Source organism: Pseudoalteromonas sp. SG44-8 (genome assembly GCF_014164125.1).
Lineage (GTDB): Bacteria > Pseudomonadota > Gammaproteobacteria > Enterobacterales > Alteromonadaceae > Pseudoalteromonas > Pseudoalteromonas rhizosphaerae.
In genome coordinates this window covers 31,244-72,298 of sequence record NZ_JACJEQ010000019.1, presented here as the reverse complement: position 1 = coordinate 72,298, position 41,055 = coordinate 31,244, and the positions used below count along the sequence as shown (strand labels likewise).

Below are 41,055 nucleotides of genomic sequence, written 5' to 3'. Positions count from 1 at the left end.
AGCTAGAGTTATTCTTTAACAACATTCTTTGGTAGAAGAAGTTGGCTGGGATACCAGGATTTGAACCTGGGAATGCCAGGATCAAAACCTGGTGCCTTACCGCTTGGCGATATCCCAACAAAGAATCAATTGATAGTTTTAGTTCTTATCAAGAACATGGTGCGGAAGGAGAGACTTGAACTCTCACATCCTAAGATACTGGAACCTAAATCCAGCGCGTCTACCAATTCCGCCACTCCCGCATCGAACATACAGGTAACAATGTATTAGAACCTAAATCCAGCGCCTAATTCAAGACAACTGTTAATTCCGCTACTCCTGCATACTTTGTGTAATAAAACACTAGGTAGTTATTTTAAACTCTTTATTGAGTGTAGTTTATACTCCTACAGAGCCATTTCAAAAGAAATGGTGGCTAAGACGGGATTTGAACCTGTGACCCCATCATTATGAGTGATGTGCTCTAACCAGCTGAGCTACTTAGCCATTGTTGGCTGGGATACCAGGATTTGAACCTGGGAATGCCAGGATCAAAACCTGGTGCCTTACCGCTTGGCGATATCCCAACAATAACAATTGATAATTTTAATTCTTATCAAGAATATGGTGCGGAAGGAGAGACTTGAACTCTCACATCCTAAGATACTGGAACCTAAATCCAGCGCGTCTACCAATTCCGCCACTCCCGCATACGTTGTGTAATAAAACACTAGGTAGTTATTTTAAACTCTTCATTGAGCAACAAAAAATAATGGTGGCTAAGACGGGATTTGAACCTGTGACCCCATCATTATGAGTGATGTGCTCTAACCAGCTGAGCTACTTAGCCATCTTTTTTGTTAGCACTTCATCGCTGAGTGCGGGGCGTATTATGCTGATATGACCCAAATCCGTCAACACCTTTTTTGCAAAAAAACACGTATCTTGGTTTGTTTGCGGGAAAAATAGGCTAACAGGCTAAATTTTAATAAAAATGGTGTTTTTTTAACTGCTTTATTGTGACTTATTCACAACAGCTGATATTTAATGATAGTGCAGAAATAAAAAAGGCTCGTAAAAACGAGCCTTTAAAAATCACTAAAGGTGATAGGTCACACTGGGATGGTGTTAAACATTGAACAAGAAGTTCATTACGTCGCCATCTTTAACTATGTATTCTTTGCCTTCTTGGCGCATCTTACCTGCTTCTTTTGCACCACTTTCACCTTTATAGGCGATGTAGTCATCAAAAGCGATGGTCTGTGCACGGATAAAGCCACGCTCAAAGTCAGTGTGGATTTTACCTGCAGCTTGTGGCGCAGTTGCACCTACTGGGATTGTCCATGCACGTACTTCTTTTACACCTGCAGTAAAGTAGGTTTGTAAATGAAGTAACTCATAACCACCACGGATCACTAGATTCAAACCTGGCTCATCCAGACCAAGATCGGCCATAAACTCAAGTTTATCTTCTTCATCTAGTTCCGAAAGCTCAGATTCAATCGCGGCACATACAGGCACAACAACAGCATCTTCAGCAGCAGCAATTTCGCGTACACGGTCAAGATATGGGTTATTTTCAAAACCATCTTCAGCTACGTTAGCAATGTACATAGTTGGTTTGATTGTTAAGAAGTTAACAGAGCTAATAGCCGCTTTTTCTTCTTTAGTTAATGCTAAAGAACGTAAAGTTAAGCCTTCATCAAGGTGTACTTTTACTTTTTCAAGTACGGCATTTTGTTCTTTTGCGTCTTTATCGCCACCTTTGGCTTTTTTCGCGTTACGGAAAAGGGCTTTTTCAGCGCTATCCATATCAGCAAGTACTAACTCGGTGTTGATCACATCAATATCATCAGCAGGATCAATGGTACCTGCAACGTGAATGATGTTGTCATCTTCAAAGCAGCGCACTACGTGGCCAATTGCATCGGTTTCACGAATGTTAGCTAAAAACTGGTTACCAAGACCTTCCCCTTTCGATGCGCCTTTTACAAGACCCGCAATATCCACAAATTCCATACTCGTTGTAAGAATACGTTGTGGCTTTACAATCTTTGCAAGTTCGTCTAGACGAGGATCTGGCACCGGTACCACGCCCGTATTTGGCTCGATGGTACAAAAAGGAAAGTTAGCGGCTTCAATACCCGCTTTGGTTAATGCATTGAAAAGTGTTGATTTACCAACATTAGGCAAACCGACGATGCCACATTTGAAACCCATAGTTAAGATACCTTGTTTAGATCCGCTTAACCAATTATGGCTTAAACGAATGTAGTCTGTTTTGTGCTTTTAACACACCGTCTTTTGCAAGTATTTCCATACAACGAACTGCTTCATCTACTGCGGCATCCATTTTCTCTTGGTCTTCTTTGGCTGCTTTTCCAAGCACCCATCCGGTCACCATTTCACGGTGTCCTGGATGACCTATGCCAACGCGCAAACGCATGAAATCTTTTTGATTTGCCATCTTTGCAATAATGTCTTTTAAACCATTATGGCCACCGTGTCCGCCACCTTTTTTTAATTTGGCAACACCGGGTTCTAAATCCATTTCGTCATGGGCAACTAGAATGCTCTCAACAGGAATTTTGAAAAAGTTGGCTAAACTACCGACAGCTTTACCACTTAAATTCATATAAGTAGTAGGGATCAGTAATTTGAATTCTTGACCTTGGATGATCACTTTGCCGGTAAGGCCGTGATACTTAGGATCGTGTTTTAGCGTACAGTTGTAGCGTGCAGCGAGTTGCTCGATGAACCAAGCACCTGCATTGTGGCGTGTGTTTGCGTATTCGGGGCCTGGATTAGCCAGGCCCACAAGCATTTGAATAGAATTCAAGGTGCAAACCTTAAAATTTATTCTGCAGCTTCGTCTTCAACTGGCGCAGCTTTGTTAGCTTTGATAGTTACGATAGACTGGTCGTGATCAGCACCTTTCGCTAAATCAACAGATGAAACACCTGCTGGAAGTTTAACGTCAGATATGTGTATTGAGTCACCAGCAACTAGGCCAGCTACGTCAACTTCTACGAATTCAGGAAGTGACTTAGGAAGACACGTGATTTCGATTTCTGTTAATTGGTGAACTACAGTGTTACCCGCTTTAGTTACCGCTTCTTCACCGATGAAGTGAACTGGTACTTTAGTGTTAAGTTTGTGAGTAGCATCTACACGTTGGAAATCAAGGTGAGTGATTTTAGGCTTGAACGGGTGACGTTGGATATCTTTAAGGATAGCTTCAACTTTTTCACCAGCGATATCAAGAGTAAGGATGTGAGTGTAAAAACCTTCACTTTCTTGTGCTTTGATAATATCTTTGTGTTCAAAAGTAAGTGATGCAGCTTCTTTGTCAGCACCGTAAAGGATCGCAGGGATTTTATCTTCACGACGTAGGCGGCGGCTCGCACCTGTACCCGTAGCTGTGCGTAATTCTGCATTAAATGTATATGTTTCGTTAGACATGATGTCTCCAATAATTAAATAGTGTAGGGCCTTTGCGACCAAGGTCCCTAGCCAAAAGGCGCGCTATCATACCACCGCGACTAATTAAAAGAAACACGATACATAAAAAAAGCGCCAACGAGGCGCTTTATTACATCAGGATATTTTAACTAAACCAAGTTTAGTGTTCGAACATCGCTGAAATAGATTCTTCATTGCTGATACGGCGAATTGTTTCAGCTAGCATGTCTGCAAGTGTTAACACTTTAATTTTATCAATTGCTTTTAATTCAGCAGACAGTGGAATTGAGTCAGTTACAATCACTTCATCAATTACTGAGTTACGAATGTTTTCTAATGCTTGGCCAGAAAGTACAGGGTGAGTAGCGTAAGCGAATACTCGCTTAGCACCGTGTTCTTTAAGTGCTTCAGCTGCTTTACATAAGGTACCGCCAGTATCGATCATATCATCAACGATGATACAGTCACGGCCTTCAACGTCACCAATAATGTGCATTACTTGAGAAACATTCGCTTGTGGGCGACGCTTATCAATAATGGCAAGATCGGTATCGTTTAATAACTTAGCAATAGCACGGGCACGAACTACACCGCCGATATCAGGTGATACAACAACAACATCATCAAATTGACGCTCTTTCATATCTTCAAGTAGCACTGGGCTACCGAACACATTATCAACTGGTACATCAAAGAAGCCTTGGATTTGCTCAGCGTGTAAATCAACCGTTAGAACTCGGTCAACACCTACACTTGATAAGAAATCGGCAACAACTTTTGCTGTGATTGGTACGCGAGCAGAGCGCACGCGGCGATCTTGACGTGCATAACCAAAATAAGGAATGACGGCTGTTATACGACCTGCAGATGCACGACGTAAGGCATCAACCATTACAATAAGCTCCATCAAGTTATCGTTAGTAGGGGCACAGGTTGATTGCACAATAAAAACATCCGAGCCACGAACATTTTCATTAATTTGAACACTGATCTCACCGTCGCTAAAACGGCCAACAACAGCATCGCCAACTTCAATATATAAACGTTTTGCAACTTTTTGAGCTAACTCAGGTGTTGCGTTACCAGCGAAGAGCTTCATGTCAGGCACGGTAGGGTTCCTCAGGCACTGAATTTTTGGACTAATAAGCGATAAAAAAAGTATAGCTTATTAACTTAAACTTTATTTACTTGTACGTTACTTCATTGCTTCAATGTATAGCGTCCAACTGCGTATGAGCAGGAGAGATATTAACGCTGCTGGCAATAAAACCGTCCCAGTTATGGGGGAGATTTTCAAGAACATGTTGCGCTTCTTTTTGCGTGGCAAATTCAACAAAACAGCATGAACCTGTGCCAGTCATCTTCGACGGAGCGTATTTTAGCAACCACTGGAGGGTCTTTTCAACCTCAGGGCAGAGCTTTTTAACTAAAGGCTCGCAATCGTTGGCTAATGTTTGTTGCTGCCAGTGGCCTTTTAGCTTCGGTGTATTGCGTTTTAAATCTGGGTGAGTAAAAATTTTCGCGGTGCTGACATGTTCACTTGGATGCACTACACAATACCATTTTGACGGCAGCTCTACATTCACTAACTTCTCGCCAATGCCTTGAGCTAGGGCGCTTTTGCCGTTAATGAACACCGGCACATCTGCGCCTAACTGCACGCCAAGCGCTGCTAATTCAGATAGTGATAACTGGCATTGCCATAATTTATTAAGCGCTAAAAGTGTACTGGCCGCATCTGAAGAACCACCACCAACGCCGCCTCCCATTGGTAATATTTTAGTTAAATTTATTTTTGCGCCAAAAAGGGAATTTGTGTGTTTTTGTAATAAAACGGCCGCTTTATAGATCAAATTATCTTTTAGGGGGATATCGGTGGTGTCACCAGTGACTTCAATTTCAGTTGTTTCAGTCAAAGTAAATGTGAGTTGATCGCCATAATTTAAAAAAGTAAATAAGGTTTCCAGTTCATGATAGCCATCTTCACGACGGCCATTAATGTGTAAAAATAAATTGAGTTTGGCAGGAGCCAATAACGAAAATGAAGTCATAGTGTGCGTAGTCATGTTAGTTAAAGTGCCACTCGTAAAGTTGAATTTTTATTTTAATATCTTGGTGTTTTAACGTGAGCTTTTTAGGTAACCAAAATCCGGCGTATTGTTGGTAATCAGCATAGCTTATTTGCCATTGATCGCCATCGGGTGCGTGCCAAGTTACATTTTTTGCTCGGCCTAGTTCATCAACTTGCAAACTTGGATCGTCAACAGTGCCTTTTAACCAATTATCGGCGCTGTCCATCGGTATATTAAAACCAGTGAGCCTAGCAAGCAGGCGCGATGCATTAATGTCATGGTAAATGTGATCATCGTATTCAAGTTCAGCGCCGTTAGTATTTTGTGTTAATGCTAAAACACGGGTACCGATAAAACTCGTTAAAATAAGTTGGTTTAACTGTTCTTGTTGTTGCCAATTTAAGTTTGCTGATTGGCGTTCATCTGGACTAATAAAAGCCAGTTTTCCTTCAACTTGCCAATTGGTTTGTTGTGATAATTGCGACTTCCAATCGTCATAAAGAGCTGTTTGAGGGCTAATTTGCTGCGCACAACCACTTAAAAATAAAAAAAATATGAGTAAAATCAAATATAGTCGAATCAAATGTCGTTCCTTACTTTCCATATTCCGCTGATTTTTGGTAAAATTATCGTCTTTCGAGCACGGCTTAGCAATATTTGGCACATATGACCATAGTAGCACTTGGTATTAATCATAAAACCGCATCTGTAGAATTACGCGAAAAGGTTGCCTTTTCGCCTGAGCAATTGTCAGAAGCATTACAGCAACTGAGCGATCACGATCAGTTTAATGAAGCGGTTATTGTGTCCACATGTAACCGAACAGAAATCTATTGTAGCCTCGCTCAGCAAAATTCCCAAATACTGTTGCAATGGTTAGCTAGTTTCCACGGTTTGGATGAATACGAACTGAGCAGTAATGTATATTGTCATCAAGATAATGATGCTATCAATCATTTAATGCGTGTGTCATGTGGCCTAGATTCTCTGGTGCTAGGTGAACCGCAAATTCTTGGTCAAATAAAGCAAGCTTATAATAGCGCCAAAAATCACAATTCGGTGAGTGTGGTATTTGACCGGTTATTTCAAAAAACCTTTTCGGTAGCAAAACAAGTAAGAACGGAAACCGATATAGGCGCCAGTGCGGTGTCTGTTGCTTATGCTGCGGTTAATTTAGCTAAACATATATATGGCAAGTTAGATAAAACCAAAGTGCTATTAATTGGTGCCGGGGAAACAATTGAGCTGGTAGCGAAACATCTATATCAAAATGAACCACAACAGATCACCGTGGCGAATCGCACCATAGAGCGTGCACGCCTACTGGCAGAAGATGTTAATGCCGACGTTATTGCGTTAGCGCAGTTACCTGAACGCTTACATCAGGCGGATATAGTGATCAGTTCGACAGCAAGTACTTTGCCAATTATTGGTAAAGGGGTAGTTGAACAAGCGCTAAAACAACGCCGTAATAAGCCAATGTTATTTATTGATATTGCAGTACCGCGCGATATTGAAAGCCAAGTTGGTGAATTAGATGCGGCCTATTTGTATTCGGTTGATGACTTACAGGCAATAGTAAGCGAAAATATCGCTTCAAGAGAACAAGCCGCCGATGAAGCGCAAGTGATTATTACCCAGCGCTGTGCGGAATTTGTGATGTGGATGCGTTCACTCGACTCTGTCGATCTGATCCGTTCTTATCGCCAAGATGTACACGATATTAAGTCTGAGCTGGTTGATAAGGCAATAAGCCAATTAAATACCGGTAAAGACGCAGAAAAAATTATTTTAGAGCTGGCCAACAAGTTAACCAACCGCCTAATGCACGCGCCTACCCGTGCAATTCAAGATGCGGCTAAAAAAGGTGAAGTTGCTCAGTTAAGCCAATTAAAGAAAATGTTAGGTATTGATCAGGAATAGCAGTTACATGAAAGAGTCCGTTTATCGTAAGTTAGAAACCTTAGTAGAGCGTTATGAAGAAGTACAAGCGCTGCTAAGTGATCCGTCAGTTATTAGCGACCAAAATCGTTTTCGTGCGCTTTCAAAAGAATATTCTGAGTTGGAAGAAATTGTTAAAGCATTTTTAGGCTATCAGCAAACACAAGATGATGTTGCTACAGCAGAAGAAATGCTAAAGGATTCGGATCCTGATATGCGTGAGATGGCGCAAGAAGAATACAAAGAAGCCAAAGCGCAAATCCTTGCTATCGAAGATCAAATACAAGTGTTGATGCTACCAAAAGATCCGCGCGACAATAATAATGTGTTTTTAGAAGTACGTGCCGGCACGGGAGGCGATGAAGCGGCCATTTTTGCTGGTGATTTATTCCGTATGTATACCCGTTATGCTGAAACTAAAAAATGGAAAGTAGAGATTGTGAGCACCAATGAAGGTGAGCACGGTGGTTACAAAGAAGTCATTGCTAACATTAGTGGTGAAGGCGTGTATGGGCAATTGAAGTTTGAATCTGGTGCTCACAGGGTACAACGTGTGCCAGAAACTGAATCGCAAGGACGAGTACATACCTCTGCGTGTACTGTTGCGGTAATGGCTGAAGTGCCAGAAGCTGAAGCGATTCAAATTAATACCGCTGATATTAAAGTTGATACGTTCCGTGCCTCAGGTGCCGGTGGTCAGCACGTTAATAAAACTGACTCGGCAATTCGTATTACCCACTTACCAACAGGTGTAGTGGTTGAGTGTCAAGATGAACGTTCACAGCATAAAAATCGCGCGAAAGCGATGTCAGTGCTTGCTGCACGTTTACAACAAGCGGAAGATGAAAAACGCCACGCGGCTGAAGCATCAGAGCGTCGTAACTTAGTCGGTAGCGGTGACCGTTCGGAACGTATTCGTACTTATAACTATCCGCAAGGACGTATTACAGATCACCGTATCAATCTCACTTTATACCGTTTAAATGAGGTAGTTGCCGGCGACTTAGGTTGTGTGATTGAGCCGCTAATGCAAGAGCATCAGGCTGATTTACTAGCCGCTATGGGTGATGAGTAATCGTGACCGACACGATTGAAAGTGCTGTTTCGCGTGCTACTTTGCTGCTGCAAAGTAGCAGCGATAGTGCCAAATTAGACGCTCAAGTATTATTGCTCGACGTATTACAAAAACCACGTAGCTACTTATTTAGCTGGCCAGAACAAAAGTTAACACCGCAACAACAACAGCTATTCGAAAGTTATTGTCAACGTCGCTTAACAGGTGAGCCAGTGGCTCATATAACGGGCACGCGTGAATTTTGGAGTTTGCCACTGCAGGTTAATCCCACTACGCTGATCCCCCGTCCAGATACCGAAACACTGGTTGAATATACGCTCAGTTTACCTTTACCTGTGGCCGCTAAAGTGCTTGATTTAGGCACTGGGACTGGTGCAATTGCGCTTGCACTTGCCAGCGAAATGCCACTTTGGCAAATCACAGGGGTTGATAGGGTTACTGATGCTGTAGCGCTTGCGAATACAAATAAGCAGCGGTTAGGCTTTATTAATGTAGACTTTGTGCAAAGTGATTGGTTTAGCCAAGTTACAGCACAAAAGTTTGATCTAATAGTTAGTAATCCGCCGTATATCGAATATGATGATATTCACTTAAATCAAGGTGACGTACGTTTTGAACCACTTTCTGCGTTAGTTGCCGATGATGACGGTATGGCTGATATCAAGTATATTATTACTCAAGCACGCAATTTTTTAACGTCAAATGGTTACCTTGTTATTGAGCATGGATATCAACAAAGTACTAAAGTGCATAGTTTTTTTGCACAAATGGCGTATACAAATATACTTACAGTTAAAGATTTAGCAAATAACGATCGTGTAACGCTCGCACAGTGGCCGGGATAACTATAACAATTACAGTGCGAGAGCAAAATAAACGCTTTGAGGACTCAGTATGATGGATGATTTTTTGTTTTCGGATGAACCACAAGAAGTAGAAAGTGATGTAGTTAAGGGGACATGGAAAGTCATCATTGTTGATGATGAGCCTGAGGTTCATGCCGTCACGAAACTGGCATTAAGTGATTTTGAGTTTCAAGACAAGCGTTTAGAGTTTATTAGTGCATACTCAGGGGCTGAGGCTAAAGTACAGATAGATAATAATCCCGATGCTGCAATAGTACTGCTTGATGTGGTGATGGAAACCGACGATGCAGGCTTGAAAGTCGCGCAATATATTCGTGAAGTCGCTAAAAATAATCATATCCGTATTATCCTTCGTACTGGTCAACCCGGCCAAGCGCCAGAGCGCCAAGTTATTGTTAATTACGATATCAATGACTACAAATCAAAAACAGAACTTACCGCACAAAAACTATTTACTGTAGTGATGTCGAGCTTACGTTCTTATCGCGATATTTTATCGATTGAACAATCTCGTCAAGGGCTTGAAAAAATCATTAAAGCATCTCGAGATATTTTTTCAGCGCACTCACTTGATCATTTTATTGAAGGGGTGATGCAACAATTAACATCGTTGCTCGGCACCGTTGATCAAGCAATGTACGCCACCAGTTTAGTGGCAGGTAATCCACAAGATAATCAGCATAAATTAGTGGTATTTTCTGGGCGAGGCGATTTTGAACGCAGCGAAGGTAAAGCAATTGAAGAGGTCTTGAATACCGAGCAGCTATCAGCATGTAAGCAAGCATTTAGAGATAAAAACATTGTTTATAAAGACAATTATTTGTTTGCATACTGTTGCAGCGAACATAATCATAATTCAATGCTTTTTATATCTGGTATTCCACACGACTTATCGGATACACAGCGCCATTTGATTGAAATATTTTCGCAAAATGTACAGTTAGCGTATGAGAATGTGCAATTACAATCCGAGGTCGAAGCTACTCAGCAAGAGTTAGTGCTTCGTTTAAGTGAAGCTCTGGAGCAGCGTTCAACCGAAACAGGTAATCATGTTAAGCGGGTTTCGCATATATGTAATACTTTAGCACTGGCGTATGGTTTATCGAAACGTGAGGCTGACTTAGTTCGTTTAGCGTCGCCACTTCATGATGTTGGTAAGGTCGGTATTCCTGACGCTATTTTAAATAAGCCGGGTAAATTGACCTGCGAAGAGTGGGAAATCATGAAAACGCACACTCAAAAAGGTTACCTTATCTTACAAGGCTCTCGTCGAGAAATCGTTAATGCGGGTGCTCAAATTGCACGTGATCACCATGAAAAATGGGATGGTTCAGGTTACCCACAAGGAAGGCAAGGACAAGACATTCATATCTTTGGCCGTATAGTGGCGCTTGCAGATGTGTACGATGCGCTGCGCCATAAACGCTGTTACAAAGAAGCGTGGACGCTTGATGATGTCGTTAATGAAATCAATCAGCAAAAAGGCAAACACTTTGAGCCTAAACTGGTCGATGCATTTAACGACAACCTAGCGGAGCTTGAAGAAATTTTAACGCGTTTTCCAGATTAAAAAATAATACCCAGTGCATTGAACTGGTGAGTTATTTAACGCATTAGAATGAGTATGTTTAATAACATTGGTACAATTTCTTTTTTAACATTAATGAGTAGTTAGGGGCATATGGATTATTTAGCAGTCAAACACACACACATGGCAATTGCAGTTTTAAGCATTGTTCTATTTTATGTACGTTCATTTTCTCGCCTCGGCAGTGGTGCAATCGCTAAAAATAAATTGGTATTTATTGGTAGTCACGCAACCGATACGTTTTTACTTATTTCAGCTTTCGCGCTGATGGCAATTGCAAAAATTAATCCACTAGAACAAACCTGGCTGCTTGAAAAGATTATTCTTGTAGTGGCGTACATTGTACTGGGTATTATTGCCAGTAAACAGCAAAAAACCAGTATAAAAATTGTGTTTTTAGTTGTTACGACTGCGGTCATTGCCTTCATTGGTAAGCTGGCGGTTGCCAAAACAGCGTTTATTTTGTAACTCAACGTGTTCAAAGGCTGCACTAAACAGTCTTTGAACGTTAATCTAGCGCGCTACGTTGGTATCTGTGTAAAAAAATAGGTAAACTAGTCATTCATTTTCTATTAAAGATGTTGCCGTATTAATGACCACCCCTTGGTTTGAAGATCAAAATGAATCCTATCAAGATGAGGCTTTTGACACATTCGTTCCCCAAGCGTTGTATCGTTGTATAAGCGCTGAAGCGAAGTGGGATCCTCAAGCTGATTTAAGTGATAGCTTTGCCACACTGAGCGACTTTGAAAATCAAGTCACCGAACTATGCCAACAATACCCTGATATTCACGAACGGTTTGATGCGTTGGTTGACATGTTTTTTACTCAGTGGTTATTTAGCGTATCCAGTTTAAAAGTCCCAGAATACACCTTAAATAGTTTTAGCTATATGCTGAGTATGCGCAGTGGTTCTGAAACAACACTGGGTATTTTATTATGCCATTTGCTGAACCATGCAGGTTTTGATGCAAATGTAACGATTAATAATAGTGAAATAAATGTCCATGTTGCTATTAGCGATGAGGAAGGTTATTTACTTGAGCCGAGTTCAGGTCAACAAAGTTGGTATATTATTCCTGAAAACGCCAGTGAAGAAAATGGTGATGAGCAAGAGCCGCTTGAGCTCATTTTTGACGAAGAAGTGTATAAGCTTTATCTAGCACAACAAAAGTGGGCCTTTATTAGCAGTAATAAATTTGGTCATGCTTTGAGCTGTGTTGAGATGCTGATGGAGCTAATAGGCGATGATCCGTACGAAAGACGCGACAGAGGCTATTTACTTAACCAGCTTGATTGTCCGAAAATGGCACGTGACGACTTACAATTTTTTATCGATGAGTGTCCAGATGATCCTGCAATTGATATTATTCAGCATCAACTTGAAGAACTCGAAGATAATCACAAAACTCACCATTAACTTTTAAGGAATTTACATGGCTGACGCCCATACTGCCCTGATCACCAATGACGCGGTTGTCTTTGGTTTATTAGCAGTAATATTAGGCTTTATTTTTAAAACATCGAACAGTCAAAATAGCGCACTGAAAAAGTTTTACAAATATGTCCCAGCATTATTACTGTGCTATTTTTTACCTTCACTATTGAATACTTTTGGCATTGTTGATGGTCATTCATCTAATGTGTACTTTGTAGCATCACGTTACTTGCTTCCGGCGTGCTTAATTTTACTGACCATTAGTATTGATTTACGTGCCATTATTAATCTTGGTCCGAAAGCATTAATTATGTTTTTAACCGGTACTGCGGGTATTGTGATCGGCGGCCCGTTGGCCATTTTGATCATGAGCGCAGTGTATCCAGAAGCAGTCGGTGGTCATGGCCCTGATGCAGTATGGCGTGGCATGACCACGATTGCTGGAAGCTGGATTGGTGGTGGTGCAAACCAAGCATCGATGAAAGAAATGTTTGAAGTTGGCGGAGATATATTCTCAGCAATGGTTACGGTAGATGTGATTGTCGCTAATTTATGGATGGCAGTATTACTGTTAATGGCTGCCAACCATAAAGCCATTGATGCGAAAACAGGCGCGGATACTAGCGCGATTGAAGAGTTAAAAAATCGCGTTGAAAAATACCAAGCCGAGCACGCACGTCTGCCAACACTCAATGATTATATGCTGATCATTGCAATTGCATTTGGTATTACCGGTCTTGCGCATTTTTGTGCAGACTTTTTAGGACCTTACTTTGGCGCTAATTTTCCATGGGCACAAGAATATAGCTTAAACAGCAAGTTCTTTTGGTTAATTGTTATTTCGACGACCATAGGTATTGCATTGTCGTTTACTAAAGTACGTCATATTGAAGCCTTTGGCGCATCTAAAGTAGCCTCCAGCTTTTTGTATATTTTAGTGGCATCAATTGGCCTTCATATGAATATTACGGCTATATTTGAATCGCCTATGTATTTCGTCATTGGCTTAATTTGGATGCTTACCCACGCCAGTTTAATGTTAATTGTGGCAAAAATAATTAAAGCGCCGCTATTTTATATGGCCGTTGGCTCACAAGCGAATGTGGGCGGTGCGGCATCGGCACCTGTGGTTGCTTCGGCATTTCACCCATCGCTTGCGCCAGTTGGGGTATTATTAGCCGTTCTGGGCTATGGCGTAGGCACGTATATGGCATATATTTGTGGTTTAATGATGCAAGCAGTTGCACCTTAAGGAATAAAAATGAACAACCATTTAATTAAAATTAATGATATTGAACTGGCAAACGAAAAACCGTTTGTATTGTTCGGTGGCATGAATGTACTTGAGTCTCGTGATTTAGCAATGCGTATCGCCGAGCATTATGTAGAAGTGACCACTAAGCTTAATATTCCTTATGTGTTTAAAGCGTCATTTGATAAAGCAAACCGTTCATCAATTAATTCATACCGTGGTCCTGGCATGGAAGAAGGCTTAAGGATTTTTGAAGAAATTAAAAAAACGTTTAATGTTCCTTTGATCACTGACGTCCATGAGCCGCATCAAGCAGCGTCTGTGGCAGAAGTGGTTGATGTGATCCAATTACCAGCATTTTTGGCGCGCCAAACAGATTTAGTGGTCGCAATGGCGAAAACGGGCGCAATTATTAATGTTAAAAAGCCACAATTTTTAGCCCCGCACGAAATGCGCCACATCATTACTAAATTTAATGAAGCGGGTAATAACAATGTTGTATTGTGCGAGCGTGGCTCAAGCTTTGGTTATAATAACTTAGTCGTTGATATGCTGGGTATGGATGACATGAAACCAATGGCTCCGGTTATTTTTGATGCCACTCATGCTTTACAACGTCCAGGTGGGCGCAGTGATTCTGCCGATGGTCGTCGTGCACAAGCGGCAGAGCTTGCTCGTAGCGGCATGGCATTAGGGTTAGCGGGTTTATTTATTGAAGTGCACCCTAATCCTAATGAAGCGAAATGTGATGGCCCATGTGCACTTGCATTAAGTAAGTTGGAAGGCTATTTAAGTCAAATGAAAGCCGTGGATGATTTAGTTAAAAGCTTTGGCCCATTGGATACCAGCGCCAGCGACTTGTAATCGCAAAGCGTGATAAGAAAAGCGACGAAAGTCGCTTTTTTTATGTCTTGAATATACACTTCCTTGGCATGTGTATATAATCTTATCCATAAGAAAAACTAATTCTAAGTTTGATCACTATGTCTCGACGTGTTCCGCCACTAAACGCATTAAAAGCATTTGAAGCTGCTGCTCGGCATTTGAGTTTTACTAAAGCGGCTGAAGAGTTATACGTCACACAGGCGGCGGTAAGTCATCAAATAAAAACTTTAGAAGAGCATCTTGGCTTAAAACTATTTTTGCGAAAAAACCGTTCTTTATTACTCACCGAAGAAGGCCAAGGTTACTTTTTAGATATTAAAGAAATATTTACTCAGCTAATTGATGCTACCGAAAAGCTATTAGCCCGTGGTGCAAAAGGCTCATTAACCGTGAGTTTAACGCCCAGCTTTGCTATTCAATGGTTAGTGCCACGCTTGAGCTTATTTAACGAACTGCACCCTGAGATAGATGTACGAATAAAAGCCCAAGATCAAGACGAAAACTCACTCACCGATGATGTTGATGTGGCTATTTATTATGGCCGTGGTCATTGGAGTGGCGTGCAAACGCATAAACTGCATACAGAATACCTAGTGCCTTTGTGTAGCCCTATGCTATTAACAGGGCCAAAGCCGCTGGATCAGCCTAGTGATTTGGCAAACCATACTTTATTACATGATACCACCCGTAAGAACTGGAAAACGTGGATGAAAACCGCCGGTGTACGTAATGTGCAAGTAAACCAAGGACCAATATTCAGTCACTCATCAATGGTGCTGCAAGCAGCTGTGCATGGTCAAGGCGTTGCTATTGGTAACAGTGTGCTTGCTAAACCTGATATTGATGCAGGACGTTTAGTTATTCCGTTTAACCACAGTTTAGAAAGTAAAAATGCGTACTATTTAGTAAGTCGTGAAACGCAATCTGAATTAGGCAAAATAGTATCGTTTAAGCAGTGGATGCTGAGTTTAGTCGAACAAGAGCAAGAGTATTAATATGACTATCGAATGGATTAAAAGTGACCAACAACCCGCTTTGGCACAATTTATTTTTGCCCATGGTGCTGGAGCCGCTAGTGATTCAGAATTTATGCAGAAAATGGCAAGCTTGCTGGCAGAGCAAGGTATTGATGTTGGCTTATTTGACTTTGAATATATGCAAATAGCCAAGCAAACCAATAAGCGTCGCCCGCCAGATCGTGCGCCTAAATTACTGCAATACTTTGAGCATATATTAACCTTTGTACAGCCAAGCTTACCGTTATTTATTGGTGGCAAGTCAATGGGCGGGCGGATGGCATCAATGCTTGTCAGTGAAGAGCGAGTAACAATGCCAACAATTTCAGGCGTATTGGCATTTGGCTATCCATTTCATCCACCAGGCAAGGCTGATAAATTACGCATTGATCATTTTGGTAAAATACCATGCCCGTTTATGGTGCTCCAAGGCGAGCGCGATACATTTGGTACCCGTGACGAATTAACACAGCTACAACTGGATAAACGCCCAGAGTTTGTGTGGCTAGCTGATGGCGATCATTCCTTAAAACCACGCAAACGCAGTGGCTTTACAGAGTTAGGTAATGTGCAAACTGCCGCTGAGCACGCGGCTAGTTTTATTAAACAGCATATTTAAAGGCATCTTTAGCAGGAAAAAAATCATGATTAAACTATTTTTAATGACTGGCAGTTTATTTTGCATGCTATCAGTGGTGTTGGGCGCCTTTGCGGCTCATGGTTTAAAAAGCCGTGTTTCTGAATATGCTATTGGCGTATTTAAAACTGCGGCAGAGTATCAGATGGTGCATGGCCTTGCGTTAATTGCGATTGCCATTTTAATAAAATGGGGAATTAACCTCACATCGGCTGGTTGGTTTATTATTGCTGGTATTTTGTTGTTTAGTGGCAGTTTATATTTATTAGCAATCACCGGTTATAAGTGGCTTGGCCCCATCACACCCGTTGGTGGTTTATGTTTTATTATTGGTTGGACTATTTTATTAGTGCAAGTAGCACGGTTTAAATTTTAATAGAGAATATCGCTCAAAAGAGCAATTAAAGGGTTTTTATGTCAAGTGTAGTGATTTACTGCCGTAGTGGTTTTGAAAATGATGCCGCTGCAGAAATAACATTTCATGCCGCAGAGCAAGGTTTTGCTGGGTATGTAAAAGCAAAGCCAAATACCGGCTATGTTATTTACGAATGTTTTGAAGCGCAGCATAGTGATGAAATCATCAAAAAGGTTGATTTCAAAAATATGGTATTTGCCCGTCAGTGGTTTGCCGGCACTTTACTTGAAAACATGCCCGTCGAAGACCGTGTTGGCGAAATAGTAAAAGCAGCGGTCGATTTTCCACTTTGCTCAGAGCTACGGGTAGAAACACCCGATACCAATGAAGGCAAGGAGCTGTTAACTTTCTGCAAAAAAATCTCTACCCCACTTAAAAAGGCTTTAGAGAAACAAAACACCGTGTTACGCGAACCTAAAGCCAATCGCCCCGTAATGCACATCATGTTTTTAACTAATAACACCGCGTTTGTTGGTCATTCATATAGTTATAATAATTCCCCATTTTTTATGGGAATATTACGACTAAGAATGCCAAGTGATGCACCGAGTCGCTCGACCTTAAAACTGGATGAAGCGTTTAATGTGTTTATTGCGGAAAAAGATCGTGAAGCGCGAGTTCAAGCCGGTATGCGCAGTGTTGACTTAGGTGCCTGCCCAGGTGGTTGGACGTATCAACTAGTGCGTCGCGGTATGTTTGTTAGCGCCATTGATAACGGCCCAATGAATGATGATTTAATGCAAACAGGTCAAGTTAAGCACTTTCGTGTTGATGGTTTTAAATACCGCCCTGAGAAAAGAAATATTACTTGGTTAGTATGCGATATGGTAGAAAAACCAACCAAAGTAACCAGTCTTATGATTGATTGGGCGGTCAACGCATACGCGAAAGAACTTATCTTTAACTTAAAGCTGCCAATGAAAAAGCGCTTTGACAGTGTTTATGAGTGCTTAACGATGATCAAAGAAGAGCTTAATAAATACGGTATAAGCTATGAATTACAAGCTAAGCATCTTTATCACGATAGGGAAGAAGTAACTGTTCATTTGAACGTCACGAAAGTGCCACAAAGTCTATATAGTTAATAAGCTTGTAAAGTTTAGATATATAAAAGCACAGCATTAGCTGTGCTTTTTACGTTATGGCGTAAGTCTACACTAACATAGCATTGCAAGTTACTGCACATAACGCGTAATATAGGGGTTATGGAGAATTAGTTAAGTTGCGGCATGAATGCACAGCATAATAAAAGGTAAATATAAATGTACAAAAACCAAAAAGTAATCTTGCGATTACGCGCTAACATTCCATCGTTTGAATGTGTTGAAGGTTGCCATGATTGCTGCGGTCCAGTGACAACATCATCTGAAGAAATGTCGCGATTACCGGTAAAAAGCGATGCAGAGCACGAAGCGGCATTAAATGAATTTAATTGTGTACACTTAGGTCCAAAGGGATGCACTGTATATGATGAACGGCCATTAATTTGTCGTTTGTTTGGCACAACTCCAAGGATGCCATGCCCAAATGATCGCGCTCCAGAGCAGCCAGTTGATCCTAAAATTGAGCGCGAAGTGCATCATTTCATTGCTAATACACGGCAAGTTTTAGTGTAAAAAGTGCTGCAAATAGGGGACTTAATAATGGCTTATATTGTCGTCCCCTCTGAGCTTTTTATTCGCGGTAGTTAGGGCGGTATTGATCAACCCACAAGCGAGTTGCGCCGCACACAGCGACAGGCATAACAATTAAATTCACGATAGGAATGGCTGTAAGCAACAATACTGCTAAGCCGAATCCATACGAGAGAGTTTGTTTTTGTTTTAAGTCTTCTTTCATTTCTTTAAAGCAAATTTTGTGATTATCAAACGGATAATCTTTGTATTGCACTGCATACATCCAACAGGTAAACATCACCCATAACACTTGGCCGATAACAGGTAATATCCATAGCAAGATAAAAAAGCCAATGGCACGTGGTAGGTAATAGCACAACTTAGTCCACTCACGGCCAAGCATTCGTGGCACATCTTTCACTATCTCCGCTAAGCCATCATCATTAATTTTTTGCCCGGTTAAATACAGCTCTACTTTTTCACTGAGTAAGCCATTAAAGGGCGCGGCAATGAAATTAGTGATCACCGAAAACAGCATACTGTAGCTAAATAAAATCACTAATACTGCAATAGGCCACATCAGCCACTCCAGCCAACTTAACCATGTTGGTAATAGATCATTTAAATAAGCAAATCCATCGGTAAGCCAGCCATATAAAAAGAATAACGAGCTACCAAACAGCACAATATTGATTAATAAAGGAATAAATACAAAACGTTTGAGGCCTTTTTGAGTGATCAATTTAAAGCCAGAAAAAAAATACTCCATACCTTGCGTAAACTGCACGTTAAAACCTCAAATCATACCAACATTGCCCACAGTATAAATTGCTCAGATATTTTGAACAGTATTTTTGCGTAACAAAGTGTTTAATATTTGAAGCTTTTCAAGAGAAGTGCGACAGTTAAGGAGGTTAATTGAGAACTAAGAACAACAGTTAGCAATGATGTATTAACTAATTGAATCAGAATAATGACTCAGCTATGCTCGCCTTGTAAGTAAAACATTCAGGAAATGTCATTTTCTGATTTTAATGCTTTTATAAAAGAGAGTATTTTGGAATCATTTAACATTACTCGTATAGATACCGAGTTTGGGATTTTTCGTATTTCAGGTTTATGGGATACTTTAAATGTTAATGCACTAACTATAATATCAATTGAAATTATGGGCACAGATGGTTGGGTACTATTAAATCAAACATACGATGCAGTTACTAAATTAATAATAGACCTCATTCCCATCCTACAATTATATTTATTTAGTAAAGACAAATGAAATTTTATTTTATGGATGAATAGTCTGTATCAATGTCTGAATTCTAACACGCTTGGTATATACTAGCGGCCTTTTAAAAATGAGTGACGTTAGATGCCTAAGATATTTATTATCGGTCTACCTCGAACCGGCACCACGAGCATCAGTGTTGCGTTGTTAGAAATGGGCTTGTTGGTTGCGCATACCGCGTTTACTAAAAAAGCGTTTGAAATGGCTGATGCTATATCTGACGCACCGTGTTTTAGTGACTATATGCATTTAGATGGGTTATTTCCTGGTGCTAAGTTTATTTATTTAAACCGAGACCTAAAAGCATGGTTGCCATCCATCACGATGCTGCTTGAAAAAATGGCGCCACATCTTGATCTTAAAACAGGGCACTTTAGTCCGGTTCTAAAGCGCAGCTTTCATCAAACGTTTCCCTCTATTTACCCGTTGAGTGAGCGCGAGTTAGCAGATTGCTATACTAAACATCAACACGCAGTGTTTCATTATTTTAAAGACCGTGATGATTTTTTATCGCTTGATGTAAGCGAACCTGGCGGCCTGTTGAAGCTAAAACAGTTTTTGGGAATGTCGCCTGAGGGCGATACTGACTTTGCGAAATTAAATGTTGGCCGTAATGTGGCAAACTGGCGTGAGTATAAACACCCTAATAAGGTGAATGCCAACTTAGCCGGAGCAGAGCATCGCAAGTTCTTTGACTACAGTTGATTGATTTAGAATTAGTCAGTTTTGGGCTCTTTATTATCAGCTGAACTGTGAATATTACCACTACTAAAAAAACTGAGTTTGGCGATTAAATTAGGAACTAGTCGCTCGCTATTATAATCATAAATTTTATTCATTTGTTTTACGTGAAATGCACCTTCTATCCGATCAATATTATTTATTGCCCATGCCTCAACCGAATCTGAGCGAGTAAACTGCTCTGGCATTTTTTCCTTATCATCAAGTAGTGTTTGCCATAATTCGTTTTGGATCTGTGCGGGACTCCCTGTAAATTGCTCTAGCGTATCGTTTATCCAGCCCATGCCAATGTCGTTATAGGCGTTTAAGATATTGCTATAAAGCTCACGTCTATTAGAGTCAGAGCTAATATTATCTTGCTGTGCAACAAACTTACCATTATCCATTTGGTAATACTGCTTATTGGCTTGATAATTAGTTTGCTGTGCAAGGTAACTAAATAAGTTAGGTTCACGGTCTTTATCAACTTCATTGAGCATTGCCAATACATCATCCGTTTGGTGGTTTTTAACTAAGCTAATCATGTCGATGATACCACTGCTTTGTGTAAGCGTACTGTCAGATAAGTGGTCATTTAACTGCATAAGTTGATCTTCGCTGAGGTTTTTTTCTATTAATAAATTGGTGTAATCATTTGCCAATTCATATTTTGCACTGTTAGCCTTATAGTTTGATTTAAACCAGTTTATGGTTTCAGGCATACTGATCATTTCGACTCTTTCATTACCATGCTCATTTTCACCTAATGGTGACACCGGCTTCTTATAATCATTCCCTTGTTGTAATAATTTATCCATTGTTGCGAGGGTACTGCTCAAGGCATCATCTGACAGTTTGCTTAAAGCTGAAATTAACTGTGCACTGCTGTTGTTGTTTTCTGTGCCAAAGTGATAGCTAGATGTTGTAACAACAAATTGACTAAATACAGCAAGCTCTTCATCACTCATTTTTTGCACCAAATCAAGTAGTTCTTGTGTTGGTTTTAGGTGTTGGAACATAAATTTATGTTCACCTTCAAGCCGGTCTACTTGATCTAAAAAAGCATTTATATCATCGGGATCTGTAAAGTCACCATAGCGATAGGTCGGTTCTTTAATCGGTTCACCTATGTTAATGGTGGTGCTAGAGGTGACTCTATAACGGTTCATACCAATGTAAGAAGAGGGGGTGTAATCTTGATTAAGTTTGCGGCCTTTAAATGGATCATAAAGGGGCGTAATTGCTGCGTCTTCGAGCGTTGAAAAGTGATCTTGTGGTTCGACAAGAGAAGCGGCGGCTTTAAACTCCGTGGCGCGATTGGCCGACACCGTTTGCAAAGCTATTTGCTGCGCTTGACCAAGATTGGGGAGTTTCATTGTTATTCCTTTAACGTTAACTTAGCTATTTATCGACGCAGGGCGTTAAAGCTTTAGTCGTTAATTTATTTTTTAACCCGTATTTTTATAAAAGTCGCTAACGTTTAACACCACAGCAAACTATTATCTTGACGTGTTTGCTACTTTTTAGAAAATAGCTAAATGCTGTTATTTTGACATACGACAAAGTCGTGACTAATAAGACAGCAAATAAATGAAAAATCCATAGTTCTGGGTTGTTCATTTGCAACAATTCGGTATAGTTTGTTATCAAACAATAAATATAATTAGAGCTTTTATGCAGTTAGTCGACTTAACCCCTGATGATCCGGATGTGATTAATGTTTTTTCTGATATCGATAGGCTTATAAATTCTCTGTACCCAGTAGCCACGGCGCAATCGCTGTCGGTGAGTGAGCTTGGTCAAGCTAATGTGTACGCCATTGGCTTAAAAAGCGAGGAGGGTATTGTTGCATGTGGTGCGATTGTCAGACAGTTTGACACAGTACCTTATGGTGAAATACGCCGTCTATATGTCAAACCAAGTCATCGTGGTAAAGGCTTGTCTCGGCGTATAATGCAAATTTTATTGCATCATGCTGGCGAAGAAGAGATCCCTTTGATCCGCTTAGAAACAGGCCCGAAACAGGCTGAATCGATTAGTCTGTATGAAAATTTAGGTTTTAAACGCTGTGCAAGTTTTGGTAATTATACCGATAATCCACATAGCTTGTTTATGGAGTTAGGGCTCAGTCAATAAGGCTAATTAGTGGCTAGAAACTGCCTACGCTTTGTGTTTTAGTTTTTGAGTACTTCATCGATTTAATCTCCTACACAACTACGGCTTATACACGGATATAAGTCGACATTTATATGCTTAAATGGCCTTGGTCAGCGCCACTTTTATCATTGAGAGTCACGTTTTCGGCTAACTTTTATATATATATTCCCTTTTAAGCCTTCTATTTTTTATACTAAATACTCCAGTGCCCAACAAATAAAAGGGCCGTTGTTATCGACACTAAAACTCACTCGTTACGAGCAAAAATACTTGTTGGACTTGATAAGCTATTTTTCCTTTAATGCGCGCAACAGCCGCAAGGCATTCATCAAATAAAAGAGAAAGATAAATGAAAGAGACAACATCACTAGAACAAGCTCGCACGAGTTACAATGTTCGTCATTGGAGCCAAGGTTTTTTTGGTATTAATGATCAAGGTGATGTGTATGTTGCGCCCAAGGCTGATGCCCCAGAGCAAACCATCGCACTTATTGATATTGCAAAACAACTTGAAGATAAAGGCTTGAGTTTACCTGCGTTGGTTCGTTTTCCACAAATTTTGCATCACCGCGTGCACAGCTTATGTGCTGCATTTAATACTGCGATTGAAAGCTATGGTTATCCAAAAGATTACTTGCTTGTTTATCCAATTAAAGTAAACCAACAGCGCGAAGTGGTCGAAGAAATTGTTGCAAGCCAAGCGAACGTAGAAAAGAAACAACTCGGTTTAGAGGCGGGCAGTAAGCCTGAGCTATTAACAGTATTGGCATTAGCTGAAAAAACCAGTGCAGTGATTGTGTGTAATGGCTACAAAGACAAAGAATATGTGCGCTTAGCATTAATTGGCGAAAAGTTAGGCCATAAAGTGTACATCGTACTTGAGAAACTGTCTGAGCTGGACATGGTACTAAGCCAAGCTAAAGAGCTGAACGTAAAACCGCGTATTGGTATTCGCGTGCGCTTAGCGTCGCAGGGTAAAGGAAAATGGCAAGCTAGCGGCGGTGAAAAATCAAAATTTGGTTTATCCGCTTCACAAGTATTACATGTTGTTAATCGTTTAAAAGAGACTGATCAACTTGATTTAGTTCAGTTGGTGCATTTTCATTTAGGCTCGCAAATGGCGAACATTCGCGATGTGCGTTTAGGTGTTAGCGAAGCGGCGCGTTTTTATTGTGAACTACGCAAACTCGGTGCACAAATTGAATGTTTAGATGTCGGTGGCGGTTTAGCGGTTGATTACGACGGCACACGGAGCCAGTCTCACAACTCGATGAACTATAGCTTAGCTGAGTATGCAAATAATATTGTCTACACCATTGGTGATATTTGTAAGCAGTACGAGCAACCATTCCCGACTATTATTTCTGAGTCTGGGCGTGCATTAACAGCGCATCATGCAGTGCTTATCTCTAATGTGATTGGCACTGAAAGTTATGAGCCGGAAGAAATTCAAGCGCCAGCAGATGACGCGCCATTATTGCTTAATAACATGTGGCTGTCGTGGCAGCAACTTCATGTGCTGACAGACGACCGTGCATTAATTGAGATATATCATGATAGCCAAGGTGATTTAGCTGAAGCACATAACCAGTTTGCGATGGGATTATTAGATTTAACTCAACGCGCCTGGGCTGAGCAAATAAATTTACGTGTGTGTTATGAGCTTAATAAACACATGGATAACAAAAACCGTTTTCATCGCCCGATAATAGATGAACTTAATGCCCGTTTAGCGGATAAGTTTTTTGTTAATTTCTCATTGTTTCAGTCATTGCCTGATGCGTGGGGAATCGACCAAGTATTTCCGGTATTGCCATTAAGTGGCTTAACTGAGGCACCACAAAGACGCGCAGTATTGTTAGATATTACCTGTGACTCTGACGGTGCACTAGATCATTACGTTGATGGGCAAGGCATTGAGAGTACCTTACCAGTGCCGGCATTTAGTGCTGAAAAACCCTATTTAATGGGCTTTTTCTTAGTGGGGGCATACCAAGAAATTTTAGGTGACATGCATAACCTATTTGGCGACACCCACAGTGCAATGGTACACATGGATGAGCAAGGCGACGCAAGCATTGTAGAAATAAACCAAGGTGACACTGTAGCTGACATGATGCGCTATGTTCATCTTGATGTAGAAGGTTTTCAATCATCGTACGCACAGCTAGTGGCTGCAAAATTACCAGCAGATGAGCAGCAAAGTGTGCTTGATGAATTGCAAGCAGGTTTAGACGGTTATACTTATTTAGAAGAGCTTTAATATGACCACTTTGTTTGATCATCCAGATCACTCATTGTATTCCAATGGCATGACGTTCTTACGTCAGCCAATGGTACAAAATATTACTGACATCAATGCTGATGTTGTGGTGTTAGGTTTGCCATTTGATATGGCAACCTCAGGACGTCCAGGTGCGCGTTTAGGCCCTGATGCGATTCGTCGTGCATCAGTGCATTTAGCATGGGAAGAAACAAAATACCCATGGACGTTCAAATTGTTCGAACGCCTAAAACTGGCTGATGCTGGAGATTTTACTTACCCTGTCGGTGACGCTGAATACTTTACCGCTAAGCTTGAACAAGCTGCGACGGGTATTTTAAGCCAAGGTAAAGCAATTTTAGGTTTAGGGGGCGATCACTTTGTAACTTTACCGTTGTTACGTGCTCACGCTAAGCGCTTTGGTAAAATGGCGTTGGTGCATTTTGATGCCCATACTGATACTTATAGTAATGGCTCACGCTACGACCACGGGACCATGTTTTACCATGCGCCGATGGAAGGGCTGATTGATGTTGATCATAGTATACAAATTGGTATTCGTACTGATTTTGATCAAAGCAAACACGAGTTTGCAGTGATTGATGCGATGGCCGCCAATGATTTATCGGCGCAAACGATTGCTGAGCAGATTAAAGCGAGAGTAGGTGATTTACCTGTGTATATCACTTTTGACATTGATTGCTTAGATCCGGCGTTTGCCCCTGGTACTGGAACACCGGTATGTGGTGGATTAACATCAGATAAAGTACTTAAGATATTACGTGCCCTTAAAGGCATTAATATGATTGGTATGGATGTTGTTGAAGTATCACCTTCGTACGACCAAAGTGAGCTTACTGCGATTGCTGCAGCCACTATTGCTAGTGAGCTACTGCATTTGTGGGCATTAAAGCATAAGTATTGATGTTATAAATAGAGTTTTACAACAAAGGGTATGCCAACGCATACCCTTTTGTTTTACAGGCTCGTATTATTTGTAATAGTTATTTCTTTTAACCAAATAATACTTAACACAATAAGTGGTACGTTAGTTGTAACAGGGTTAAACGCTTCAATAAGTAGTTGTGGTTGCATTATTATCACAGCAAGCAAGAGTCCACTAAGCGCTAAAATGTTTAAAATAACTAAGTATTTATTTTTATAAAATAAAGCTAAACACAGGCCAAAAATAATTTCTCCAACACCTGCTGAGCGGGTAATAAAATCAGACACCTCAGTTGAAAAACCCGCACTGCCGGTCATAAGCTTTTCAAGAGGGGCTATATGATAAAGCTTTGGGAAAAAACCATGATATATCCATGTTAATGCTACTACACCGCGGGCAAGTTGCATATAAAGTAAGTTATTCTCTGGCATTATCTATTCGCTCTTGTGCACTTGGGTGGCTAGATAAATACTCGAGTAAATTATTCACTTTTTTAAGGTGCTCGTTTTCACTGGTATGGCTATATTGGAGTGTCTCTATTGCATCGGCAAAGTCGTTACTTGAGTACCCTAAATACTCCAATTGCGTTAACGCAAAACTGTCGGCCTCGCGTTCCATATCCCTTGAAAAACCTTGCTGTGCAAATGACGCGCCAGTCCCCAGAGCAACTTCTGCAATACCTTCTAAGTCACCAAATATTACCGCTAATACAATTGTACTTGCAGCTGATTGCGCAGTAATGCGCACACTATGCTGGTGTACTATATGGCCTATTTCGTGTAGTAATACTGCTTTTAGGGCATTGGGTTGATCGACAAGTAAATTAACAAGCTCATCTGTTATCACAATACGTCCATGCGGTAGTGCAAATGCATTAGCGCCAAAATGTTCAGATTTATAAAAAGATAATCGATATATCGATTTATCAAGTGATAGTTGCTCAAGCATGGTATTAAAATGTTGTTGTATCTTAGTTTGTTGTTCAACCGGCAATTCGCTATCATCGAGCGCTAACTTTTTAATCACCGTAAAGCTTTGTTCACCCATTTGATTAATCACATTATGCGGCAGTGTATCTATGCTATAAACCGCAATTGCTGGCACTGCTTTGTAAAGCGCTAGCCACATAAACAGTGGTGTAAGTATAACGGCAGCTAAAATAGCCCATTTACTTTTTTCTAGGCGTTCCATTATCTGATGATTATTTGATTTAAATGGCCACCTGTAATTTACATCTAGTGGAATAAATCGACTGCCATCGGTAAAGCTTAACTCGTCGGCAAGACCAGCCATACCTGAATTTAAATTAAGTTCAGTAATGGCGTGGCGAGTTATAATGTATTCATCGTGTTTTATGTCAATATGTGTGTCGCTAATACTTGCGACACACTCTTGATAATTACTCGATGCCTTAGGAAAGTAATGTCCTTTTACATGCATGATGAGCTCTTAAGTTAATGAAAGGTCTATATCAAATACATTTGCAGCTTCTTCAGCGAAAGATGATTGCTGTGCTTGTTGAGTATCGATTAAGTTTAATGCGCCAGAATAAATATTCACCGTAGTTACATCAGCGAGCATTTTTGATGTACGTACTTTTGTCCACGGGTAAGCAAGTCCTAAAGAAAATACAATAGCGAGCATGTTTGTTAAAAGTAACATAGCAAAAGGTACAGGTTTTAGTTCTGACTTAAACGTTGCTACACCTTCAAACTGGCTATTATCAATAATATGGTTACGGATAGCAGCTTTCCACACAGCAGTTACTATAGTAATCATAAACACATAAGCGGCCATTAAAGCAGCAAACATAATTATCATCGCAGATGGGTCTTGTATATTTTGTTGGTTTTCTGCGTTTAGTAAATCGAGACCAAAAAAACCTAAAATGGCCATAAATATCACCATAGTGATAGAACTAACTACAAAACAAATAAGTGCTGTGAGGTAATAGGTTTCACCTTTTAAGTTCACCGTCAGTGGTTTGTCGCCGTAGCTAATGTTACTGTGAATATAGCTGTCGATACGCTTTAAAACATAAGGCATTAATAAATATAAAGTAAATATGCTTGCAATCGGCAGTAGGATAAAGTTAACAAAGGCTTCGCCATAATTACCTTGAAACGAAAAACACACATTTCGGTGGCGAGTCATACGCATATTAAACCGTAGGCCTTGGTTAATAATCCATGGCATTAGAAATAGAAATCCAATAGCAAACAATAAACCAATAATAGGTAAGAAGCTGGTGGCAAAGGTATAAATTAAAAAAACCGCCACCGCTAAAATACGGCCTTTTAAAATTTGCATCGGTGTTGCTAAGTAGTCAAAGCCGTGTCCGTCTATACGTGTGTGACCATAAAAGTAGCGGTATGTGCGTACTTTTGCCCATGCTGAGTAAATACCGAGTGTAATAACGCTGAGTAAAATATTGACAATCCAAATACCAAAATACTCAGCAGCTTTACCCTTAAATTGTACTTTCCCGCTAAAAATTGGCGATGCACTTTGGGTGTTTGTTTTGTTAGGCTCGTCTGGGGTTGGGTGTGTTGATTCCATTAAAAAAATATATCCATGCTGTTTTTTGTAAATTTACCTTTTTTTGGTAATGAAAACAATCTTTATCATTATCCTAGCTTGTTGTTTGTAGTGTGATTTTATTGGTTTTAATGTTTGTAGGGCTGCACTTTAAATCATCTCTGGTATACTGAGCAGATAATTTAATGGGGCTATTATGATTTCAAAAAACCAACTCAAACTTATTCGCCAGCTTGGCCAAAAAAAGTACCGTAAACAATATAGTCAATATCTTGTTCAAGGTGAAAAAAACGTATTAGAGTTACTAAATAGTCCATTAAAAGCCAAAGACGTTTTTGCAACGCAAAGCTTCATCGATAGCTATCAAGATAAGTATCAACACGTTAACTTAATTGCAGCGGATGAAGATGTGTTAACTAAAGCAAGTACTTTAGTGAGTAATAATGCCGCTATAGCTATAGTTGACATGCCAACAGCGAGTGCACCGCAGGCAAGCGGTTTAATCTTAGCCCTTGATGGTGTATCTGATCCGGGCAATTTAGGTACCATTATCAGAGTAGCTGATTGGTATGGGATCAAGCATATTGTCACCAGCACAGATAGTGCCGATGCTTACAACCCTAAAACTATTAGCGCCACTATGGGCTCGTTTGTTAGAGTCTCAGTGAGCCAAGTTGAGTTGCCTGCGTATTTAAGTGGTTTAAACTTACCTATTTATGGCGCTTTTTTAGATGGAAAAAGCGTGCATAAAACTCAATTTACAGGTCAAGGTGTTTTGTTAATGGGTAGTGAGTCTCATGGAATACGTCAAGCTTGCGCAGCATTGGTAACAGATAAGATAACCATCCCCGCTTTTGGTGGTGCAGAATCTCTCAATGTAGCCATGGCAACGGGTATTATTTTAGATAATTTTAAACGCCAAGCTTAATCTCTGTACTTACTTTTATCGTCAAGAACGGTTAAATTAAATACTCAAGCTATAACAATAACAATCGGTAAACCAATTAGATGCGTTTGAGCACCATAAAATTAGCGGGTTTTAAATCTTTTGTAGAGCCCACTAAAATTCCATTCCCAGATCAAATGACCTGTGTCGTTGGCCCAAACGGCTGCGGTAAGTCTAATGTCATCGATGCTGTGCGTTGGGTGCTTGGCGAAAGCTCTGCTAAAAATCTGCGTGGCGATGCCATGACCGATGTTATTTTTAATGGCTCAACCAATCGCAAACCTATTTCTCAAGCGTCGGTAGAGTTGATTTTTGATAATACCCAAGGGCACTTACCGAATACTTTTGCCGATCGAAACCAAGTGGCAATTAAACGTTTGGTAACACGCGACGGGCAATCGCTGTATTTTCTCAATGGCAGTAAATGCCGCAAACGAGATATTACCGATATATTTTTAGGCACAGGTCTTGGTCCGCGTAGTTATGCGATTATCGAGCAGGGCATGATCTCGCGTTTAATTGAGAGTAAACCGGCAGATTTACGGGTGTTTTTAGAAGAAGCTGCAGGCGTTTCAAAATACAAAGAGCGCCGTCGTGAAACGCAAACCCGGATCAAAAGTACCCGCGAAAACCTTGAACGCTTACTCGATGTTCGCCAAGAGCTGCAAGCACAAGTTGATAAACTGGCAGTACAGTCAGTTGAAGCAAAAAAATACCGCGAGTTAAAAACCCAAGAGCGCACTTTAAAAGGGCAACTAGCGGTCTTAAAATGGCAAAAGCTACATCAGCAACAAGTGACTAAAGCCGACAAAATGGCCAAGCTGAATGAGCAAATTAGTTTTTTTAAAACCGCTCATTCAGGTCATGACGATGTACTAGCAAGTCTTGAAAACCAAGTGCAATTGCAACTTGAAAAACTCAATGATGCGCAGCAAGCCCAGCACCAAACGCACACTGAATTGACTCGTGCTGAGCAACAGCAAATAAACTTAAAACAACAACAACAAGCGTTTAGTCACAACCTGATCAAACAACAACAGTTGCAGTTACAAAATCAGCAGCTGCAACAACAACAAAAAGACCATACTGATGAGTTACAAAATGCGTTACAAGAGGCAATTGAACATACTTTAATATGTACAGAGCAAGTCACTGAGATGGCCGACGCGGCGGCACAGTTGCAAAGTGCCAAGCAGCGCAGTGCTTCGGATTGGCAACGAGTTAATGAGCAGTTTCAGGCTATTAATACGCAATATAGCAAGCAACAAAATATAGCCGAACAACAGCTGCAAAATTTGCACTATATTAAAAACCAGCAAACGGCATTAGAAAGCGAATTAATAGAGCTGGCAGAAAATCCAATTGCTGAACAAGTAGCGCAGCAGCAGCAGTTAATGCAGTCACTAACGCAAGAGTTAGCAGCAAAACAAACTGCCTTAAACAAAGTAAATAGTAATCATCAACAAGCTCAAACCGTGTTACGCACCTGCCAAGATGCACATCAAACACTAGCACAACAACAAAACGAGAATAAAGCCAAAATAGCAGGCTTGAATACAATACTCGCAGATACTCCAGCGCAAAGTAGTGGCGATGTTTTGGCACAGTTAGTTGTACGTACTGGATTTGAGCATGTGGTTGAACAAGCATTACAAGGGCTTGAACAATTAAATGTGACATCTACAGCAACACCTAACGGAGTATGGCCAACTACCGACACCGCACCGCAAAGCTCATTAGCGGTGTTTATAGAGCAAGGGGTTTACCCTGATTTATTACATCGCATTAAGTATAAAAATGATTTTGCTCATAACGATTTAGCGGATGAGTATTGGCTTGCAGTGATTGATCGCCAAGGTAATATTCAGGGCCGCAATTGGTATCAACAAGCCAGTAAAAGTGCGGAAAATTCGTTGCTGATCAAACATAAACAGTTGGCCGAAGCAACCCAGTTAGCATCTCAACTCAGTGACGAACTAGCTATACAAAGCAAGAAGCTTACAGAACAACAGCAAGTCTGTGAGCAATTGAAGGCACAAAGCGAAGAGTTAAAAGCAGCGGTACATCAGCTTGCTCAACAAGTGGCCTCAGGAAGCACTCGTCGCGATATGCTCAAAGAGCAATTACAGCAGTTTCAGAATCAACAACATAAATTACAAGCAAAGCTACAGCAGTTAAACGTTGAACACACGAGCATAGAGAATAAAGTGGCTGAACAACAGCAACATATAGCAAGTGTGGTAAAACAGCGTGATGAAATAAGTGTTGCGCTTAATGATGCTCAAGTGCAGCAGCAACACACTGATGAGCAATATAAACAGGCAAACGCTCAGCTTGAACAGTATAAAACGCTTGCCCATCAGGCGACGCTAAGTGAGCAAAAAGCGCGCAGTGAATGCCAACTCAGTGACACTAAATTACAGCATGCAACGACCGCCAGCGAAACCGCCAGTGAAGCTGTCAGTGAGTTAACCGCGCAAATTGAAGAGTTGGTGATCCCATTAGAAGAGGTCGCAGAGCAAATAATATTATTGTTGGAGCAACATCAACAAAGTGACATTGAACTCAAAAATTTGCAAAGTGCATTGACGGAAGCTAAAACAGCTTTTGTAGATAAACAAACAACGCTTAAAGCGTCGCAGGGGGAGCTGGTACTTTTACAAGAACAATTACAACAACTTGCCCTCGAAGAGCAGAGCTTATTAATTAAAGCACAGGCAGCTCTTGAACCTCTGGGTGAGTTACAGCAAAACTTGAAAGAAGTATTGGCACAGCTCCCTGAAAACGCCAATATAAACACTTATCAAGGACAGCTTAATAAAGTAGGACAAAGTTTAAGTGACTTGGGCGCGGTAAACTTAGCGGCGATTGATGAGTTTGAACAAGCGCAGCAGCGTAGCCAGTATTTAGATCGTCAAGTCGAGGATTTAAGCAAAGCATTAACGACACTTGAAGGTGCAATTGGAAAAATTGATCGCGAAACCAAAACGCGTTTTAAAATGACTTTTGATCAAGTGAATCTCGATTTTGGTCAGTTATTTCCTAAAGTATTTGGCGGCGGCAGTGCATATCTTGAATTAACCAGTGATGACTTACTGGAAAGTGGTGTTAGTATAATGGCACGCCCACCGGGCAAGAAAAATTCAACAATTCACCTTTTAAGTGGTGGAGAAAAAGCGCTGACCGCATTATCATTGGTATTTTCAATATTCAGGCTCAATCCAGCTCCGTTCTGTATGCTGGATGAAGTTGATGCACCATTGGATGATGCGAATGTTGGGCGATTTTGCCGATTAGTGGAAGAAATGTCACAATCGGTGCAATTTATTTATATCAGTCATAATAAAATTGCCATGGAAATGGCTGGCAGGTTGACGGGTGTAACAATGGCTGAACCGGGCGTTTCGCGTGTGGTCGCTGTAGATATTGAACAAGCGGTGCAAATGGCACATGCATAAATATTAATATTTGAGTAGATAAATAATAAAGGTGAGGGGATGGCCGAACAATTAAGATGGGTTTTAATCATTATCAGTGTAATTGTCATTGGTGGATTATTAATACATGGCCTATGGTCAGTTCGTAAAAAAGACGCACCCGTTGCGACTAATGATGAGCGGGTTGAGCCTGCAGATCAGGCGTTTACTGAGCGTCAAAGCGAAGCTGAGCCAGCATCTCTTACTGAGCGTGATGAACCGCAGTTTGGGGATTTAAGCTTTAGTGCTGATGAAAAACATCCACACACTTTTGCAGCGTCAGATGACGAACTTGCCGCTGAGGTTGATGATGTGACTACTGCAACAGATGCAAGCGAAGAGGATGAAGCTGAGCAACCAGCTGCAAGTGACTTTATCATTGTGCATATTCAAATGCCTGAAGGCTTGAATATGGAAGGCAGCAAATTATTGCCAGCAGTAAATACACTTGGCTTTAAGTACTCTGAAGAAGGCTTTTTTAATCGTCATTTAGATCCAGCTGGCCATGGTCCAGTGCTGTTTCGGTTAGTGAACATGTACAACCCTGGTACTTTCGATATAGATAATATGGAACAATTTAGTACAGGTGGGATTAGCTTGTTTATGACCTTGCCGTGCGATGGTGACGGGCTTGCTGCATTTAACATGTTGCACAGTGCGGCTAAAAAATTAGCAGATGAATTTGGCGCCGTTATTTTAGACTCACAACGAGAAGAAATGACCGTTGACAGTGTGCGCAATTATGTTGAAAAAGTGAGACGCTTTTCAGCTTAATCACCTGCAATATACAGTTAATTAATTAAGAATTTTATAAGCCACTTGGCGATAACTCGTTTAAGTGGCTTTTTTATGTTTTTTGAGGTCAGTATGTCCACTTTAGTGTTAGCGCAAATAACGCAACTTCGTCAGCAGTTAGAAGATCACAATCATAATTATTATGTACTTGATAACCCAAGTATTCCTGATGCAGAGTATGATCGTTTATTACAACAATTAAGTGCGCTTGAGGTAGCAAACCCTGAGTACTTGAGTACTGATTCACCGACCCAGAAAGTAGGTGGTGCGGCGCTTGCTAAGTTTGAGCAAGTCACTCATCAAGTGCCGATGTTGTCACTTGATAACGCTTTCAGTGAAGAAGAGTTCAGCGCTTTTAATCGCCGCATTAAAGAACGTTTGATGGATAACAATGAGCTGACCTTTTGCTGTGAACCAAAACTTGACGGTTTAGCGGTGTCGATTTTATACCGTAATGGTGTGTTAGTGCAGGCGGCAACACGTGGCGACGGGCACACCGGCGAAAATATTACCACTAACGTTAAAACGATTCGTAATATACCGCTTAAATTACGTGGCGATGACTTTCCTGAGGAAATTGAAATTCGTGGTGAAGTGTTCATGGATAGCGCCGGATTTGACAAACTTAATGCTGAAGCCGAAAAGCGTGGCGACAAAGTATTTGTTAATCCACGTAATGCAGCCGCAGGCAGCTTGCGTCAACTCGATTCAAAAATCACCGCCAAGCGACCTTTGATGTTTTATGCCTACAGTATTGGTGTTGTGACAAATGGCGTATTACCAAGTGATCATTACCAGCAATTGGCTAAGCTAACTGACTGGGGGTTACCACTTTGCCCGGAAACAAAGTTAGTCGAAGGTCAGCAAGCTGCTTTGGATTACTATCAAGATATACTTGAGCGCCGCAGCAGCTTGAAGTATGAAATTGATGGTGTGGTGATCAAAATAAATAACAAAGCACTACAAGAGCGGTTAGGTTTTGTAGCGCGAGCTCCGCGTTGGGCGATTGCGTATAAGTTTCCTGCGCAAGAAGAAATCACTCAGCTACTGGATGTTGAATTTCAGGTAGGGCGCACTGGCGCAATTACCCCTGTGGCTCGTTTAGAGCCGGTATTTGTTGGTGGTGTCACGGTTTCAAATGCAACGTTACACAATCGTGATGAAATAGAGCGTTTGGGTGTAAAAATTGGCGATACTGTGATCATTCGCCGTGCTGGTGATGTGATCCCACAGATTACTCAAGTGGTATTAGAGCGCCGTCCAACAGATGCCAAAGAGATTGAGTTTCCGGCTACTTGTCCAATTTGTGACTCCCATGTTGAACGCATTGAAGGTGAAGCCGTAGCGCGCTGTACAGGAGGCCTGGTGTGCCAAGCACAGCGTAAAGAAGCGATCAAACACTTTGCTTCACGCAAAGCACTCGATATCGATGGCCTTGGCGATAAAATTGTTGAACAGCTGGTGGACAGAGAGCTCATTAAAACGCCAGCAGACTTATTCATACTTAAACAAGGACATTTTGAATCGCTTGAGCGCATGGGGCCAAAATCGGCGAAAAACCTAGTAGCTGCACTTGATGATGCAAAACAAACGACGTTGGCTAAGTTTTTATACTCATTAGGTATTCGTGAAGTCGGTGAAGCGACGGCGCAAAATTTAGCTAATCACTTTTTAACGCTAGATAAAGTAACTGCGGCAACAACTGAAGCGTTAGTCGAAGTTAGTGATGTTGGGGAAATTGTAGCCAAGCATGTGCGTGGTTTTTTTGCTGAGCAACATAATTTAGATGTCGTAACTGCCTTGCTGGAGCAGGGTATTCATTGGCCAGAACTCACGCCGCCAAGTGAAGACTCACAACCGTTAGCAGGCTTAACCTATGTGTTAACGGGTACTTTGAACGAGCTTAATCGAAATGATGCAAAAGCACGCTTGCAGCAGTTAGGGGCGAAAGTTTCAGGTAGTGTATCAGCTAAAACCGATGCGTTAATAGCGGGTGAAAAAGCCGGTTCTAAGCTCACAAAAGCACAAGATTTAGGCATTGAAATACTGACCGAAGATGATTTAATTGCATTACTGGCGCAACATAATGGATAGCATTATTACGCTTTTTCAGGATTTAGCACTGACCTTTGGTCAGTGGCTAAAGCCTTACTTATATAATATCGCATTGTTACTGGTGGTGTGTTTGGTGTCTTTGTATGCAAATGAGATTATTAAAACCACGAAACGCTTTGTAGCAAGGCGCCACTTTATACTCAGAGTATGTGCATTTGTACTAGTAACCGGGTTTGGTTTTGGCTTATTAGTAGTATTTGTCACTCCATTACTAAGCCAGTTACTGATGTTTTTTGGTGTGCGCTGGTTAGGTGTTACAGCCGTGGCTGCATTTATATTACTTGGCGTAGTAGCCGAGAGGAAAAACCAGTTATGAAGCGTTATGGACCAGAGTATTGGGACAAATATGGCACCTATCGCACTCCAATCGCGTTTCATTTGAGTTTATTGGTATTACTTCGTGCCTACTTTATTTGGATCATTGCGGCACTGAGCAGGCGTCCTGAGCTTGATTTAATGTCATTAGTGTTTAGATCTAAAGCTGACTTTTTCAGTGCGTTGGCTATTGGTACAATAGCCATTATTCCTGCCGTAATTTTTTGTTTGCGCAGGCCACAAAAAAGCGCAGACAGTGCAGCATGGTTAGCGCGAGTGTGGCGTTTTATGCGTTGGCCATTATTAGCATGTGCAGCGATAGATTTAAGCTGGCTGATTATTCAAGCCGCCCATAGTTATTATCAGTTTTCGATGTTTTTAGCGCTGCAAATGGTGACGGTATTGTGGGTATTATTATATTTAGCAAAAAGTCGTTATTTAACGGTGTTTTTTAATGATTGGCCCGATCCTGAAACCGATGAAAAAAGTTCAAGTAAGTAATTTAGGTTAACGTTGCAAGGAGTCTTTGATGCGTAAAATTAATCAATTACTGGCGCTGATAGTCGGCTGTTTCGGTATCGTGTTATTATTGTTGAGTGTATTTACCATGTTATTTCAGCAAGCGTGGTTTGTATTTCTAATTGCTCTGTGGCTATTTGTATTTAGCTCATGCTGTTATCGGCTAACACCACTATTTAAAGCACGTAATGGCCTAGATAAGTTTATTCGACGCGAACAACAGCACCTTTTGTTATTTTCCCTTTCAGGTTTTTTTGACCGCACTCACGGCCCGCAATGGCTGCCTATAAATAGTATCAAGAAAATACAGTGTCATGATGACCAATTTTTAATTATCTTCAGCGAGCAGCATCAATGCTCAATAGGCTTACCGGCAACTAAAGCGGAGCTAATACAATACTTTAATGCACTATTGACTAAAAATGAAAAGAAATTAATTACAATTGAATGAAACTAAATAGTGAGCAACACGGTATATATGTCAGCGCCTTAAAAAGCATAGTGGGTATGAAATATAGTATGCAACAGCAAATAGGCTTAGGAGTGAGCTGCCATTAGTGTACTGAAGCGATAAGATTTAGCTTTGATTACGCAAATATTATTAGCCAGTGAGTTTAAACATTCCCCTAGCCAGTATCGAAATTATTATTTTTCAACCCCTACAAAACCATTTTGTGCAGTGCGGATAAATCCAGAGCTGACAATGTTATTAGCGCGATACCATGATAATGTGGATAGCAGTAAATTAACCTATCTTACTCAATGAGGTCAGTTATGTTGAATTGGAATGATATTCTAAACTTTGCCAATAAAGGCAATCCTGAGCCGAGCCGTAAAGTAGTAAAAACCGAGCAGCAATGGCGTGAACAATTAACCGAAGAAGCCTTTTATGTGACTCGTAATAAAGGCACAGAGCGCCCGCACAGCTCAGATAGCTGCACCTTGTTTGAACCTGGTAAGTACGCCTGTGTATGTTGTGATAACTTATTATTTGATGGTGATGAAAAATTTGATAGTGGCACTGGCTGGCCATCATTTACTCAACCCGCGCAACTAAACTCGATTGCTTATAATGGTGACAAGACCCATGGTATGCAAAGAATAGAAACTGTGTGTAATGTATGTGATGCACACTTAGGTCATGTATTCCCTGATGGGCCAATGCCAAGTGGTTTGCGTTATTGTATAAACGCGGTCTCATTGAAGAAGGTGTAATTTATTAGCTCGTAATTGACAATAACCAATGCCTTACTGAATTTACATGATACGATTCCAGTAAGGCTGGATTTTAAAAGTCATATCACCGCTTATCAGCGATATTTTTAATTTCGTATTCCTCATTCTTATAAACAACACCTTATCTAAACTATTTATTTAGCCTGCTCTTTGCTGAATAATATTTATTATTCTATTTGGTTTTGCCAGGCTCTTCTAGATTAGCAAGTGTTAGCCCCATACTCGTTGCTTGTTGTACTATTTTATTAAAGCGTTGTTGCTGCTCGTTGTCTAATGGTGTCGTATTGAGTAACGCATAGCATTTTTTTGCCATCATTAGGTTTAAGGTTTGGCCATTTTGCTTGGAATTATCAAATAGACACTGCAATAAATTTAAAGCAATACTAGGATTACGAGGCATTACTCTAAATGCTTGTGTGAATGCTTCAAGAGCGGTATTTAATTGACCACGATTAAACTGTGTAACTGCATGGTTATTCAGCTCTTTAGGGCCCATTTTTATATCACGGCGTTCACTTTGTTGTTGTTGAATATAACGTAAATAAACAGCATCACTGACTGTTGGATGACGTTCACAATGACTGATAATTTGGTTAAATAACGATTGTGCTTTGTGATGAAACCCTAGCTCATGAAATGCCTTTGCTTTATCAAGTGCGCCGTCTACAGAGCGAATATGGCTATCGTCATCGTCGAGCTGCTCAATCAACTTTTTCGCTTTTTGATGTTCGTCTTTTAGATAGTGTAAACGGGCATTTAAAACATCTATTTGCGCCTGATTGTGACTATTTGGAAATTGGCTTTTTAAATCAGTTAAGTATTGATTAGTTTGTCTTGAAATCCTTTGAATCTGATCGCTCTGATCTGTTGTTAAAGCAAAATCGATACCAGCACGTGCAGCATTTAAATATACGTCAGGATGATCGTGAATCGAATGTTTGGCAAAGTTGGCGATATCTTTTTGTGTTAGATAATTTTTTTCATAATCATGATTTACCAGCGATACATGGCTAAGTGATTTTTGGCGTTCGATATTGCGTGGAGCAATATCAACAGCTTGGCTTAAAAAATCTTGCGCTAATTCAAATTGGTTTAATTTAATCTCCAGTTTACCAAGTAAATCGAGTGCGACTAATCGTGTTTCATGACGTTGCAGCATCGTTTTCAGCATTCTTTGCGCAAGAATATGCTCATTATTAGCAATTAATGCTTCAACTAAACCTACCTTTGCCCATGTGAATTTTTGAATATCAAGAACTGATTTAAAGAATGCTTTTGCAGTATCTACTCGTTTTAAGCGAAGTAGGGCGTCACCTTTTAAACGCAATAATATTGCACTATAAGCATTGCCTTTTTTATCAAGCGCGGCATTGATTGCTTTTAGTGCTTTAGAATCATTACCATCGTCAATGAAATTATATATTGCTTGTAAATGATTTTTACGCAGTAAAATTCGTTCTATACGCGTTTTAAGGTCATGTATTGTGAATGGCTTGACCAAAAAGTCATCGGGTTGCAGTTCAAGCACGCTGTGTACCAAAGAACCACTGGTTTCAGCTGAAATAAAAATGAATCCTGTAGAGTTTTTTATTAAACGCTTAACGCGTAACTCTTCATATAGCTGATAGCCATCTTGGTGCTTACTCAAATTAAAAGAGCAAACAATCAGATCAAACTGTTCACTGGTGCACTGCTCTTTCGCTGAATTTGCATGTTCAGCAAAGCGCAGCTGTCGAAAGCCAAGTTTTTCGAGCGACTGTTTCATATAGCTTTGAGCAAGAGGCTGCTCTTCAACTATAAGTATTTTTGCATTAGAAAAAATCTTTGCTGGCATTAGACTTGTGACCACATGAACGTATCAGAGACTATAATAAACAGTCTAGTCGCTGACAAGGGAATTTAAAATTTAATACCGCAGACTTCGTTTATTTGATCAGGTATGGGTTTTAAAGTAGCTTGATTATCCAAATTTAGGTAGCGCTAGTTATTGCTTGAGGATTTTTATAGAGATAGGAGACCCTAGGTTTGTAAAGCGCCTAGGTTGATGCTTTTCAAACTTAATTATCCATCAAGGAACATATTAAAAGAGTTTAAGGTTTGGAAAAGAATTAGCGTATTTAGAGGCTTTTTGAATTTTATTTTTAACAGAATTACTAAGAAGTTTTATATGTGGTCGGTGATACTGGACTCGAATTAGTGACCCTCGCCATTATTTGTGAAGGGTGGCGATGCTCTTTTTTTTTCAGCTGAGCTAATTATCGATTAAAGAATATAACGTAAGGTTTGATTGAGGGTTTTAAAAGGTTTTATATGTGGTGGGTGATACTGTACTTGAACTAGTGACCCTCGCCATTATTTGTGAAGGGTGGCGATGCTCTTTTTTTTCAGCTGAGCTAATTATCGATTAAAGAATATAACGTAAGGTTTGATTGAGGGTTTTAAAAGGTTTTATATGTGGTGGGTGATACTGTACTTGAACCAGTGACCCTCGCCATTATTTGTGAAGGGTGGCGATGCTCTTTTTTCAACTGAGCTAATTATCGATTAAAGAATATAACGTAAGGTTTGATTGATGATATTAAAAGGTTTTATATGTGGTGGGTGATACTGGACTTGAACCAGTGACCCTCGCCATTATTTGTGAAGGGTGGCGATGCTTTTTTTTCAACTGAGATAATTATCGATTGAAGAATATAACGTGAGGTTTTATATGTGGTGGGTGATACTGGACTTGAACCAGTGACCCTCGCCTTGTAAGGGCGATGCTCTCCCAACTGAGCTAATCACCCACATATAATTTTGATTAAATGGTGGGTCGTACTGGACTTGAACCAGTGACCCTCGCCTTGTAAGGGCGATGCTCTCCCAACTGAGCTAACGACCCCAAATAATCAATTACTAAACTTTACGATAACCATTTTATAAATGGTGGGTCGTACTGGACTTGAACCAGTGACCCTCGCCTTGTAAGGGCGATGCTCTCCCAACTGAGCTAACGACCCGTAAAGTTTTATATCTAAATGGTGGGTGATACTGGACTTGAACCAGTGACCCTCGCCTTGTAAGGGCGATGCTCTCCCAACTGAGCTAATCACCCATCTAGATATCATGTAATATGCACCATTCTAAGAATGGTGGGTCGTACTGGACTTGAACCAGTGACCCTCGCCTTGTAAGGGCGATGCTCTCCCAACTGAGCTAACGACCCATATTACAAATTTAAAACGCTACTATTAAAATAAATAGTACTGGATTTTAACCAGTGAACCTCGCCGTTAGTTGTAAATAGCGGTGATGCTCTCTTTTCTTGTAACTGAGCTTGTGACCCATATTACAAATTTAAAACATGCAACTACTAATATAATAACAGGTTTTATATGTGGTGGGTGATACTGGACTTGAACCAGTGACCCTCGCCTTGTAAGGGCGATGCTCTCCCAACTGAGCTAATCACCCACATATAAATTAAAACGCTACTATTAAAATAAATAGTACTGGA

The 41,055-nt window shown here is 40.6% G+C and carries 38 protein-coding genes and 12 tRNA genes; 26 read left to right on the top strand and 24 right to left on the bottom strand.

Annotated elements, in window-relative coordinates:
* Positions 1–42 precede the first annotated feature (42 nt).
* The 12 genes from H5163_RS14780 to lolB form a co-directional block, all read right to left on the bottom strand.
* A tRNA-Gln gene (locus H5163_RS14780) sits at positions 43–117 on the bottom strand.
* Between the two features lie 40 nt (positions 118–157).
* A tRNA-Leu gene (locus H5163_RS14775) sits at positions 158–242 on the bottom strand.
* Positions 243–409: 167 nt separating this feature from the next.
* Positions 410–486: transfer RNA gene (locus H5163_RS14770), tRNA-Met, on the bottom strand.
* A gap of 5 nt (positions 487–491) precedes the next feature.
* Positions 492–566, bottom strand: a tRNA-Gln gene (locus tag H5163_RS14765).
* A 38-nt stretch (positions 567–604) separates the two neighbouring features.
* Positions 605–689: transfer RNA gene (locus tag H5163_RS14760), tRNA-Leu, on the bottom strand.
* 63 nt (positions 690–752) lie between these two features.
* Positions 753–829: transfer RNA gene (locus tag H5163_RS14755), tRNA-Met, on the bottom strand.
* Between the two features lie 278 nt (positions 830–1,107).
* Complete coding sequence (gene ychF, locus H5163_RS14750; RefSeq protein WP_145240629.1) at positions 1,108–2,199, bottom strand: redox-regulated ATPase YchF; 1,092 nt, start codon at positions 2,197–2,199, stop codon at positions 1,108–1,110.
* A 34-nt stretch (positions 2,200–2,233) separates the two neighbouring features.
* Positions 2,234–2,818, bottom strand: coding sequence for an aminoacyl-tRNA hydrolase (gene pth, locus H5163_RS14745; protein WP_145240631.1), 585 nt, complete (start codon positions 2,816–2,818; stop codon positions 2,234–2,236).
* Between the two features lie 17 nt (positions 2,819–2,835).
* The gene (locus H5163_RS14740) at positions 2,836–3,441 is read right to left on the bottom strand and encodes a 50S ribosomal protein L25/general stress protein Ctc (RefSeq protein ID WP_145240633.1); all 606 of its coding nucleotides are present in this window, start codon (positions 3,439–3,441) and stop codon (positions 2,836–2,838) included.
* Positions 3,442–3,601: 160 nt separating this feature from the next.
* Entirely contained in the window at positions 3,602–4,549 is a 948-nt protein-coding gene (locus H5163_RS14735) for a ribose-phosphate pyrophosphokinase (RefSeq protein WP_145240635.1), read from the bottom strand.
* 100 nt (positions 4,550–4,649) lie between these two features.
* A complete protein-coding gene (gene ispE / locus H5163_RS14730; RefSeq protein WP_257325560.1) occupies positions 4,650–5,507 on the bottom strand; it encodes a 4-(cytidine 5'-diphospho)-2-C-methyl-D-erythritol kinase in 858 nt (285 codons plus the stop codon).
* 1 nt (position 5,508) lies between these two features.
* A complete protein-coding gene (lolB, locus tag H5163_RS14725; RefSeq protein WP_149980714.1) occupies positions 5,509–6,096 on the bottom strand; it encodes a lipoprotein insertase outer membrane protein LolB in 588 nt (195 codons plus the stop codon).
* 83 nt (positions 6,097–6,179) lie between these two features.
* On the opposite strand from lolB, the gene hemA reads away from it, so the two are divergent.
* From hemA to H5163_RS14660, 13 genes are all read left to right on the top strand, one after another.
* The gene (hemA, locus tag H5163_RS14720; RefSeq protein WP_182719176.1) at positions 6,180–7,436 is read left to right on the top strand and encodes a glutamyl-tRNA reductase; all 1,257 of its coding nucleotides are present in this window, start codon (positions 6,180–6,182) and stop codon (positions 7,434–7,436) included.
* A 7-nt stretch (positions 7,437–7,443) separates the two neighbouring features.
* Entirely contained in the window at positions 7,444–8,529 is a 1,086-nt protein-coding gene (prfA, locus tag H5163_RS14715) for a peptide chain release factor 1 (RefSeq protein WP_145240641.1), read from the top strand.
* A gap of 2 nt (positions 8,530–8,531) precedes the next feature.
* A complete protein-coding gene (gene prmC / locus H5163_RS14710; protein ID WP_145240643.1) occupies positions 8,532–9,374 on the top strand; it encodes a peptide chain release factor N(5)-glutamine methyltransferase in 843 nt (280 codons plus the stop codon).
* A 49-nt stretch (positions 9,375–9,423) separates the two neighbouring features.
* A complete protein-coding gene (locus tag H5163_RS14705) occupies positions 9,424–10,965 on the top strand; it encodes a response regulator (RefSeq protein WP_182735437.1) in 1,542 nt (513 codons plus the stop codon).
* Positions 10,966–11,076: 111 nt separating this feature from the next.
* Positions 11,077–11,451: a SirB2 family protein gene (locus H5163_RS14700; protein ID WP_145240645.1), complete on the top strand. Its 375-nt coding sequence runs from the start codon at positions 11,077–11,079 to the stop codon at positions 11,449–11,451.
* A gap of 124 nt (positions 11,452–11,575) precedes the next feature.
* Positions 11,576–12,403: a tetratricopeptide repeat protein gene (locus H5163_RS14695; RefSeq protein WP_145240647.1), complete on the top strand. Its 828-nt coding sequence runs from the start codon at positions 11,576–11,578 to the stop codon at positions 12,401–12,403.
* Between the two features lie 16 nt (positions 12,404–12,419).
* Entirely contained in the window at positions 12,420–13,673 is a 1,254-nt protein-coding gene (locus tag H5163_RS14690) for a DUF819 domain-containing protein (protein WP_145240649.1), read from the top strand.
* A 9-nt stretch (positions 13,674–13,682) separates the two neighbouring features.
* Positions 13,683–14,537: a 3-deoxy-8-phosphooctulonate synthase gene (gene kdsA / locus H5163_RS14685; RefSeq protein WP_182735436.1), complete on the top strand. Its 855-nt coding sequence runs from the start codon at positions 13,683–13,685 to the stop codon at positions 14,535–14,537.
* A gap of 119 nt (positions 14,538–14,656) precedes the next feature.
* Positions 14,657–15,553, top strand: coding sequence for a transcriptional regulator GcvA (locus H5163_RS14680; RefSeq protein WP_145240653.1), 897 nt, complete (start codon positions 14,657–14,659; stop codon positions 15,551–15,553).
* Between the two features lies 1 nt (position 15,554).
* Positions 15,555–16,193: an alpha/beta family hydrolase gene (locus H5163_RS14675; protein WP_182732427.1), complete on the top strand. Its 639-nt coding sequence runs from the start codon at positions 15,555–15,557 to the stop codon at positions 16,191–16,193.
* A gap of 25 nt (positions 16,194–16,218) precedes the next feature.
* Positions 16,219–16,587, top strand: coding sequence for a DUF423 domain-containing protein (locus tag H5163_RS14670; protein ID WP_179959144.1), 369 nt, complete (start codon positions 16,219–16,221; stop codon positions 16,585–16,587).
* Between the two features lie 38 nt (positions 16,588–16,625).
* Positions 16,626–17,711: a 23S rRNA (cytidine(2498)-2'-O)-methyltransferase RlmM gene (rlmM, locus tag H5163_RS14665; protein WP_145240657.1), complete on the top strand. Its 1,086-nt coding sequence runs from the start codon at positions 16,626–16,628 to the stop codon at positions 17,709–17,711.
* Between the two features lie 177 nt (positions 17,712–17,888).
* The gene (locus H5163_RS14660; protein ID WP_145240659.1) at positions 17,889–18,242 is read left to right on the top strand and encodes a YkgJ family cysteine cluster protein; all 354 of its coding nucleotides are present in this window, start codon (positions 17,889–17,891) and stop codon (positions 18,240–18,242) included.
* A gap of 58 nt (positions 18,243–18,300) precedes the next feature.
* Here H5163_RS14660 and cysZ read toward each other — a convergent pair whose 3' ends face one another.
* On the bottom strand, positions 18,301–19,011 hold the full coding sequence (gene cysZ / locus H5163_RS14655; protein ID WP_220493073.1) for a sulfate transporter CysZ: 711 nt from the start codon (positions 19,009–19,011) through the stop codon (positions 18,301–18,303).
* 246 nt (positions 19,012–19,257) lie between these two features.
* On the opposite strand from cysZ, the gene H5163_RS14650 reads away from it, so the two are divergent.
* Together H5163_RS14650 and H5163_RS14645 are read left to right on the top strand one after the other, a co-directional pair.
* Positions 19,258–19,521 carry a hypothetical protein gene (locus H5163_RS14650; protein WP_259399827.1) on the top strand — a complete coding sequence of 88 codons (264 nt, stop codon included), beginning with the start codon at positions 19,258–19,260 and terminating at the stop codon, positions 19,519–19,521.
* A gap of 93 nt (positions 19,522–19,614) precedes the next feature.
* Positions 19,615–20,235 (top strand): sulfotransferase, encoded by a 621-nt coding sequence (locus H5163_RS14645; protein WP_182735435.1) that lies wholly within the window; start codon positions 19,615–19,617, stop codon positions 20,233–20,235.
* Positions 20,236–20,246: 11 nt separating this feature from the next.
* Here the strand turns inward: H5163_RS14645 and H5163_RS14640 are convergent, their stop codons facing one another.
* A complete protein-coding gene (locus tag H5163_RS14640; protein ID WP_182735434.1) occupies positions 20,247–21,626 on the bottom strand; it encodes a hypothetical protein in 1,380 nt (459 codons plus the stop codon).
* Between the two features lie 298 nt (positions 21,627–21,924).
* On the opposite strand from H5163_RS14640, the gene H5163_RS14635 reads away from it, so the two are divergent.
* The 3 genes from H5163_RS14635 (at position 21,925) to speB (ending at position 25,595) form a co-directional block, all read left to right on the top strand.
* Positions 21,925–22,386 (top strand): N-acetyltransferase, encoded by a 462-nt coding sequence (locus H5163_RS14635; RefSeq protein WP_145240665.1) that lies wholly within the window; start codon positions 21,925–21,927, stop codon positions 22,384–22,386.
* Between the two features lie 370 nt (positions 22,387–22,756).
* Positions 22,757–24,670: a biosynthetic arginine decarboxylase gene (speA, locus tag H5163_RS14630; RefSeq protein WP_145240667.1), complete on the top strand. Its 1,914-nt coding sequence runs from the start codon at positions 22,757–22,759 to the stop codon at positions 24,668–24,670.
* A gap of 1 nt (position 24,671) precedes the next feature.
* A complete protein-coding gene (gene speB, locus H5163_RS14625; RefSeq protein WP_145240669.1) occupies positions 24,672–25,595 on the top strand; it encodes an agmatinase in 924 nt (307 codons plus the stop codon).
* A 53-nt stretch (positions 25,596–25,648) separates the two neighbouring features.
* Here the strand turns inward: speB and H5163_RS14620 are convergent, their stop codons facing one another.
* The 3 genes from H5163_RS14620 to H5163_RS14610 are packed head-to-tail and all read right to left on the bottom strand — an operon-like array spanning position 25,649 to position 28,175.
* Positions 25,649–26,047 carry a DoxX-like family protein gene (locus H5163_RS14620; RefSeq protein ID WP_145240671.1) on the bottom strand — a complete coding sequence of 133 codons (399 nt, stop codon included), beginning with the start codon at positions 26,045–26,047 and terminating at the stop codon, positions 25,649–25,651.
* Positions 26,034–27,056 carry a M48 family metallopeptidase gene (locus tag H5163_RS14615; RefSeq protein ID WP_145240673.1) on the bottom strand — a complete coding sequence of 341 codons (1,023 nt, stop codon included), beginning with the start codon at positions 27,054–27,056 and terminating at the stop codon, positions 26,034–26,036. The genes H5163_RS14620 and H5163_RS14615 overlap by 14 nt, the downstream gene beginning before the upstream one ends.
* Positions 27,057–27,065: 9 nt before the next feature.
* Positions 27,066–28,175 (bottom strand): YjgN family protein, encoded by a 1,110-nt coding sequence (locus H5163_RS14610; RefSeq protein WP_182732423.1) that lies wholly within the window; start codon positions 28,173–28,175, stop codon positions 27,066–27,068.
* A 175-nt stretch (positions 28,176–28,350) separates the two neighbouring features.
* On the opposite strand from H5163_RS14610, the gene H5163_RS14605 reads away from it, so the two are divergent.
* The 8 genes from H5163_RS14605 to msrB all read left to right on the top strand — a co-directional run bounded on the left by H5163_RS14605 (position 28,351) and on the right by msrB (position 37,535).
* Entirely contained in the window at positions 28,351–29,082 is a 732-nt protein-coding gene (locus H5163_RS14605; RefSeq protein WP_145240683.1) for an RNA methyltransferase, read from the top strand.
* Between the two features lie 80 nt (positions 29,083–29,162).
* A complete protein-coding gene (locus H5163_RS14600) occupies positions 29,163–32,558 on the top strand; it encodes a chromosome segregation SMC family protein (protein ID WP_182735433.1) in 3,396 nt (1,131 codons plus the stop codon).
* Between the two features lie 39 nt (positions 32,559–32,597).
* Entirely contained in the window at positions 32,598–33,350 is a 753-nt protein-coding gene (gene zipA / locus H5163_RS14595) for a cell division protein ZipA (protein ID WP_182732421.1), read from the top strand.
* A gap of 93 nt (positions 33,351–33,443) precedes the next feature.
* Positions 33,444–35,465: an NAD-dependent DNA ligase LigA gene (ligA, locus tag H5163_RS14590; RefSeq protein ID WP_182732431.1), complete on the top strand. Its 2,022-nt coding sequence runs from the start codon at positions 33,444–33,446 to the stop codon at positions 35,463–35,465.
* Positions 35,458–35,802, top strand: coding sequence for a DUF3392 family protein (locus tag H5163_RS14585; protein ID WP_145240691.1), 345 nt, complete (start codon positions 35,458–35,460; stop codon positions 35,800–35,802). The genes ligA and H5163_RS14585 overlap by 8 nt, the downstream gene beginning before the upstream one ends.
* Positions 35,799–36,302, top strand: a complete 504-nt coding sequence (locus tag H5163_RS14580) for a DUF2919 domain-containing protein (RefSeq protein ID WP_182735432.1) — start codon at positions 35,799–35,801, stop codon at positions 36,300–36,302. The genes H5163_RS14585 and H5163_RS14580 overlap by 4 nt, the downstream gene beginning before the upstream one ends.
* 28 nt (positions 36,303–36,330) lie before the next feature.
* Positions 36,331–36,771: a hypothetical protein gene (locus tag H5163_RS14575; protein ID WP_182732419.1), complete on the top strand. Its 441-nt coding sequence runs from the start codon at positions 36,331–36,333 to the stop codon at positions 36,769–36,771.
* Positions 36,772–37,094: 323 nt separating this feature from the next.
* On the top strand, positions 37,095–37,535 hold the full coding sequence (gene msrB / locus H5163_RS14570; protein ID WP_145240697.1) for a peptide-methionine (R)-S-oxide reductase MsrB: 441 nt from the start codon (positions 37,095–37,097) through the stop codon (positions 37,533–37,535).
* Positions 37,536–37,728: 193 nt separating this feature from the next.
* Here msrB and H5163_RS14565 read toward each other — a convergent pair whose 3' ends face one another.
* From H5163_RS14565 to H5163_RS14535, 7 genes are all read right to left on the bottom strand, one after another.
* Positions 37,729–39,390, bottom strand: a complete 1,662-nt coding sequence (locus H5163_RS14565; protein ID WP_145240699.1) for a tetratricopeptide repeat-containing response regulator — start codon at positions 39,388–39,390, stop codon at positions 37,729–37,731.
* An 879-nt stretch (positions 39,391–40,269) separates the two neighbouring features.
* Positions 40,270–40,345: transfer RNA gene (locus tag H5163_RS14560), tRNA-Val, on the bottom strand.
* 19 nt (positions 40,346–40,364) lie between these two features.
* Positions 40,365–40,440 (bottom strand) — tRNA-Val (locus H5163_RS14555).
* A gap of 42 nt (positions 40,441–40,482) precedes the next feature.
* Positions 40,483–40,558, bottom strand: a tRNA-Val gene (locus tag H5163_RS14550).
* Positions 40,559–40,577: 19 nt separating this feature from the next.
* A tRNA-Val gene (locus tag H5163_RS14545) sits at positions 40,578–40,653 on the bottom strand.
* Between the two features lie 35 nt (positions 40,654–40,688).
* Positions 40,689–40,764: transfer RNA gene (locus tag H5163_RS14540), tRNA-Val, on the bottom strand.
* A 172-nt stretch (positions 40,765–40,936) separates the two neighbouring features.
* A tRNA-Val gene (locus H5163_RS14535) sits at positions 40,937–41,012 on the bottom strand.
* Between the last annotated feature and the right edge of the window lie 43 nt (positions 41,013–41,055).

Coding starts and splice junctions, on each gene's coding strand:
- ychF (WP_145240629.1), bottom strand. CDS start 2,199: ATGGGTTTCAAATGTGGCATCGTCGGTTTGCCTAATGTTGGTAAATCA.
- H5163_RS14740 (WP_145240633.1), bottom strand. CDS start 3,441: ATGTCTAACGAAACATATACATTTAATGCAGAATTACGCACAGCTACG.
- ispE (WP_257325560.1), bottom strand. CDS start 5,507: ATGACTACGCACACTATGACTTCATTTTCGTTATTGGCTCCTGCCAAA.
- hemA (WP_182719176.1), top strand. CDS start 6,180: ATGACCATAGTAGCACTTGGTATTAATCATAAAACCGCATCTGTAGAA.
- prfA (WP_145240641.1), top strand. CDS start 7,444: ATGAAAGAGTCCGTTTATCGTAAGTTAGAAACCTTAGTAGAGCGTTAT.
- H5163_RS14705 (WP_182735437.1), top strand. CDS start 9,424: ATGATGGATGATTTTTTGTTTTCGGATGAACCACAAGAAGTAGAAAGT.
- H5163_RS14700 (WP_145240645.1), top strand. CDS start 11,077: ATGGATTATTTAGCAGTCAAACACACACACATGGCAATTGCAGTTTTA.
- H5163_RS14695 (WP_145240647.1), top strand. CDS start 11,576: ATGACCACCCCTTGGTTTGAAGATCAAAATGAATCCTATCAAGATGAG.
- H5163_RS14690 (WP_145240649.1), top strand. CDS start 12,420: ATGGCTGACGCCCATACTGCCCTGATCACCAATGACGCGGTTGTCTTT.
- kdsA (WP_182735436.1), top strand. CDS start 13,683: ATGAACAACCATTTAATTAAAATTAATGATATTGAACTGGCAAACGAA.
- H5163_RS14680 (WP_145240653.1), top strand. CDS start 14,657: ATGTCTCGACGTGTTCCGCCACTAAACGCATTAAAAGCATTTGAAGCT.
- H5163_RS14675 (WP_182732427.1), top strand. CDS start 15,555: ATGACTATCGAATGGATTAAAAGTGACCAACAACCCGCTTTGGCACAA.
- H5163_RS14670 (WP_179959144.1), top strand. CDS start 16,219: ATGATTAAACTATTTTTAATGACTGGCAGTTTATTTTGCATGCTATCA.
- rlmM (WP_145240657.1), top strand. CDS start 16,626: ATGTCAAGTGTAGTGATTTACTGCCGTAGTGGTTTTGAAAATGATGCC.
- H5163_RS14660 (WP_145240659.1), top strand. CDS start 17,889: ATGTACAAAAACCAAAAAGTAATCTTGCGATTACGCGCTAACATTCCA.
- cysZ (WP_220493073.1), bottom strand. CDS start 19,011: ATGGAGTATTTTTTTTCTGGCTTTAAATTGATCACTCAAAAAGGCCTC.
- H5163_RS14650 (WP_259399827.1), top strand. CDS start 19,258: ATGTCATTTTCTGATTTTAATGCTTTTATAAAAGAGAGTATTTTGGAA.
- H5163_RS14645 (WP_182735435.1), top strand. CDS start 19,615: ATGCCTAAGATATTTATTATCGGTCTACCTCGAACCGGCACCACGAGC.
- H5163_RS14640 (WP_182735434.1), bottom strand. CDS start 21,626: ATGAAACTCCCCAATCTTGGTCAAGCGCAGCAAATAGCTTTGCAAACG.
- H5163_RS14635 (WP_145240665.1), top strand. CDS start 21,925: ATGCAGTTAGTCGACTTAACCCCTGATGATCCGGATGTGATTAATGTT.
- speA (WP_145240667.1), top strand. CDS start 22,757: ATGAAAGAGACAACATCACTAGAACAAGCTCGCACGAGTTACAATGTT.
- speB (WP_145240669.1), top strand. CDS start 24,672: ATGACCACTTTGTTTGATCATCCAGATCACTCATTGTATTCCAATGGC.
- H5163_RS14620 (WP_145240671.1), bottom strand. CDS start 26,047: ATGCCAGAGAATAACTTACTTTATATGCAACTTGCCCGCGGTGTAGTA.
- H5163_RS14615 (WP_145240673.1), bottom strand. CDS start 27,056: ATGCATGTAAAAGGACATTACTTTCCTAAGGCATCGAGTAATTATCAA.
- H5163_RS14610 (WP_182732423.1), bottom strand. CDS start 28,175: ATGGAATCAACACACCCAACCCCAGACGAGCCTAACAAAACAAACACC.
- H5163_RS14605 (WP_145240683.1), top strand. CDS start 28,351: ATGATTTCAAAAAACCAACTCAAACTTATTCGCCAGCTTGGCCAAAAA.
- H5163_RS14600 (WP_182735433.1), top strand. CDS start 29,163: ATGCGTTTGAGCACCATAAAATTAGCGGGTTTTAAATCTTTTGTAGAG.
- zipA (WP_182732421.1), top strand. CDS start 32,598: ATGGCCGAACAATTAAGATGGGTTTTAATCATTATCAGTGTAATTGTC.
- ligA (WP_182732431.1), top strand. CDS start 33,444: ATGTCCACTTTAGTGTTAGCGCAAATAACGCAACTTCGTCAGCAGTTA.
- H5163_RS14585 (WP_145240691.1), top strand. CDS start 35,458: ATGGATAGCATTATTACGCTTTTTCAGGATTTAGCACTGACCTTTGGT.
- H5163_RS14580 (WP_182735432.1), top strand. CDS start 35,799: ATGAAGCGTTATGGACCAGAGTATTGGGACAAATATGGCACCTATCGC.
- H5163_RS14575 (WP_182732419.1), top strand. CDS start 36,331: ATGCGTAAAATTAATCAATTACTGGCGCTGATAGTCGGCTGTTTCGGT.
- msrB (WP_145240697.1), top strand. CDS start 37,095: ATGTTGAATTGGAATGATATTCTAAACTTTGCCAATAAAGGCAATCCT.
- H5163_RS14565 (WP_145240699.1), bottom strand. CDS start 39,390: ATGCCAGCAAAGATTTTTTCTAATGCAAAAATACTTATAGTTGAAGAG.